This window comes from Bradyrhizobium sp. AC87j1 (assembly GCF_002936975.1).
GTDB lineage: Bacteria > Pseudomonadota > Alphaproteobacteria > Rhizobiales > Xanthobacteraceae > Bradyrhizobium > Bradyrhizobium shewense.
In genome coordinates, this window is record NZ_PTFE01000002.1 from 1 (window position 1) to 54,023 (window position 54,023).

At 64.5% G+C, this 54,023-nt stretch carries 60 protein-coding genes and 1 tRNA gene; 22 read left to right on the plus strand and 39 right to left on the minus strand.

The annotated features are described in order from the left end of the window. Positions 1–178 precede the first annotated feature (178 nt). Together CV770_RS01360 and CV770_RS01365 are read right to left on the minus strand one after the other, a co-directional pair. Positions 179–670, minus strand: coding sequence for an SRPBCC family protein (locus tag CV770_RS01360; protein WP_018320665.1), 492 nt, complete (start codon positions 668–670; stop codon positions 179–181). Continuing rightward, complete coding sequence (locus CV770_RS01365; RefSeq protein ID WP_104461081.1) at positions 670–1,059, minus strand: ArsR/SmtB family transcription factor; 390 nt, start codon at positions 1,057–1,059, stop codon at positions 670–672. The genes CV770_RS01360 and CV770_RS01365 overlap by 1 nt, the downstream gene beginning before the upstream one ends. Before the next feature lie 281 nt (positions 1,060–1,340). Here CV770_RS01365 and CV770_RS01370 point away from each other — a divergent pair, with 281 nt between their 5' ends. Then, positions 1,341–2,402, plus strand: a complete 1,062-nt coding sequence (locus CV770_RS01370) for a serine hydrolase (protein ID WP_201759648.1) — start codon at positions 1,341–1,343, stop codon at positions 2,400–2,402. A gap of 77 nt (positions 2,403–2,479) precedes the next feature. Here CV770_RS01370 and CV770_RS01375 read toward each other — a convergent pair whose 3' ends face one another. Together CV770_RS01375 and CV770_RS01380 are read right to left on the minus strand one after the other, a co-directional pair. Next, positions 2,480–3,304 (minus strand): outer membrane protein, encoded by an 825-nt coding sequence (locus tag CV770_RS01375; protein ID WP_104461083.1) that lies wholly within the window; start codon positions 3,302–3,304, stop codon positions 2,480–2,482. Positions 3,305–3,576: 272 nt separating this feature from the next. Next, positions 3,577–4,281 (minus strand): SDR family oxidoreductase, encoded by a 705-nt coding sequence (locus CV770_RS01380; RefSeq protein WP_104461084.1) that lies wholly within the window; start codon positions 4,279–4,281, stop codon positions 3,577–3,579. 115 nt (positions 4,282–4,396) lie between these two features. On the opposite strand from CV770_RS01380, the gene CV770_RS01385 reads away from it, so the two are divergent. Next, positions 4,397–5,239 carry a GNAT family N-acetyltransferase gene (locus CV770_RS01385; RefSeq protein WP_104461222.1) on the plus strand — a complete coding sequence of 281 codons (843 nt, stop codon included), beginning with the start codon at positions 4,397–4,399 and terminating at the stop codon, positions 5,237–5,239. A 3-nt stretch (positions 5,240–5,242) separates the two neighbouring features. Here the strand turns inward: CV770_RS01385 and CV770_RS01390 are convergent, their stop codons facing one another. Further along, positions 5,243–5,689: a hypothetical protein gene (locus CV770_RS01390; protein WP_201759649.1), complete on the minus strand. Its 447-nt coding sequence runs from the start codon at positions 5,687–5,689 to the stop codon at positions 5,243–5,245. A 287-nt stretch (positions 5,690–5,976) separates the two neighbouring features. Here CV770_RS01390 and CV770_RS01395 point away from each other — a divergent pair, with 287 nt between their 5' ends. Continuing rightward, positions 5,977–6,258 (plus strand): hypothetical protein, encoded by a 282-nt coding sequence (locus CV770_RS01395; RefSeq protein WP_104461085.1) that lies wholly within the window; start codon positions 5,977–5,979, stop codon positions 6,256–6,258. 53 nt (positions 6,259–6,311) lie between these two features. On the opposite strand, the gene CV770_RS01400 is transcribed toward CV770_RS01395, so the two are convergent. The 6 genes from CV770_RS01400 to CV770_RS01425 all read right to left on the minus strand — a co-directional run bounded on the left by CV770_RS01400 (position 6,312) and on the right by CV770_RS01425 (position 9,288). Continuing rightward, positions 6,312–6,593 (minus strand): hypothetical protein, encoded by a 282-nt coding sequence (locus tag CV770_RS01400; RefSeq protein ID WP_104461086.1) that lies wholly within the window; start codon positions 6,591–6,593, stop codon positions 6,312–6,314. Positions 6,594–6,605: 12 nt separating this feature from the next. Continuing rightward, positions 6,606–7,037, minus strand: coding sequence for a curlin (locus tag CV770_RS01405; protein WP_283811261.1), 432 nt, complete (start codon positions 7,035–7,037; stop codon positions 6,606–6,608). A gap of 72 nt (positions 7,038–7,109) precedes the next feature. Next, on the minus strand, positions 7,110–7,520 hold the full coding sequence (locus CV770_RS01410) for a curlin (RefSeq protein WP_104461088.1): 411 nt from the start codon (positions 7,518–7,520) through the stop codon (positions 7,110–7,112). Between the two features lie 25 nt (positions 7,521–7,545). Beyond that, positions 7,546–7,938: a curlin gene (locus tag CV770_RS01415; protein WP_091957226.1), complete on the minus strand. Its 393-nt coding sequence runs from the start codon at positions 7,936–7,938 to the stop codon at positions 7,546–7,548. A gap of 122 nt (positions 7,939–8,060) precedes the next feature. Continuing rightward, positions 8,061–8,462 carry a curlin subunit CsgB gene (locus tag CV770_RS01420; RefSeq protein WP_091957229.1) on the minus strand — a complete coding sequence of 134 codons (402 nt, stop codon included), beginning with the start codon at positions 8,460–8,462 and terminating at the stop codon, positions 8,061–8,063. Between the two features lie 178 nt (positions 8,463–8,640). Then, positions 8,641–9,288: a response regulator transcription factor gene (locus CV770_RS01425; RefSeq protein ID WP_104461089.1), complete on the minus strand. Its 648-nt coding sequence runs from the start codon at positions 9,286–9,288 to the stop codon at positions 8,641–8,643. Positions 9,289–9,918: 630 nt separating this feature from the next. Between CV770_RS01425 and CV770_RS01430 the strand changes: the two genes are divergently transcribed. The 5 genes from CV770_RS01430 to CV770_RS01455 all read left to right on the plus strand — a co-directional run bounded on the left by CV770_RS01430 (position 9,919) and on the right by CV770_RS01455 (position 16,389). Continuing rightward, complete coding sequence (locus CV770_RS01430) at positions 9,919–11,346, plus strand: efflux RND transporter periplasmic adaptor subunit (RefSeq protein WP_104461090.1); 1,428 nt, start codon at positions 9,919–9,921, stop codon at positions 11,344–11,346. Next, positions 11,343–12,068: an ABC transporter ATP-binding protein gene (locus CV770_RS01435; protein WP_104461091.1), complete on the plus strand. Its 726-nt coding sequence runs from the start codon at positions 11,343–11,345 to the stop codon at positions 12,066–12,068. Before CV770_RS01430 ends, CV770_RS01435 begins: the two co-directional genes overlap by 4 nt. Further along, positions 12,065–13,288 (plus strand): ABC transporter permease, encoded by a 1,224-nt coding sequence (locus CV770_RS01440; protein ID WP_018320679.1) that lies wholly within the window; start codon positions 12,065–12,067, stop codon positions 13,286–13,288. Before CV770_RS01435 ends, CV770_RS01440 begins: the two co-directional genes overlap by 4 nt. Positions 13,289–13,339: 51 nt before the next feature. Then, on the plus strand, positions 13,340–13,651 hold the full coding sequence (locus tag CV770_RS01445; protein WP_091957243.1) for a response regulator transcription factor: 312 nt from the start codon (positions 13,340–13,342) through the stop codon (positions 13,649–13,651). Positions 13,652–14,535: 884 nt separating this feature from the next. Further along, the gene (locus CV770_RS01455) at positions 14,536–16,389 is read left to right on the plus strand and encodes an alkaline phosphatase family protein (RefSeq protein WP_104461092.1); all 1,854 of its coding nucleotides are present in this window, start codon (positions 14,536–14,538) and stop codon (positions 16,387–16,389) included. Between the two features lie 66 nt (positions 16,390–16,455). Here the strand turns inward: CV770_RS01455 and CV770_RS01460 are convergent, their stop codons facing one another. Continuing rightward, complete coding sequence (locus CV770_RS01460) at positions 16,456–17,028, minus strand: hypothetical protein (protein ID WP_165637382.1); 573 nt, start codon at positions 17,026–17,028, stop codon at positions 16,456–16,458. A gap of 393 nt (positions 17,029–17,421) precedes the next feature. Here CV770_RS01460 and CV770_RS01465 point away from each other — a divergent pair, with 393 nt between their 5' ends. Continuing rightward, positions 17,422–18,081, plus strand: a complete 660-nt coding sequence (locus CV770_RS01465; protein WP_091957247.1) for a peroxiredoxin — start codon at positions 17,422–17,424, stop codon at positions 18,079–18,081. 140 nt (positions 18,082–18,221) lie between these two features. On the opposite strand, the gene CV770_RS01470 is transcribed toward CV770_RS01465, so the two are convergent. After that, the gene (locus tag CV770_RS01470) at positions 18,222–19,952 is read right to left on the minus strand and encodes a methyl-accepting chemotaxis protein (protein WP_104461093.1); all 1,731 of its coding nucleotides are present in this window, start codon (positions 19,950–19,952) and stop codon (positions 18,222–18,224) included. Positions 19,953–20,118: 166 nt separating this feature from the next. Here CV770_RS01470 and CV770_RS01475 point away from each other — a divergent pair, with 166 nt between their 5' ends. Then, positions 20,119–21,510 (plus strand): cryptochrome/photolyase family protein, encoded by a 1,392-nt coding sequence (locus CV770_RS01475; protein ID WP_245453654.1) that lies wholly within the window; start codon positions 20,119–20,121, stop codon positions 21,508–21,510. A gap of 66 nt (positions 21,511–21,576) precedes the next feature. Continuing rightward, positions 21,577–21,891 carry a histone gene (locus CV770_RS01480; protein WP_091957255.1) on the plus strand — a complete coding sequence of 105 codons (315 nt, stop codon included), beginning with the start codon at positions 21,577–21,579 and terminating at the stop codon, positions 21,889–21,891. A 61-nt stretch (positions 21,892–21,952) separates the two neighbouring features. Here the strand turns inward: CV770_RS01480 and CV770_RS01485 are convergent, their stop codons facing one another. From CV770_RS01485 to CV770_RS01495, 3 genes are all read right to left on the minus strand, one after another. Continuing rightward, positions 21,953–22,699, minus strand: coding sequence for a hypothetical protein (locus CV770_RS01485; protein WP_201759650.1), 747 nt, complete (start codon positions 22,697–22,699; stop codon positions 21,953–21,955). Positions 22,700–22,795: 96 nt separating this feature from the next. Continuing rightward, the gene (locus tag CV770_RS01490; protein WP_104461096.1) at positions 22,796–23,668 is read right to left on the minus strand and encodes a DMT family transporter; all 873 of its coding nucleotides are present in this window, start codon (positions 23,666–23,668) and stop codon (positions 22,796–22,798) included. A 97-nt stretch (positions 23,669–23,765) separates the two neighbouring features. After that, on the minus strand, positions 23,766–24,212 hold the full coding sequence (locus CV770_RS01495; RefSeq protein WP_104461097.1) for a hypothetical protein: 447 nt from the start codon (positions 24,210–24,212) through the stop codon (positions 23,766–23,768). A gap of 302 nt (positions 24,213–24,514) precedes the next feature. Between CV770_RS01495 and CV770_RS01500 the strand changes: the two genes are divergently transcribed. Continuing rightward, complete coding sequence (locus CV770_RS01500; protein ID WP_091957266.1) at positions 24,515–24,778, plus strand: hypothetical protein; 264 nt, start codon at positions 24,515–24,517, stop codon at positions 24,776–24,778. Between the two features lie 30 nt (positions 24,779–24,808). Here CV770_RS01500 and CV770_RS01505 read toward each other — a convergent pair whose 3' ends face one another. Continuing rightward, the gene (locus CV770_RS01505; protein WP_091957269.1) at positions 24,809–25,270 is read right to left on the minus strand and encodes a host attachment protein; all 462 of its coding nucleotides are present in this window, start codon (positions 25,268–25,270) and stop codon (positions 24,809–24,811) included. 310 nt (positions 25,271–25,580) lie between these two features. Here CV770_RS01505 and CV770_RS01510 point away from each other — a divergent pair, with 310 nt between their 5' ends. The 3 genes from CV770_RS01510 to CV770_RS01520 all read left to right on the plus strand — a co-directional run bounded on the left by CV770_RS01510 (position 25,581) and on the right by CV770_RS01520 (position 27,287). Next, on the plus strand, positions 25,581–25,871 hold the full coding sequence (locus tag CV770_RS01510; protein ID WP_104461098.1) for a hypothetical protein: 291 nt from the start codon (positions 25,581–25,583) through the stop codon (positions 25,869–25,871). Positions 25,872–25,918: 47 nt separating this feature from the next. Continuing rightward, positions 25,919–26,176 carry a hypothetical protein gene (locus CV770_RS01515; protein ID WP_201759668.1) on the plus strand — a complete coding sequence of 86 codons (258 nt, stop codon included), beginning with the start codon at positions 25,919–25,921 and terminating at the stop codon, positions 26,174–26,176. Positions 26,177–26,321: 145 nt separating this feature from the next. After that, positions 26,322–27,287: an AraC family transcriptional regulator gene (locus CV770_RS01520; RefSeq protein WP_201759651.1), complete on the plus strand. Its 966-nt coding sequence runs from the start codon at positions 26,322–26,324 to the stop codon at positions 27,285–27,287. 73 nt (positions 27,288–27,360) lie between these two features. Here CV770_RS01520 and CV770_RS01525 read toward each other — a convergent pair. The 3 genes from CV770_RS01525 to CV770_RS01535 all read right to left on the minus strand — a co-directional run bounded on the left by CV770_RS01525 (position 27,361) and on the right by CV770_RS01535 (position 28,825). Continuing rightward, positions 27,361–27,437 (minus strand) — tRNA-Arg (locus CV770_RS01525). Between the two features lie 154 nt (positions 27,438–27,591). Next, a complete protein-coding gene (locus CV770_RS01530) occupies positions 27,592–28,092 on the minus strand; it encodes a hypothetical protein (RefSeq protein ID WP_104461100.1) in 501 nt (166 codons plus the stop codon). A 160-nt stretch (positions 28,093–28,252) separates the two neighbouring features. Further along, positions 28,253–28,825 (minus strand): hypothetical protein, encoded by a 573-nt coding sequence (locus CV770_RS01535; protein ID WP_201759652.1) that lies wholly within the window; start codon positions 28,823–28,825, stop codon positions 28,253–28,255. A gap of 180 nt (positions 28,826–29,005) precedes the next feature. Between CV770_RS01535 and CV770_RS01540 the strand changes: the two genes are divergently transcribed. Further along, positions 29,006–29,389 (plus strand): VOC family protein, encoded by a 384-nt coding sequence (locus CV770_RS01540; protein WP_028140965.1) that lies wholly within the window; start codon positions 29,006–29,008, stop codon positions 29,387–29,389. A 46-nt stretch (positions 29,390–29,435) separates the two neighbouring features. Here the strand turns inward: CV770_RS01540 and CV770_RS01545 are convergent, their stop codons facing one another. After that, entirely contained in the window at positions 29,436–29,924 is a 489-nt protein-coding gene (locus CV770_RS01545) for a hypothetical protein (protein WP_104461102.1), read from the minus strand. A gap of 259 nt (positions 29,925–30,183) precedes the next feature. Between CV770_RS01545 and CV770_RS01550 the strand changes: the two genes are divergently transcribed. Continuing rightward, positions 30,184–30,537 (plus strand): GrlR family regulatory protein, encoded by a 354-nt coding sequence (locus CV770_RS01550; RefSeq protein WP_026202721.1) that lies wholly within the window; start codon positions 30,184–30,186, stop codon positions 30,535–30,537. Between the two features lie 61 nt (positions 30,538–30,598). On the opposite strand, the gene CV770_RS01555 is transcribed toward CV770_RS01550, so the two are convergent. The 12 genes from CV770_RS01555 to CV770_RS01610 form a co-directional block, all read right to left on the minus strand. Next, positions 30,599–33,286: a PAS domain S-box protein gene (locus tag CV770_RS01555; protein WP_104461104.1), complete on the minus strand. Its 2,688-nt coding sequence runs from the start codon at positions 33,284–33,286 to the stop codon at positions 30,599–30,601. Positions 33,287–33,406: 120 nt separating this feature from the next. Then, positions 33,407–34,321 carry a DMT family transporter gene (locus tag CV770_RS01560; protein WP_104461105.1) on the minus strand — a complete coding sequence of 305 codons (915 nt, stop codon included), beginning with the start codon at positions 34,319–34,321 and terminating at the stop codon, positions 33,407–33,409. Positions 34,322–34,401: 80 nt separating this feature from the next. Then, complete coding sequence (locus CV770_RS01565; protein WP_104461106.1) at positions 34,402–35,196, minus strand: NUDIX hydrolase; 795 nt, start codon at positions 35,194–35,196, stop codon at positions 34,402–34,404. A gap of 4 nt (positions 35,197–35,200) precedes the next feature. Beyond that, complete coding sequence (locus CV770_RS01570) at positions 35,201–36,154, minus strand: dihydrodipicolinate synthase family protein (RefSeq protein ID WP_018322313.1); 954 nt, start codon at positions 36,152–36,154, stop codon at positions 35,201–35,203. Between the two features lie 105 nt (positions 36,155–36,259). Further along, positions 36,260–37,138 (minus strand): SDR family oxidoreductase, encoded by an 879-nt coding sequence (locus CV770_RS01575; RefSeq protein WP_091957352.1) that lies wholly within the window; start codon positions 37,136–37,138, stop codon positions 36,260–36,262. Positions 37,139–37,299: 161 nt separating this feature from the next. Then, positions 37,300–38,160, minus strand: coding sequence for a MaoC family dehydratase (locus tag CV770_RS01580; protein ID WP_104461107.1), 861 nt, complete (start codon positions 38,158–38,160; stop codon positions 37,300–37,302). A 198-nt stretch (positions 38,161–38,358) separates the two neighbouring features. Then, on the minus strand, positions 38,359–38,748 hold the full coding sequence (locus CV770_RS01585) for a Zn-ribbon domain-containing OB-fold protein (RefSeq protein WP_014494555.1): 390 nt from the start codon (positions 38,746–38,748) through the stop codon (positions 38,359–38,361). Next, positions 38,748–39,905 carry a thiolase family protein gene (locus tag CV770_RS01590; RefSeq protein WP_091957358.1) on the minus strand — a complete coding sequence of 386 codons (1,158 nt, stop codon included), beginning with the start codon at positions 39,903–39,905 and terminating at the stop codon, positions 38,748–38,750. Before CV770_RS01590 ends, CV770_RS01585 begins: the two co-directional genes overlap by 1 nt. A gap of 898 nt (positions 39,906–40,803) precedes the next feature. Continuing rightward, positions 40,804–41,310, minus strand: a complete 507-nt coding sequence (locus CV770_RS01600; RefSeq protein ID WP_104461108.1) for a DUF4262 domain-containing protein — start codon at positions 41,308–41,310, stop codon at positions 40,804–40,806. Between the two features lie 38 nt (positions 41,311–41,348). Further along, positions 41,349–41,774, minus strand: coding sequence for a hypothetical protein (locus tag CV770_RS43120; protein WP_245453648.1), 426 nt, complete (start codon positions 41,772–41,774; stop codon positions 41,349–41,351). After that, positions 41,752–42,270, minus strand: a complete 519-nt coding sequence (locus CV770_RS43125; RefSeq protein ID WP_245453649.1) for a hypothetical protein — start codon at positions 42,268–42,270, stop codon at positions 41,752–41,754. Before CV770_RS43125 ends, CV770_RS43120 begins: the two co-directional genes overlap by 23 nt. A 213-nt stretch (positions 42,271–42,483) precedes the next feature. Beyond that, on the minus strand, positions 42,484–45,975 hold the full coding sequence (locus tag CV770_RS01610; RefSeq protein ID WP_104461109.1) for an indolepyruvate ferredoxin oxidoreductase family protein: 3,492 nt from the start codon (positions 45,973–45,975) through the stop codon (positions 42,484–42,486). Between the two features lie 283 nt (positions 45,976–46,258). On the opposite strand from CV770_RS01610, the gene CV770_RS01615 reads away from it, so the two are divergent. Further along, a complete protein-coding gene (locus CV770_RS01615; RefSeq protein WP_104461110.1) occupies positions 46,259–47,473 on the plus strand; it encodes a cytochrome c in 1,215 nt (404 codons plus the stop codon). A gap of 63 nt (positions 47,474–47,536) precedes the next feature. Here the strand turns inward: CV770_RS01615 and CV770_RS01620 are convergent, their stop codons facing one another. After that, positions 47,537–48,181, minus strand: a complete 645-nt coding sequence (locus tag CV770_RS01620; protein ID WP_091957804.1) for a trimeric intracellular cation channel family protein — start codon at positions 48,179–48,181, stop codon at positions 47,537–47,539. Positions 48,182–48,347: 166 nt separating this feature from the next. On the opposite strand from CV770_RS01620, the gene CV770_RS01625 reads away from it, so the two are divergent. Continuing rightward, positions 48,348–48,740, plus strand: coding sequence for a hypothetical protein (locus CV770_RS01625; protein ID WP_091957371.1), 393 nt, complete (start codon positions 48,348–48,350; stop codon positions 48,738–48,740). 62 nt (positions 48,741–48,802) lie between these two features. Here CV770_RS01625 and CV770_RS01630 read toward each other — a convergent pair whose 3' ends face one another. From CV770_RS01630 to CV770_RS01640, 3 genes are all read right to left on the minus strand, one after another. After that, on the minus strand, positions 48,803–49,612 hold the full coding sequence (locus tag CV770_RS01630) for an isocitrate lyase/PEP mutase family protein (protein WP_091957374.1): 810 nt from the start codon (positions 49,610–49,612) through the stop codon (positions 48,803–48,805). A 92-nt stretch (positions 49,613–49,704) separates the two neighbouring features. Then, positions 49,705–50,055, minus strand: a complete 351-nt coding sequence (locus tag CV770_RS01635) for an antibiotic biosynthesis monooxygenase family protein (protein ID WP_091957807.1) — start codon at positions 50,053–50,055, stop codon at positions 49,705–49,707. A 24-nt stretch (positions 50,056–50,079) separates the two neighbouring features. Beyond that, the gene (locus tag CV770_RS01640) at positions 50,080–50,388 is read right to left on the minus strand and encodes an NIPSNAP family protein (RefSeq protein WP_018322300.1); all 309 of its coding nucleotides are present in this window, start codon (positions 50,386–50,388) and stop codon (positions 50,080–50,082) included. Positions 50,389–50,625: 237 nt separating this feature from the next. Between CV770_RS01640 and CV770_RS01645 the strand changes: the two genes are divergently transcribed. From CV770_RS01645 to CV770_RS01655, 3 genes are all read left to right on the plus strand, one after another. Continuing rightward, complete coding sequence (locus CV770_RS01645) at positions 50,626–51,324, plus strand: ArsR/SmtB family transcription factor (protein ID WP_201759653.1); 699 nt, start codon at positions 50,626–50,628, stop codon at positions 51,322–51,324. Positions 51,325–51,445: 121 nt separating this feature from the next. After that, positions 51,446–52,456 carry an alpha/beta fold hydrolase gene (locus CV770_RS01650; RefSeq protein ID WP_104461112.1) on the plus strand — a complete coding sequence of 337 codons (1,011 nt, stop codon included), beginning with the start codon at positions 51,446–51,448 and terminating at the stop codon, positions 52,454–52,456. Between the two features lie 298 nt (positions 52,457–52,754). Continuing rightward, positions 52,755–53,003, plus strand: a complete 249-nt coding sequence (locus CV770_RS01655) for a GCG_CRPN prefix-to-repeats domain-containing protein (RefSeq protein WP_165637390.1) — start codon at positions 52,755–52,757, stop codon at positions 53,001–53,003. Between the two features lie 176 nt (positions 53,004–53,179). Here the strand turns inward: CV770_RS01655 and CV770_RS01660 are convergent, their stop codons facing one another. Both CV770_RS01660 and CV770_RS01665 read right to left on the minus strand, forming a co-directional pair. Next, on the minus strand, positions 53,180–53,455 hold the full coding sequence (locus CV770_RS01660) for a twin-arginine translocation signal domain-containing protein (RefSeq protein WP_104461113.1): 276 nt from the start codon (positions 53,453–53,455) through the stop codon (positions 53,180–53,182). Between the two features lie 131 nt (positions 53,456–53,586). Then, positions 53,587–53,901, minus strand: a complete 315-nt coding sequence (locus tag CV770_RS01665; protein ID WP_104461114.1) for a hypothetical protein — start codon at positions 53,899–53,901, stop codon at positions 53,587–53,589. Positions 53,902–54,023: the final 122 nt, after the last annotated feature.

A 54,023-nucleotide genomic window follows, 5' to 3' on the forward strand; every position in this document is an offset into this window, starting at 1 on the left:
GGAAAAGTGTGCGGCGGTTTCCGAAGAGATCATGCTCAAATGATAAATAAAGCGCGATGACGATTCATCCTGATCTCATCGCGCTTCAGTTGCCTCGTCGATCGCCCTCTTCGGAAACCGATCCTTCGAGGTGTACGAAAGCGGTCCCGGCGAATCCTTCGCCGGGACCGCTTTGTCTTCACCGCTTCATGCCCGCCACATAGGCCGCGAGCTTGTCCAGCGTCTGATAGCCATATTCGACAGCGCCGAAGCCGATCATGCCATCGCGCTGCGCGGTGCTCGAGGCCAGCTGGCGCATCATCAGCACGGTCTTGCCATTGCTCTGCTCGGCAAAGGTGACGGTGAAGCGGAACATGCCGGGATCCTCGTCCTGGTCGACGCCGTGATCCATCTCCATCAGCTGCGGCCGCTCGATGCGGCGGAAGCGCATGCGGTTCGGATAGACCGTGCCGTCGGGGCCGATCATGTTGAAGCGCCAGACGCCGCCGACGCGTACGTCGATCTCGAAGGTCTCGACCTTGAACCCCTTCGGCCCGAACCATTGCGGCAGGTGCTTCGGGTCGGACCACGCCTCGAACACCAGATCGCGCGGCGCGTCGATCACGCGCGACATCACGATCTCACGGTCGAGCGACCATTGCGACAGAGCGGGATTGGCAGAATTCGTCATCACTCAGAACCTTTCCGTTTGGTTGTTCGGGACGGCCGCTTGGCGGCCGCCCCCTCCTTCTCTTTCTTGAGCTTCATCACGTAGGCTTCGAACCGGTCGAGCCGCGCCTCCCAGATTGCGCGCTGCTGCTGGAACCAGTCCTCCGCACCGAGCAGCGCATCCGGGCTAAGGCGGCAGGTGCGCACGCGGCCGGATTTCTCCGACAGCACGAGCCCGCTCGTCTCCAGCACATGGATGTGTTTCATGAAGCTCGGCAGCGCCATGGCGAAGGGATCGGCGAGCTCGCCGACGGAGGCCTCGCCGGCGCACAGCCGCATCACGATCGCCCGTCTGGTGGGATCGGCGAGCGCTGCGAAAATCTGGTCGAGGCGGGGCGATTGGTTAGCCATGAAGCTAACTATATACGGCCAACGGCGGACGTCAACGATTGTTAGCTCACAAGCTAAGTAATTTGTTCGCAGGTGGCATGCGGAACCCACAACGCGCAATTGTGAATTGGGCCGCCTGGCGCTTCCCGCTAATGAGACCGGGGGCACCATTGCATCGTTCGTCAGGGCACGTGCCGTCTTTTGTCACATCATCATCGTTCACCCGGCGGGCGCTCGCCCGGGCCGCGCTTGTTCCCCTCGCGATCGCGTTTCGCCCGCGCCGCGCCTCCGCGGATTCCGACATGATCGCGCAGATGCGCGACATCGTCGCGAGCGAGCTGGCGCCGACCGTAACGCCCGACCATGCGGGCGGCCTTGCCGCCGCCCTCTATGCCGGACGCCATGTCGAGTTCTTCAACTACGGTCTTGCCGATGATGCCGCCAAACGGAAGGTGACGCCGGACACGCTGTTCAACCTCGCGTCTGTAAGAAAACCGTTCGAAGCGACGCTGGTCGCTCTCGGTACGCTCCGCGGCGAGCTGCGGCTCGACGAACGCGTCCCTAAATATCTTCCCGAGCTCGACGGCGAATACATCCGCCGCGTCAGCGTCGGCGAGCTCGTCACGCACACCTCGGGGCTGTTGCTGCCGACCGACCATCCGCCCTGGCCGAACGATCAGTTCACGCGCGAGCAGTTCGTCGCCATGCTGAACGCCTTCGCGCCGGCGCCCGGTGTCGCACCCGGCCGGCAGCGCATCTACACCCATGCCGGCTACGTGCTGCTTCAGCTCGTGCTCGAGCGCTGCTACGGCATGCCGATCGGTGCGCTGATCCAGCACCGCATTCTGCGCCCGCTCGCCATGGACGCCAGCTTCATCCCCGAGCGCGGCGCGGACAATCGCGCCGTCATGGACGGGGCCTGGACGCGGCGCGTGGTCCAGGGCTATTCCGACCAGGGCACGGCGATCGGCCCAATCGGCGATCAGCAGAGCTATTTTGACTTTCCCGGCACCGGCCAGATGTTCTCCTCCGCCCGGGATCTTGCCACCTTCGCAGCGGCCTGCGTTGACGGCCGGACGATCGATCCGCATTTGCGCGAAGCGCTGCGGATGACGCAGCGTGAAGTCTTCCGCATCGACGACAAGTTCGGACAGGGCATGGCCTGGGAGAGCGTGCGTCTGCCGGGCGTCACTGTCATCGACAAGCCCGGTGGCCTCAACAATGCGTCCGGCTATATCGGCCTCGTTCCGTCGCGGCGGATCGCCATCGTCCTGCTCGCCAACCGCGGCGAGTACCCGCACGAGATCGCGCGCTACAAGATCCTGCCCGCGCTGGCGCATCTGCTGCCATCGCACGCAGGCTGAGCTTCACAACAGAAAGCCTTTTCACAACAGAAAGCCCCGGCCAGGCCGGGGCTTTCCACGTCAGGATCGGAACGGGATCAGTATCTGGCGACGACCGGTCCGCCGAACTTGTAGTTCACGCCGACGCGCACGATGTTCGACTTGAGATCGACCGAATGGGTGAAGGTCTGGGCCGGCAACGGCACACCGACGTTAAAATTGTTGCTGGTCATGCTGCTGCGGCCAAGATCGACGTAAAGATATTCGGCCTTCAGCGACCAGCCGTTGCCCACGGCGTACTCACCGCCGACGCCTGCTGTCCAGCCGACGCGGGTGTCGCGGATCGCTCCGGACTCGGTCGCGCCAGCAAAGGTGTCGGTGAAGCTGAAGTTGCCCCTCACCTCGGCGATGGCGGCGCCGCCGGTGGCGTAAATCAGCCAGCTCGGCGTCGCGAGGAAGCCGATGCGGCCGCGAATGGTGGCGAGCCAATCGGCCGAGACCGACGAATTGACGGTGAAGGTGGTCGGCGCGCAGCAGGGATACACGGCCGTGCTGCTCGCGCTGCCCTTGAAGCCGAAATAGTTGATGTCACCCTCGAGGCCGAGCACGGCGTTGTTGACCTGCCAGTTGTAGCCGGCGGTGAAGCCGCCGGTCACGCCGGAGCTGTTGATGTGTTGGGCGCCGACCGTCCCGATGGCGGTCACGCTCGAATCCGCGAAATAGGCGGCCACCGGAAACAGCGTGGTGGTGGCGGGGTTCGCGCTGCCCCACTGCCCGCCGACATTGCCGCCGACGTAGAAGCCGGTCCAGTTGTAGACTGGCGCCATCACCGGCGCCTTGGTGTAATGCGCCGCGAGATCGGCCGCCTGAACGGACGCGGTGCCCAGGACAACCGAGGCAGCCGCCAGCAAAAACTTCTTCATTTCAGTCTCCTTGCCCCACGCGATTGACCTCGCGTTTCGAATGCGCGCAGGTAAAAGGCAACCGGCGCAGTTAGGGCATAGGGCGGGCGCCGCTGCTCGTCTTGGGCTGCGGCGCAGTTCGCAAGGACTGTGACGTAGTGTGCGCCTCAGATCGTACGAACGGATGACGGGTGTGACCGGGGAGCAACGCCTCATCCATCAATAGCGGCGCGCGACGCATGCCCGTGTCGCATCACGACAAGGCCGCCAGAAGCGCGATTCGAGACTGCGCTTCAGATCGAGCGCGTCAGCCCGCCATCGACGCGGATGTTCTGGCCGGTGATGTAGGCCGCGCCGTCGGAGGCCAGGAACGAGACCGTCGCGGCGATCTCCTCGACCTTGCCGTAGCGCTTCATCGGCACGCTGTCGCGGCGCGCGTCCAGCTGCGGCAGGCTGTCGATCCAGCCCGGCAGGACGTTGTTCATGCGGATGTTGTCGGCCGCATGGGTGTCGGTGAAGATCTTGGTGAAGGCGGCAAGGCCCGCGCGGAACACTGCCGAGGTCGGGAACATCGCGCTGGGCTCGAACGCCCAGGCCGTCGAGATGTTGATGATGGCGCCACCCTTTTGCGCCTGCATGATCGGCGTCACCAGCCGGGTCGGACGGATCACGTTGAGCAGATAGGTGTCGAGGCCGGTGTGCCACTGCTCGTCGGTAATCTCGGTGATGGGCGCACGCGGCCCGTGGCCTGCGCTGTTGACGAGCACGTCGATGCGTCCCCACTTCGCCATGGCGCCGTCGACGAGGCGCTTCAAATCGTCATTCTCCTTGTTGGAGCCGGTGACGCCGAGCCCGCCGAGCTCGGCCGCCAGCGCCTCGCCCTTGCCGGAGGACGACAGGATCGCGACGCGAAACCCGTCCGCCGCCAGCCGCCGCGCAGCCCCTGCCCCCATGCCGCTGCCGCCGGCGGTAACGAGCGCAACCTTCTCTGCTGCCATGACCGATCATCCCTTCAGTTGAGGCGAGCCGCAGGCTCGGCCTATCATGAGGCCTTCTACAGCCAGACCTGTCGGCAGGTCCATGGTCGAAGGCATCCATCATGAGCAACCCGAGATGAGTGATTTGCTGATCCGCAATCTGCGCCCCGAGGAGATCTCCCTCGCCATCGACTGGGCCGCGGCCGAGGGCTGGAATCCAGGCCTGGCCGATGCAGCCTGCTTTGCGGTTCCCGACGCGCAAGGCTTCTTCGTCGGCGAGATCGATGGCGAGCCGGTCGCAACCGTCTCCTGCGTCAATTACGATGATCGCTTCGCCTTCCTCGGCTTCTACATCGTGCGCGCGGGCTTTCGCGGCGCGGGCCATGGCCTGCGCATCTGGAACGCGGCGATCGCGCATGCGGGCGCGCGCGTGATCGGACTCGACGGCGTCGTGGCGCAGCAGGACAATTACAGGAAATCCGGCTTCCAGCTGGCCTATGCCAATATCCGCTATGGCGGCATCGTCGCCGCGCGCTCGAGGCCGCCCACTGACGTCGTTGCGCTCGACACGATTCCGTTTGCGCTCGTGGAAGCCGACGATGCCACCGTCTTCCCGGCCCGGCGGACCGCCTTCCTGCGCGCCTGGATCGATGCATCAGGCCATGTCGGCCGCGCCCTCGTGCGGGACGGCAAGCTCGCCGCATGGGGCGTGATCCGTCCCTGCCGGACCGGCTGCAAGATCGGCCCGCTCGTCGCCGACGACCGCGCGGCGGCGGAAGCGATCGTGCAGGCTTTGCTTGCGAGTGCCGATGTCGGCGAAATCTTCCTCGACGTCCCCGCCGTCAATCGCGAGGCGATCGCGCTCGCGGAAGCACTCGGGCTCACGCCGGTGTTCGAGACGGCGCGGATGTACACGGGCGCGATCCCGCCGCTGCGCATCGACCGCGTCTTCGGCGTGACCAGCTTCGAGCTGGGCTAAAACTCAGTAGCAGCGCGTGATGTTGACGGTGTGCTCGCTGCCGCCGCGACCGGGCACCGTCACCTGCTCTGTCGGGCAGCTCGGCACATAGGGCCGGTCGGACGGCACCACGTTCGGCGGGAAGCGATGCGACCAGTCCCAGGGGACATCATAGGTGTAGGTGTAGCGCACGTCGGTGGAGACCGGCTGCCCGGCATCGCCGAAGGGCTGGCTGTAGCCGGCGCCGTCGTAGAAGAACCCGCCGCCGCCCGGCCAGTACACGAAGGGGTTATTCCGCCGGTGGAACCGGGCGCCCGGCCCCATCGGCGCACGCGCCATCGCGCCGGAAGGCGCAGCGGTCACCCCATGCGGCGCGGCGCCGCCGGGTCTGGCAAAACTGTCGCTGGGGCTAAGGAGCAGCGCGGCTGCGCTGAGCGAGGCGAATAGCGCCGCATGGGATCTGGACATCATGATACGCACCAACTCGTTTGGCTTAAGCGATAGCGGCTCCCCGCCGCTACGCTAGGCCGGGCCGTCGCCCACCCGCAAACGTATAATTAATTATTGGTTAAGGCACGGGCTTAACCGGGGAACAGGTGCGGCAAGACGCCCGCAATTCCCGGCTCATTTCAGGCACTTCGTTCCGCGGCCCGCGCTTCATAACCAGTTGATCGGAGTTGATTGCTCCCGCCGAGCGCATCCCGGAACGCTCCCGCAGTGCAACCGTTGGCCCCCGACACAAGCAAGGAGCATCTCCAATGCAGAACAAGTCAAAACTCCTGTGCCTGATCACGGCATCACTCGTCGCCGGCACTGCGGCTGCCTCGGCGCAGGGCTATGATTGGAACGGACCGCGCGTGGGGTGGGACCGCACCGCGCCCACCTACGGGCCGGTTCAGCCGCGCGCGTATTATCCCGATGTCTCGGGGCCCTATGGCGCGCTCAACGGCACGAACCATCCGACACCGAGTTCGACACAGGGCGACGTCGGCCCTGACGGCAACAACAACGGCACGCTGACCGGCGGCTATCGCTGGTAAGGCCCGCTCGCGGCGAGGCCCACCGTCCTTCGCGGACGGTGGGCCTTCGTGCGTCAACGGCCCTGCTGCTTGCGCAGCCAGTCAAGCAAGTCCTGCGCGTTGCCGGTGCCCTGCGTCACGATGGCGGTGTTGCCACCACTGCGCCGGTAGACCGTCGTGCGCCCGGGCTCCTTCTCGATTTTGACCTCGGCCTGCGCGGGATCGCCGCTCTGCGTGATCACCGAGGTGCCGTTCTCGTCCTGGACCACCGTGGTGTGACCGTCGGCAGCGCCGGCCGGCGCCATCGCGACCACGCTCATGAGTCCTATTCCGGATGCGAGCGGGAGCAATCTCATGTCACACCTCCATCATCGGCCGAACTGAAAGATCGCCAGCCAGTTAAAACGCCCGAACTGCCTTACGGCTCCTGTATTCATGTCTCCGATCTGGAGCAGGAGCGCGTTGGTGGAATTGCCGATCTGGGTGATCTCGGCGGTGTTGCTCGCACCGGATTGACCGATGACCGCATTGGTGGTGCCGCCCACCTGGATCACATTGGCATAGTTGCGCGTGCCGTTCTGGATGATGGTCGCATCCACCGTCCCGGTGCCGCCGATCTGGATCACCCGCGCGATATTGATGCGGCTGTTCTCTTCGATCGTCACAGGCTGAACATCGTTGCCGAACTGCACGACGGTTTCAATGGTCACATTCCGGTTCGTCACGCTGCGCTGGACGGAGCCGGCGCTCGCCTGCGTCGCCGTGCCGATGGCGGCGAGCATCGCCGCCACGGCCAACACGTGCCTCAAGATCTGTCCGCATCGCATCGCGCTTCCCCGTTCGTTCCTGACACCGGCGCGTTCGCTCGCGCCTTACGGGCCGGTCTGGACGATCGTCGAGGCGTTGATCGCGCCGAATTGCGCCACCGTGCCTGCATTCATCGTGCCGAGCTGCGATATCAGGCTCGTCGCCGACTGGCCGGTCTGACCGACGAAGGCGAGATTGTTCGTTCCGGCCTGCCCGATCGATGCGGAATTCGTTCCGCCGAATTGCAGGACGCCCGTGGCATTGTTGGTGCCGTTCTGCGTCACTGTCGCGCTGGTGCTGCCGCCGATCATGAACACGCCCGCCATGTTGAGCTGACTGTTCTGGTTCAGCACCACCGGCGGCCCGCCGACAGAGACGATGGTCTTGATGTCGGCGGTCTGGGCACCGGCTGATCCGGTGCCCGCCGAGCACAGAGCGAGCAAGACGGCGCCCGCGCGTCCCAAATGATGTTTCATGACATGCCTCGTCAGTTCGGTCGGCTCACGGAGCCTGCTGGATGATCGTCGAGCCGTTCAGGATTCCGAGCTGACCAACTCCGGCGGCATTGTTCGCACCGATCTGGCCGATCAGGCTCGAATTGAAGCCGCCGACCTGGCCGGCCAGCGCGGTGTTGGACGCCGTCGCGGTCGTGCCGCCCTGCCCGATCACCGAATTGTTGACGGTCAGGAGCGAGCCCGTCTGCAAGGTGGTCGCCGTATTGGTGGCGCCGAACTGCATCGTGGTCGCGTTGTTGCTGGTGCCGCCGCTCTGCGAAATGAACGAAGTGTTGGTCGTGCCGAATTGCAGCACGCTGGCGGTGTTGCCGGCGTTTGCGTCGGCGGCCGTCAGCGCACCGAGCGCCACGAAAGTTGCAATGAAATAGGTGATCCGCATGTCATTTCCTCCGCGACAATGGGCGGGCGATCGCAATTGATCGGCCGGCTGGATTGCGGTGCATTCGAGAATGGCGCGGACGCAACCGCAACTGGATGCGTCCGGCCAAACGGGGCTGTGTGTCAGTGCGCCGTCTGCGAGACGGTGCTGCCGTTGACGCCGAACACGCTGAGCTGGCCGACGCCGGCGGCGTTGTTCTGCAGCGCGGGGGGCCCGAACGAGTTCTGGGTGATCGCGCTGGTGTTGTTGCCGAACGCCACCTGGCCGGTGGTCGCCGAGTTCTGCACGCCGACCTGGTTCACCGTGCTGCCGTTGTTGAGCGAGGCAGCGCCGGTCCCCTGCATCGTGGACGCAGTGTTCACGATGCCGAGCTGGCTGGTCGACGAGCTGTCGTTGGTGAGGCCGTTCTGCGTGACGGACGAGCCGTTCACGACGCCGACTTGCACCGTGGTCGAGGTGTTGGCGGCCTGCGCCGCGGAGGACAGGGCGAACAATGCAACGGAAGCAAAAAACAATTTACGCATGGAGTATCCCTTTCTGACCAAGTTGTCTGACTGAGTATGGATGCCGCCTTGGAAGAGGCCGACATCGTAGGGATACTGTGAACCGATCGTGGCCTGCGCAACAGACTGCAGTTCATGCTAATCGGTACGGACTAGACGTTGCGCGAGATGTCGGCACATCGAAGCGCAGAAACAGCTGCTATCCCGCGCCGGCGCGAATCGTCTCGGCTTCGCGCCCCATGCTGTCGATCAACCGCACCACTTCGATCGGCGTACGCAGCTCCAGCTTTCGCATCATTCTGGCGCGATGGACCTTCGCCGTCACTTCGCTCACGCCGAGCCTCGCCGCGATCTGCTTGGCCACCAGCCCTTCGGCCATCAGCAGCATGATCTCGCGCTCTCTCGCCGTCAGCGTCTCGACGCGCTGACGGGCTTCACGCACGATATCCTCGCGTTCCAGCCGCCTGCGGTCGCGCTCGATGCCATGCCTGATCGCATCGAGGATCTCCTGCTCGCGAAACGGTTTTGGCAGAAACTCGACCGCGCCGCGCTTCATGGCCTCGACCGAGACGCGGACGTCGGAATGGCCGCTGATGAAGACGATCGGAATGGGCACGCCCGTCTCGGCGAGTCGGCGCTGAAGCTCGAGGCCGGTCGGCGACGTGCCGGGAAAGCGGACGTCGAGCACGAGGCACGACGGCCCGGGCGAAATACTCTCCGCGAGGAACTCTTCCGTCGAGGCGAACAACTTCACCTGGTGTCCGGTCTCCTCGCAGAGATTTCCGACCGCAGTTCGAATCTGAATCTCGTCGTCAACGACATAAACTATGGCTTGACCTGAAACCATTGCAACGGACTCCCCGGCTTGGGGCTCGATGAGCAGGCATCGAGCCATCCATTCTTCTTGCAAGCGCAGACAAGGTGCTTGGGTGAATTCGCGGGGTCCGGGCGAAGCGCATCGGTCCACCGGTTCGACGTCTTAGAGCCAACACCCGCTCGTGACGAGTGAAGGCGTTCACATATCGGGCTTCGTGATCGGAGGGAATTGAGCGCGCCTCCGTCCGCATCGCGGCGGAGTGCGATATCGAGAATGCGGCAAGCCGGTGTCGTGGAGTCCGGTAGCGTGGAGTCCGGTCGCGTGATCGCGGTATTGCCAACTGCATCATGGCATCGCCACTCATGTGCCGAGTCGAACGCCGAGCGCCGGCCGCTTTCGGCCGGAGCAGACGGGACGTTTAGTCAGCTAATCGAGTTCGATACCGCGCGCGTCATATCGATACGCTTCGTATGCATCTCCAGCAAATCACGAAAAGTCGCACCCCGCGCCTTTACTACTGGATCATCAGGCGCACCCGACCGTCGCCCCGACGAGAACGACATACTGACAATCGATACTACCTTAGATGATTTACAACCATAGCGAGCTTGCCATTTTTTCCTGCCGCAACGAAGCCATTTCAACCAGGCGGGTTTTGATATGCGATTTGTGCCAATTATTGCGTTGCTTGGAACTGCATGCAGCCTCGCCGCGGTCACCACCGTGGGGCCGGCCGTCATTACCGGCGCGGCCGGGAGGGCTACGGACAAGGCGGCGCACGCCTTGGAATCGACCAAGCGCCTGCTCGTCCCCACCGGACGCGAAGCTCCGACATTCGGATCCGATTCGCCCGTGTTCCGCTACGCCTCGATCCAGCGCGGCAGCATCGAGCAGACCGTCACGGTCACCGGTGCCCTGCAGCCGGTCAAGACAATCGAGGTCGGTTCCCAGCTGTCCGGGCAGCTCGCCCGGGTCTATGTCGATTTCAACGACACCGTCAGCAAGGATCAGCCGCTCGCCTTGATCGATCCGCGCAGCTTTGCGGCCAAGGTCGACGAAGCCAGGGCCGCCCTTGCCGTCTCCAATTCGCTCGTCGACATCGCCAGGGCCAAGCTCGATCGCGCCAGGATCGACCTGCAAAACGCCAGAGGCAGCCGCGACGTGCTCGCCGCCAAGCTCGAGAGCGCTCAGGCGGTCAAGACCTCGGCGCAGAAGACCTTGCAACGGAAGCTGGCGCTGCAGTCGCAGAACGTGGTGGCGACGACGACAGTCGACGACGCGCAGACCGAGTTCACCGCACGCCTCGCCCAGGAGCGCGAGGCCGAGATCCTGATGTCCCTCAACTCCTATTCGGTGGAGGGGGCACAGGCCGACGTCCGCCGCATCGAGGCGGAGCTGCAACAGGCACGAATGGCTGTGCCGGAGAAAGCAGCCGTTCTCGCCGCGGCCCAGGCCGATCTCGACCGCACCGTGATCCGCTCGCCGATCAACGGCGTCGTCGTCGGCAGGTTCGTCAACGAGGGCCAGACGCTCGCGGTCGGACTGGAATCGCGCACCACCTTCGTGGTGGCCCACCGCCTGGAGGACATGGAGATTCACGCGCAGGTCGACGAAGCCGATATCGGCCGCATCGCCCCCGGCCAGCCCGCCCACTTCACGGTGGATGCCTACCCCGACCGCCGCTTCGAGGCGGTGGTGCGGCAGGTGCGCAAGGCACCGCAGACCCAGCAACACGTCGTCACCTACACCGTGGTCCTGGCGACCTCCAATCTCGACGGCGCGCTGCTCCCGGGAATGACCGCCCTGGTGAAGATCGTGATCGAGCGGCAGGACGACGTCCTGAAGGTGCCGCTCGCCGCACTGCGCTTCCAGCCCTCCGGCACGCGGCAGGATCCTGCCGCACGCAGCGGGGTGTGGGTGCGCACCGCAAGCGGCTCGCTCCAGCGCATCGCGGTGACGGTCGGCGCGGCCGGCACCGAACAGGTCGCCCTCAAGAGCGGAGATCTCGACGAGGGCAGCCAGGTTGCCGTCGGCCAGGCCATCCGTCCCGCGGGCATGGAATTTCTCGGAATCAGGTTCGGATCATGACCGCCTCCCCGCCGCTCATCAGCCTCCAGTCGGTCGGCAGGACCTATCGCACCGACGGAGTGGCGGTCACCGCCGTCCGCAATGTCAGCTTTGACATCGCGCAGGGCGAGATCGTCGCCGTGATGGGTCCGTCCGGCTCCGGCAAGTCGACGCTGATGAACATGATCGGGCTGCTCGACCTGCCGAGCGAGGGCGCGGTCTATCTCGAAGGGGCCGATGTCGCCGATCTCTCGGAGGATCGCCGGTCGTCCTTGCGCGCCCGGAGCATCGGCTTCGTGTTCCAGTCCTACAATCTGCTCGCGCGTCACGATGCGATCGAGAATGTCGCGCTGCCGCTGGTCTATTGCGGCATCGGTCGCCGGGAACGCCTGGCGCGCGCGGAAGCGAGCCTTCAGGCCGTCGGCATGCTGCACCGGGCCCACCATTTTCCGCGGCAGCTCTCCGGCGGCGAGCAGCAGCGCGTCGCGATCGCGCGCGCCCTGATCGCCTCTCCGCTGATCGTGCTCGCCGACGAGCCGACCGGTGCGCTCGACAGCCGTACCGGCGCCGAGATCCTGGCGCTGTTCGCCGCCCTCAACCGGACCGGCCAGACCATCGTGATGATCACGAATGATCCCGGCATCGCGGCGCAGTGCCGCCGCACGATCCACCTGCATGACGGCGAGCTCGTCGCGGACGAGACGCCGGCGCCGGCCCTGCCGAAACGGAGCGCTGCGCCATGACGATGCTCCAGGGATTCCAGATCGCCCTGCACGCCCTCAGGCTCAATCCGCTGCGCAGCTTCCTCACCATGCTCGGCATCGTGATCGGCGTCGCCTCCATCGTCACGGTGTTTGCGATCGGTTCCGGCGCGCAGTTGCGCCTGCAGGAACAGATCCGCTCGATCGGCGCCAACGTGCTGATGATCACCCCCGGCGCGGTCTACCAGGGCGGCGTACGTCTCAAGGACGGCAGCAAGCTGACGATGACGGAGAGTGACGTGCAGGCCATCCTCGAGCAGATTCCGGAAGTTCAGGCCGCCGCCGGCTCGATCGCCGGAACGGCGCAGGTCATCCACGAGGGCAAGAACTGGAATACGACGATCAACGGCACGACGACGGGACATTTCATGGTGCGCGACTGGCAGCTCGCGACCGGTCGCTATTTTTCTGGCACCGAGGAAGCCGGAGCCGGCAAGGTCGTGATCCTCGGCAGCACGGTCGCACGCGAGCTGTTCGCGCCCGGCGACGACCCCATCGGTGCGCAGATCCGGATCATGAAGGTCCCGCTAGAGGTGGTCGGCGTTCTCGATCGCAAGGGACCCGCGCAGGACGACGTCGCCTTCGTGCCGCTCGCCACCGCCAAGCTGCGCTTCCTCGGCAGTGCCAGCAACATCAACCGGGATTCGGTCGCCTACATCATCGCCAAGGTCGCCGGCGACGGACAGATGGCGGGGGCACGATCGGAGATCGAGAACCTGCTGCGGCAACGCCACCGAGTCCCCGCCGGCCAGGAGGACGATTTCAAGGTCCAGGACCCGGCCGCCGCCATGGAAGCGCAGCAGGGAGCGATCCGCACCGTCGCGCTTCTGCTCGTCGCCATCGCCTCGGTTTCGCTGCTCGTCGGCGGCATCAGCATCATGAATGTCATGATCGTGTCGGTCACCGAGCGTACGCGGGAGATCGGCATCCGCCGCGCGCTGGGCGGTCGGATGCGGGACATCCGTCTGCAATTCCTCTGCGAGGCGCTGGTGCTCTGCCTGCTCGGCGGAGCCATCGGCGTCGCCGGCGGCGTCACGCTCTCGATGACGGTGGCCCGTATGGCAGGATGGGTCACCTCGATCGACGGTCAGGCGATCGGCCTTGCCCTCGCCTTCTCGATCGCGACCGGCCTCATCTTCGGTTTTTATCCCGCGCACAAGGCGTCCAAGCTCAGCCCGATCGAGGCGCTCAAGACGGAGTGACAACATGCTGGGAGTGGCCACGTCAACCCGCAGTCCAGGGAGCAGCCAGCCATGAGCCGAGATCCGCAGGACTCGATTACACCGACGCCGCGCGAGCGCGAGCTGATGATGTTGATCGCACGGGGAATGCAGAACAAGAATATCGCCTACGAGCTCAAGATCTCAGAGAATACGGTGCGGGCGCATATCGGCAACATCATGCGCAAATACCGGCTTTCGAACCGAACGCAGATCGCGATCGTGTTTGCCCTGCACGCAGCGCCATCCTCGCTCCGCCGCGATCTTGCCAGGGTCGACCGCCATCCGAGGGCAACAAAGCCCGCGCAAACCCCTGCACCACGGGTGCAGACCGCGACGGATTGAACGTCCCGGCCACAATCCCTTGCGTTGCCCGACGGGCAAAACACCCAAGTAATCGGTCAACGCACCGCGGCGAAAATATTCCACTTTACCGAAATTCGGAAATGACATATTTGTCGCGGCAACCCGGCCCAAGGAAGAGGGGCGTATCGCGATCGTCACGAACGCGGGCCGGGCGGCGGTGGACGCAGGTGACATCGGCGCAAAGGATTTCGCAGGGCGGGCAACCGTGAGCGAAACACCTGGCGCACACGACCGGTGTGATCCGCGTACGGCAAAATCGTGTCGTCCTGGCGCCCGGGGTCTGTGCGCCAAGTCTTGCGGTGATGGGTGCCGTCCAACCGGACGCACGCATCAGCCATCCGCAAGGCGACGGGGGCAATAGTGCAACGCTCCCCGGGGAGAGCACGACATAAGCCGTAAGCCCACTGCGCAGGGAAGACCGGGATGCTCCGGTTGCCCTGTTACCCGCTATGCATGAAGCACACGCAATCTGCTCTGGCATGGCGGTCGATGGGAGCCAACCGGCTCCCGGCCTTCCCTGCGCCCTCTTTCAATTGAGGGTGAGGCGACAAGCAAAGCTCGGGCGAAATGCGCCGCGAGGATGCGAAGGCGTGTCTGCGAAAGCGTAGGATGGGTAGAGCCCTTGCGAAACCCATCATGCATCCGCGTCAACAAAAGCGTGATGGGTTTCGCTTCGCTCTACCCATCCTACGAGTTGGATTCCGGCTCCGCACCGCGTCCGGGACATTGGAGTAGCAAGCCCCCTCCCCCAACCCTCTTGCATCGGCGACGGGCCTTGTAACAAAGCCGTCATGCAGCGAAACTAAACGAAGCTGGGGGGCCGCGGATTGCGGCCATGCCGCCTCACCGCAGGGAGAGATTTGATGCGCCGTTCACTGGTGTTGCTGTCCGCCGGACTGACAGTGCTATCCACCGGATTTGCCTCCGCCCAGAACAACACGCCCCGCAATCTGATCCTGTTCATCCCGGACGGTCTGCGCGCGCTGAAGGTCAACCCCGACACGGCACCTGCCATGGCCGAAATCCGCGACAAGGGCGTCAACTTCAAGAATTCGCACTCGCTCTTCCCGACCTTCACCATGGCCAACGGCTCGGCGATGTCGACCGGTCACTATCTCGGCGACACCGGCGTGTTCTCCAACACGATCTGGACTAACTACACCTCGGTGCCCGCCGGCAACACTGTGGTGCCCTTCATCGAGAACGATGCGGTGCTCGGCGACATCGACGAGCATTTTAGGGGCAACTACCTCAACGAGGACACCATCCTGAAGCTTGCCCGCGACCAGGGGTACAGCACCGCTGCGCTGGGCAAGCACGGTCCGACCTATCAGTTCGATCACACCGACAAGCCCGAAAAATCCGGCCTGCATTCGATCGTGTTCGACGACGCCACCGGCGGCAAGAACGGCGTGGCGCTGTCGGACGAGGTGAAGGACGCGCTCACCAAGGCCGGCCTGCCCACCACCACGCCGCCGCGCGGCGACAATTCCAAGGCGGGCGATGCCAAGACGCCGGGCACGACCGCCGCCAACGTCGCGCAGCAGGCCTATTTCGCCGACGTCGCCGCCAAGGTGGTGCTGCCGATGTTCAAGGCACGCAACAAGCCGTTCGTGCTGGTGTTCTGGTCGCGCGACCCTGATGGCAGCCAGCACAACACCGGCGACAGCCTCAACCAGATCATGCCCGGCATCAACGGTCCGACCTCGATGGCCGGCATCAAGAACGCCGACACCAACCTCGCCCAGCTTCGCAAGGCGCTGGACGAGCTCGGGCTTGCGGCCTCGACCAACATCATCGTCTCGGCCGACCACGGCTTCTCGACCATCTCCAAGGAAAGCAAGACCAGCCCCTCGGCCAAGGTCAGCTATGACGACACGCCGAAGGACTTTCTGCCGATGGGCTTCCTGGCGCTCGACCTCGCCAAGGCGCTCGACCTGCCGCTGTTCGACCCCAACGACAAGAACGCGAAGATCGAGGGCAACAAGCATCCCAAGGCCGGCAACGGCGTGCTCGGCAAGGATCCGGAAAAGCCCGACCTCGTCGTCGCCACCAATGGCGGCTCGGACCTCGTCTATCTCCCGAACAGGGACAAGAAGCTGGCGGCCAAAACCATCAAGGCGCTGCTCGCGCAGGACTATGTCTCCGGCCTGTTCGTCGAGGACTCGCTCGGCCGCTTCCCCGGCACCCTGCCGCTGTCGAGCATCAATCTGCGCGGCAAGGCGGCGACGCCGACGCCGTCGATCGTCGTCAACTTCCGCTCCTATGCCAGCAATTGCGGCGAGGCGCCGACCAATTGCTCGGTACAGGTCGCCGACACCGTGCTGCGCCAGGGCCAGGGCATGCATGGCAGCTTCAGTCGCGGCGACACCATGAACTTCATGGCGGCGATCGGCCCGGACTTCAAAGCCGGCTTCGTCGACGAGCTGCCGGTCAGCAATGCCGACGTCGGCATGACGGCCGCCCGGCTGATGGGCCTAAGCGCGACACAGAAAGGAGACCTGGCCGGCCGCGTGATGTCGGAAGCCATGCCCAACGGCACCGTGCCGAAGGCTTATGCCGGCACAATGAAGTCCAAGCCCGCGGAGGGCGGCCTGACCACCGTGCTGAACTTCCAGCGCGTCGGCAGCCAGCGCTATTTCGACGCCGCCGGCTTCCCGGGCCGCACGCTCGGCCTCGAGCCGGACGGCGGCAAACAAAAAACGGCGGGGAAATAACCCCGCCGCTTTCGCTCGCGCGCCGAACGGGCGCGAAAAGGTCTCGGTTGTTACATGCCCAGATTTTTACATCCCAATGTCGAACACGTTCGGCAATTGGCCCGCCAGGGGCAGCGCGGTGGCGCCGAGGAAGGTCGCCACCATCGCCATCAGGCGGCGGTTGTTGTGACGCTTGCCGCGCATCTGGCCGGCGATCCACTCCAGCATCTCGCTGTTGACCTTGGAGGCATAGGACGGGGCCCAGCTCTCGATCTCTGTATCGGCCGACAGCGCGACGCTGCGCGGCGGCACCTTCAGGCCCGAGGCGCTTGCGGCATAGTGGGCAACCGCCTTGGCGAGCAAATCATCGAAGCGGCCGCCATCGGTGCGTTCGGTCGCGGCCTCGTTGATCTCGAACAGGACCTCGGCCTCGGTGCGGCTGACCGGCTGGTCGTTGACGGCGGTGGCGGTGAGGATGCGCGTGCACCAGGCGGTGTCATCGACATCGAGCGAGCGGGAGAAATGGACCCGGCCCTTGGTGGTTGGGCCTTCGCCCGTGATCACGCCGTCGCGCACGATGGAGAGTGCATGGGCCGCGGTATCGCGGCAGGACGGTTCGAGGGACGGCGAGTCAGCAGATTTAGGCGCAGCGGCAGACATAGTTCACTTCCAGATTTCTTCTGATCGGCCAGCATTTTCATGCCGGCGTAAAGGGGTGGTTAACGATTCGATACGGGGATCGCGACTTTTCTAGATGGTTGCCAATTGGTCGCTGTCAGGACCATTTTGGTTCTAAGACGCGCCGGGCGAGCGTGATGGAAGTCATAAAAGGCATTATCGGGGCGAGCGAGACCGTGTGACCCCGGGTGGAGCTGTTTCGCCGCAGGTGCGGCCGTAACAATAAGTTGCTAGAAAATCAGCCCTTCAAGGAAGGAATTCACATTTTACTTGAACCGGTTCAGTTGGCGTTCACTTGGCGTTGTAAGACCCCTATAATGAGGGGGACGGCCAGAGACAAATTCTCCAGTATATTCAATGCGATGAGGTAGAACCATGACACTTCCGATCGGCACCACCGCACCCGACTTCGAAGCCGAGACCACCGAAGGGAAGATCAAGTTCCACGACTGGATCGGCAACAGCTGGGCGCTCTTGTTCTCGCACCCCAAGGACTTCACGCCGGTTTGCACGACCGAGCTCGGCGCGCTCGCCAAGCTGAAGCCGGAATTCGACAAGCGCGGCGTCAAGCTGATGGGCCTCTCGGTCGATCCCGTCGACCGCCATGCGAAATGGTCGGAAGACATCAAGGAGACGCAAGGCGCGGCCCCGAACTATCCGATGATCGGCGACACCGATTACAACGTCTCGAAGCTCTACGGCATGCTGCCGGCCGCGATCTCGGGCGATCCCCTCACCCGCACCGCCGCCGACAACCAGACCGTCCGCAACGTCTTCATCATCGGACCGGACAAGAAGATCAAGCTGGTGCTGGTCTATCCGATGACGACGGGCCGGAACTTCCAGGAGATCCTGCGCGTGATCGACTCGCTGCAGCTCACCGCCAAGCATCGCGTCGCGACGCCGGCCGACTGGAGCCAGGGCGAGGACGTGATCATCGCAGGCTCGGTCTCCAACGACGAGGCCAAGACGATCTATCCGCAGGGCTGGAAAGAGCCGAAGCCCTACATCCGCATCGTGCCGCAGCCGAAGTGACTTTTCGCGGTCGCGGATAGCGACCGCAAAAAGTCATCCCGGGGCGCGCAAAGCGCGAACTATGGTGCGCGATTGCGCACCTGAGGATCTCGAGATCCCGGGTCTGGTCCTTCGGACCATCCCGGGATGACGACGCTGCTTTACGCCGCCCGCACCCGATCCAGAAAACCGTCGACCTCTGCCTTCAGATGCAGGCTCTCGCCGGACAGCGCCTGGGCTGAGGCAAACATCCGGCTCGAGGTCTCGCCGGTCTCGCTGGCGCCCTTGGCGGCGTGGCGGACGTTGACGGCGACATCGGCTGTGCCTGAGACCGCGGCGCGAACGCTGGCCACGATGTTGTGGGTCGCGCTCTTCTGCTGCTCGACCGCAGCCGAGATCGAGCCGGCGATGCCGCTGATGCGCTCGATGGTCTGGCCGATCGCCTTGATGGCGACGACCGATTCCTCGGTCGCAAGCTGCATGCTGGCGATCTGGTTCGAGATCTCGTCGGTTGCCTTGGCGGTCTGGCCGGCCAGCGTCTTGACCTCCTGGGCCACCACCGCGAAGCCGCGACCGGCATCGCCAGCGCGCGCGGCCTCGATGGTGGCGTTCAGCGCCAGGAGGTTGGTCTGCTCGGCGATCGAGGTGATCAGCTTGACGACGTCGCCGATGCGCGCGCCCGCCTCGGAGAGCTGCGCGATGCGCTGATCGGTCGCCTCGGCCTGCTGCACGGCCTCGGCTGAAATCTGGTTGGATTCCTGCACGCGCCGGGTGATCTCGGAGATCGATTGAGACAGCTCGTCCGAGGCCGACGCCGCCGAACGCACGTGCTCGGAGGCGTTTTCGGACGCTCCCGCCGACTGCGCCGACAGGTCGGCCGTGGAGCGCGCGACGTCGGTGAGCTGCCGCGCGGCGCGCTCGAACTCGCCTGACGAGGCCAGCACCTTGTCGAGGATGCCGCCGACGCTGCCGCGGAACTCCTCGACGAAGCCGCGCAGGTCGGATTTGCGCTGCTCGGCCGCCGCAGCCGTGGCTGCCGCCTGCTCGCTGCGCATGCGCGCCCGCTCCAGCGAATTGCTCTTGAACACCGCGACCGTGCGGGCGATCTCGCCGATCTCGTCAGCGCGATCCTCGCACTCGATCGCGACGTCGCTCTGGCCGTTGGCAAGCGCGGTGAGCGAGCGCGTGACCGAGGTGAGCGGCCGAGTGACGCGGCGGACGACCAGCAGGGTCAGGACCAGCACGAGAAGCGCCGCGAGCCCGGCGGCGGCCGCCATGCTCTCGATCGCCTGGGCCAGCATGCTCTCGTACTGGGCCATGGGGATTCCGACATAGAGGATGCCGGCGACCTTGCCGGCCCCGTCCACGATCGGGAAATAGGCGGTCATGAACGATTTGCCGAACAGCGTGGCCGGTCCCTTATAGGCCTCGCCACGGCGCAGCGGTGCCTGCCCCGGATGGTCCGCGGCAAGCTGGGTGCCGACGGCGCGATCGCCATTTTCTTTCTTCACATTGGTCGAGCGTCGCACGAACTGCCCGCTCGCATCGTCGAACACGAACAGGGTCGCATTGCCGCCGACATAGGACACCGCGCGATCGACGATGGCGTGATCCCTGAAGTCAGGCATCTTGGGGATCTCGGCGCGCGCGACCGTGCCATCCCTCATCGTGATCTTGGCGGCCGGAACGGTCTCGGTAAAGGCCAGTGCCAGCGTGCGCAGATTGACCTCGATGTCGCGCAATGCGCGGTCATTGAAGGCGGATGTCAGCGACCAATAGCCGACGCCGACCACGAGCGCGGTGTTCATGGCGATCAGCAGCACGGCGCACAGGACCGCCTTGGTGCCGAGCTTGAATTGCGGCAGGCGTTTTGCCGTCGAAAGTTTGGACATGGATGGAACTACCCCCGTAATTCCTGCATATTCGTGCAGCCCGCTTACGGTCCCATTAACGGCGGTTCACACCGCCGCACGCGGCATGCTTTCCAAAGTGTAAACGAGGACGCCCCTAACCACGCCGAGCGCGCCTGTCATCGTCTGGTTTCGCGATGACCTTCGCCTGTCCGACCATCCCGCCCTCCATGCTGCCGTGAAAACCGGCGCGCCAGTGGTCTGCCTCTATGTTCTCGACGAGGCCGCCGGGCGCCCGCCGGGCAGCGCGGCGCGCTGGTGGCTGGCGCAGTCGTTGCGGGCGCTTGGCGCCGAGATTGCCACGTGCGGTGGATCGCTCGTCCTGCGCAGGGGACCGGCGGCCAAGGTCATCTCCGAATTGGCCCGCGAAAGCGGTGCCCGCGCCGTTTACTGGAATGGAATTGCGCAGGCGCCGCATCAGGCGGTTGAGAGGCAGCTCGAAGCCGCACTGGCAAAGCTCGGCATCGACTCGCAAAGCTTCCCCGGCGATCTCCTCGTCCCACCCTCGGCCATCCGCAACAAGGAAGGCCGGGGCTTGCGCGTATTCACGCCGTTCTGGCGGCGCGTGCTGTCACTCGGCGATCCGCCAAAGCCCTTGCCCGCACCGAAGCAGCTGCGCCCTGCGCCGAGGCTTGCGAGCGATGAGCAGGAAAGCTGGCAGCTCGAACCGACCAGGCCGGATTGGGCGGGCGGCCTGCGCGAGACATGGACCCCGGGCGAAGCCTCTGCGCGGATGCGCCTGCGCGATTTCCTCAAGCACACCGCACGCTGCTATGTCGGCGATCGCGACCGGCCGGATCGGGACGGCACCTCAAGCCTGTCACCGCATCTGCGCTTCGGCGAGCTCAGCCCGCGCCAGGTCTGGCACGCGGCGCGCTTTGCCGCGGCCGAGGATCCGTCACTCGGGCCCGGCATCGAAAAGTTCCTGAGCGAGCTCGGCTGGCGCGAATTCTGCCGTCACCTGCTCCACGACCATCCCGACCTCGCCACCGAAAACCTGCAAACGAGCTTCGACGGCTTCCCCTGGAAGAGCGACAAGAAGGCGCTTGCGGCCTGGCAGCGCGGGCATACCGGGTACCCCATCGTCGACGCCGGCCTGCGCGAGCTCTGGCACACCGGCGTGATGCACAACCGGGTGCGGATGGTGGTGGCGTCGTTCCTGGTCAAGCACCTCTTGATCGACTGGCGCGAGGGCGAAGCCTGGTTCTGGGACACGCTGGTCGACGCGGATGCCGGCAGGAATCCCGCTAACTGGCAATGGGTCGCCGGCTGCGGCGCCGACGCGGCGCCCTATTTCCGCGTGTTCAACCCGCAGCTCCAGGGCGAGAAGTTCGATCCGGATGGAACCTACGTTCGGCGCTGGGTGTCGGAGTTGAAGGACATGCCAACCAAGCTGATCCACCGGCCCTGGCAGGCCACGCCGATCGAGCTTGCAAGCGCGGGCATCACGCTCGGCAAGACCTATCCGCAGCCGATCGTCGATCATGCCAAAGGGCGCGAGCGTGCGCTCGCCGCCTACGCAAAGATCCGCAGAAGTTGAGCGCTGCTTTGACACAATTTCGAAACCCGCTATCGTCATCGCGCCAATCAAACCGCGGGGGACGACATGGACGACGATAAGCCGATCACCGAACAGGCGATGGAGACGATCACCACAGCCGTGGAAGCGACCAAGGATGCGGCGGTTACCGCCGTCAAAGCCGCCAAGAAGGTCGCGAAAAAAGTAGCGCCGAAGAAGGCTTCCAAGAAGAAGGCCAAGAAGGCCTCGAAGAAGAGTTCGAAGAAGGCTGCAAAGAAGTCGTCGAAAAAAGCGACCAAGAAAGCGACCAAAAAAACTGCAAAGAAGGCCGCGAAGAAGACCGCCAAAGCGGCCAAGAAAGCCACCAAGTCGAAAAAGAAGGCTCGGAAGGCCAAGCGCTGATCGGGGCGCTCGAGCTTGTCTCCGGGTGCGTGCGCGCCCGGAGACAAGCTCCCGGGATACCCTACCCCCGCGGCTTGGATGCGCGCCGGCCCGGGTGATGCTCTCCCTTCGGATCGCGGAATTCGCTGCGATGACCGCGGCGGTCCTCGGCCTTGAAGCGCCGCCGCTTTTCCGGCGAGCCGAACTGCTTGATCAGCCGCCTGCCGTTGACCTTCTTGATGACGTAGCCACCCTCGGTCATCGAGAACGGCGCCTTGAGCGATCCCATATGGTCGAATTTGGTGCCGCGGGGATGCTCGAAGGGCTCGAACCAGGACGGATAAACGAAGTTCGACATCGGAAAGCCGTTGACGAGGAAGGAGTCCTCCTCCACGGCGTCGCAGACCTCGTAGGCATATTGGGTGTGGCGGGTCTTGTCGGCCCACAGATTGGCCATGGGGTCCAGCACCATCTCGAACAGCTCGTGCGATGCCGCCAGGCTGATGGGATCGTCCTCACCCAGCGCCTTCAGGAATATCTTCGAGATCGGCTGTCCGCGATGCGTCAGCTCGTGTCGTCCGAGGAAGTTCTTGTGGGTGGCGTCGTCGAAATAGACGAGCTGCCAGTCCGTCGGCTTCGGCTTGCGGGTGACGTCGAGATCGACCGGGTAGCCCCAGACGGGGAGGAAATGCTCGTCGTAGCATTTCTGGAGCGCGGCTGTGAGCTTGGCCATCATCCGGTCGCTCATCATCTCCTCCGCGTAGTTGATGCAGGCAATCCGGACCGGTTTCAACGATCTGCCGAGCAGCGCGCGCCTCGCCTTCTTCATGGAAATCACCGTGTGAATGTGAAACTGAAATGCGTTCAGCCTAACACGAACCTGCCGCACACGTCAGGGATGTATCCCGTCGCCCGCTCCATCCGCCTAGAAGCGCCTGTTGACGACGAACACCGCGGCCGCGCACATCCCCATGCCGGCAATCGCCAGCGCGTCGAGCTTCTCGCCGAACAGCAAATAAGCCATCAGCGCGGTCACGGCGGGCACCAGATAGAACAGGCTCGCGACCGAGGTCGCCGCGGCGTGGCGGATCAGCCAGTACAATAGCCCGATCGATCCGATCGAGAGCGCCACCGCGAGCCAGCCGAGCGCGAGCACGAACTCCCGCGTCCAGTGCACCACGCGGTCTTCGAACAGGAAGGCCCCGATCGCGAAGAAGATGGTGACGGACACATATTGCACGAGATTGCCTGAGCGCCAGTCGATCTGGTTGCAGTAGCGGCGCTGATAGAGCGTGCCGAGGGTGATGCTGATCAGGGAGACGACCGAGGCAAGCCAGCCGAGACCGGCTTCACCGGTCATGGGACGGTTGTGCAGGATCATCACCACGCCGCCGAGGCCGAGCACGAGCCCGGCCCATTGCACCGGCGTCACCTTCTCGCCGAGCCAGCGGTTGGCGATGGTCGAGGTCAGGATCGGCTGCAGGCCCGGGATCAGTGCGGAGAGCCCGGCCGGGATCGAATGCGCGATCGCGATCGCGGTGCCGCCGAGATAGAAGCCGTGGACGAGAATGCCGGCGACCGCGCTGTGCGCGATGCCGGTGCTGTCAGGCCATTTCGGCCGCGCGATCGCCACGATGATCGCCATCAGGCCGACCACGATCGCCATGCGGATGGCGAGATAGGTCAAGGGATCGGCATTGTTGACGACGTATTTGGTGCCGATGAATCCGGTGCTCCAGAGCAGGACGAACAGGATCGGCGCGGCGCGGGCGGTCAGGGCTTCTTGATTATGGTTCATTGCCGCCCTCATTGCCCCACCGGCAGCTATGCGGCAATGCGAATTTCGTGCGGACGATGCTGCGCTGCGACGGACGATGACGGCTCAGCTCAGCCGCTCACCATTCTTCCGGACAGGGGTCGATGATCTTCCAGAGCTCGACGCCGTTCTTGATCTTTTTCATGTCGGTGGTGAGCCCGCCATTGCGGCGGATCCAGTCCTTCACCTTGTCGGGGTAGTAGGACATCAGGTCGGACGTGCCCTCGGAGCTGGTGACCTTGATGCCGAAGGTGAAGGCCTTGTCGTAATAGGCTTGGTGGAAACCGAGGCTTGCCCGCGGGGTCACGCAGATCTTGTTCATCGGCACCATGCCGAGCACCAGCGTGCAGGCCGAGTTGCAGATGCCGTCGATGATAACGCGCTCGCCCTTCTCGCGGACGCGCTTGTACTTGGTCTTGTATTCCTCGACATAGCCGCCGTGGTCGCGGGTGATATGCAGCTCGGCCCGCGCCGGCGTGGAGGCGGCGAGGCAGAGCAACAGCAGGCTCAGAAGCGTGATGCGCATGGCGGCGTGACGGCGAAAGCCTTCAGGAATGGACCGGCCTCGAAGGACCCGCGAAATGAGCCCCTAGGCCGGCAACAGGATTCTTAACCGAATAGTCTTTGGTCATACTTGTGTGGGGAATTCGTTAAGCATCCCGAAAAGGCCAAAAATGGGCAGCCTTCGACCGCATGTCGGGCAATTCTGTCACACCCACCCGGGAATCTGAGGGATCAGCCCCGATTTCCGGGCGCCGGACGGGTGCCCTGGAGGTGCGAAGTGGCTATAGATGGCTGACCACTTCGCGCGGGTTCCGGAGAATCGAGATGAGCAAGTTGACGCTTGTAGCCGCGGTTGCTGCCCTGTCGGCCGCAATCCTAGCCCCTGGCCTCGCGGAGGCGCGGGGTCATCACCGGCACTACCGCCATTACGCCAATCCGCTGCCCTACCCGATCAGCTATCTGCACAATTACGGCCCCGGCATCACCCCCGGTACCTTCGCCTTTTACGACGGCCCCTCGACCAACCATTGCTACCGGAGCGCGGCCGCCTATGTCGGCCAGGACCGCCGCCGGCACCCCTGCTACTGAGGGGCGCTGGCGCGGCCTCTGCGGACGCCTCTATTTGGCGGCGCCCGACAGCAGCAATTGCTTCTCGATCTCGTAGACCGGCAGCTTGACGAGGTCCTTGCCGACCTCGCCCCGCAGCGCCTTGCGCATAACGTCCGAATAATCGGCGCGGATCATCCCGAGCGCGCGCGGCGAGGCCACCATGGTCAGGGCCGTGGTCTCGCCAGAGCTGACGGCCGCATCGAGCCGGCCGGCAAGGCTGCGCAGGAAGGCGCGCTCGGCCTCATCGTGCCAATCGGTCTGCTCGGCCGAGCTGCGCACGCCGCCGGCAGCGGCATGCAGGCGGCCCGGCGCGGCGCTCCCTTGCGCGCTGGTTAGGGGATTGGGCTGCTCGTGCACCTCCCTGGTGTGAAGGTTCGGAAACATCTCGTCGCCGAGGTTTTCCAGAATGAGCGCCTTGCGCCCATCGCACACGACCAGCCAGCCGCCCTTGTCTAATCTCATCTTGTCCATTGCACAGCTCCAAGCAACCTGTGAGCCTGCCCTTCGAATTCGTGGAAGGACTGGCCACGCGACAAGACTACGAACGAAGCCCCGACTGCGAATTGCGCAGGATCAAGAACCGCATCGATGTCCTGCGGGGCCATCGCAGCGCAGGCGCAGCATTGGTCACTCGCGCGAACCTGGGATAGTTTGGCGGGGTTGAGGTCAGGCCTGCGGCGGACCGGCTGAAGATTTGTTCATCAGCATTACATTTCGGTTCCGCCACAATTTGATCAGAACAAGTTCGATATCCTGGATCGCGTCAGCGGAGGAAGACATCATGAATCTCAAGATCGGCCTCGTCGCCGCAGCTTTGTTCGGTGCCATGTTTGGCGCTTTGGCGACATCGCCGGCGGCGTCTGCCATGCCCATCGCGCCCGCGCCTGCGACGCCGCAGGCCTCCGACGTCGAGCAGGTCCGCATGGTCTGCGACGCCTGGGGGCGCTGCGTTTGGCGTCCGAACTACTATGGGTATTACGGGCCCCGGCCGTATTACGGCCCCCGGTATTATGGGCCGCGCTCTTACGGTTACGGTCCACGCTATTATGGCCCACGCTACCGCCGCTGGTAACATCTGAAGGGGCCCTCGGGGCCCCTTCGCTTTTGCGAGATCATTCCTTGCGCGGTCGTCGCCGGCCTGGAGCAATTCCAAAACTGATCCAGATCAAAGATGAATTCGGCCCGCACCGTCATTCTACGGTGATGGCGGAGTTGATCATTTTTCGATGCCCTCAGACGGGCATGAACGTACAGACGCATCTTGAGCAACAGCTGAGACAGGAGGAACGGAGCTTTGCATCCTTCGCCTGTCCCGCCTGCACGCGGCTGCATTTCATCGACCTAGCCTCCGGCCAGCCGATGAGCCGGGAACGTTGACGGTCGCATTGATCTGACGGACGTCATGGCATGATGTCCGCAATACTACGGCCTGAAATTCGGTTTACTGAAACGCGATGTTTCGCCATTGATGGCGGTGTATCGACGTTCATTTGATTGTCACATTTCAGCAGCCGGCCAGATCATGTTGTTCGACGCCCTCGCTCCGTCCTCCGCCCTTCAACTGATCGGCTTTGCCGACGTCGATGCGTTTCGGCCGATCGAGACGATGGAAGACGCCAGAAGCATTCCGCTCGACATTCCGAACTTCGCCGCCGCCCGCGCCGTCGTCTCCCTGCCGGCGTGCCGCATCATCATGATGAGATCGTTCGCGCGCATCCTCGACACCGCCTATCGGATGCCGGGCGGAATGGTGATCCTGTCCATGACCGACGACCTCCAGGTCAACTTCAAGGGCCTGGATCTCGACGCGCGCTTCTTCGTTACGCTCCGCGGCAACGATGAATGCCATTTCGTCGAGCCTCAGACCAATCATCATGCAATGATCATCTTCTCCCCCGAGCTGAAAGACCGGGGCTGGTTCGATCGCGCCGACGATTTGCGGGCTCATGTCGCGAGCCGGCCCGCCCTGCTCCACACGCGGCAGCTCCTGCTCGACATCCTGCGAACCGCGTCAATGCAGCCGCTCCTGTTCGAGACCACCGAGGCGGCGGCCCATCTGCAGGAGGGCCTGCTGCTCGCACTCGACGATCTGTTTCGGATCGATTTGATGTCGGATCGGAGCGCCTCGGTCCAGGGCGAGCGTTCGATCAAGCTGGTGCAGCGGATCGACGATTACGTCGCAGCCCATCCGACCGTGCCGATCTATACCGCCGATCTCGCCGGCGAGTTCGGCGTCTCGATCCGGACGCTCGGCGGCGCGGTCAGCAAGGTGCGTGGCATGAGCCTGCACCAATACATTCGCCTCAAGCGGCTGTGGGCGACCCGCGCCCGCCTGCTTAAGGGCGGCGGCGCCACCGTCGCCACGTGTGCGCGCGCGCAGGGCTTCCATCATCTCGGTGAATTTGCCGCAGCCTACCGCGCGACGTTCCACGAGGCACCGTCTGACACGCTGGCGCGCGGCCGGCACAGCCGTATCCCGTCAGCCTGACCGACGCGGCAAGCCCTTGCGAGCCTGCGCGGCATCAGCGCCGTTCTGGAACATATCTGGAACGCCAAAGTATTGGCGCGCTCGGAAGGATTCGAACCTCCGACCCTCGGAATCGAAATCCGATGCTCTATCCAGCTGAGCTACGAGCGCCCTTGGCCCAAGGATTGGGCCGTAACCGCGAAACACCGGACCGTTGCTGGCGAGCCAGCGCACCGGGCGGCGTTCGGATGGATTCGAATTAGCAGAGAGGCGGGCCAATAAAAAGCCCTTCCCGCCTCGATCGAGGCGGGTCACAGCCGGCTTGTCACCAGGTTGTGTTGAAGAGGCCGAAATGCGGCTGCTGTGCCACCATCATCGGCCGGCCATACTGTGGCCCACCATACTGCGGCCCACCATATTGCGGGGCCGGATGCGCTCTGGCGACCTTACGCTTCGGCTGAGCCTGGACCTCCGGCTTCTTGGCGGCGTCGGCCTTCGAACCAGGCGTGAACTGGGCGAAGGTCTCGCGCACCCGCGCCTTGGCTGACAGCTCGGCCAAGGCCGCCGACTGGGCCTCCTGCACGGGCGGCTGAGGAGCCACAACCGCGGCGGTCTTCACCGCCGGCGCGACAATCGTCGGCTGGCTGGTGTCGAGCACGACGCGCTCAGGCAGGTGCCGATCGGATCGGATTCGGATCAGGGGCTGATCGTTGCTTACGGTCGCAACGGCTTGCGCCACGGGCGCCGCCGGGAAAGCGAAATTCACCGCGAACAGCAGTGCAAGCAAAGCTCCACCGACAAAGGTGAAATATCGAAAGATGGGCATTGGCCGCGCTCCGCCCCCCGCATCCCCGCGTGGGCTCTCCGCCTCAACAGGCGATCTGTTAATTTGTTCCTGGCCCAGCCGTTCGGTTCAAATGGCGACGCGAGGTTTTTTCGCCAAGGACCAATGAGGGTAACTTTTCCGCTACCGGAACATACCGCCGTTAAGCACGGCGTGCTGCAACCAGCGAGCATTTCGCCTGATCGGCATTCACGTTGATGAAGCCGACGGGGATATGCGCAAAGGTCTTGCGGCTCTTCATGCTGACCGGATCCGCCAGCACGCGGCTGCGGTTGGTGAGATGACTGCCGTCGCGCCGCGCAAACGCGCAGACGATCTCAACATCCTTTACGGCATAGTCATTGTCGTTTCGCAGCGTGAACGTCACCAGGGCTCTCGAGCCAAGGCCGCCGCGGCGCCAGGTCTGCGATGAAATCCTGAGACGACCGAGTTCTGCCATCGCCGGTGCCTGGGCTTCCAAGGCCGGCGACACCGTTGCGGCCGCATCGCCCGAAGGAGCCGCCTCGACGGCCGCCAGCTCCGCCTTCACCGGCTCAGCGCTATTTCCCTTGGACAGAGGCAGCAGCATCCAGACGCCGCAGCCGACAATGATGGCCGCCAGCAGCCACAGCAGGCTGCGGCCAAATGAGACGCTCGCGATCGTCACGGCCCGCGCCACTCGTTCGCCGGTCCCGGCGAAGCGCCCCAATCCGATCCGGTCGAGCCTGGCGTTCATGGTTGCATCACCGATCGCGGCCAAAGCCCATCCAACGACGGACCCGGCCACTGCTTACCTTAATCCGGAAGAGGAACTAAGGTTCCCGCGCAGTTGCGAATCGGCAAGGACGGTGGCGATCACCGCCCGCCGCCGCTAACATGCGCGACAACATCGCAAAGGCCCGTTGGGAGAATTGAAATGCCAGTCGTCACTTGGGATCACGTCCATCTGCGCAGCCCCGATCCGGAGGCCACGGCGGCCTGGCTGCGGGACATCCTCGGTGGCGAGATCGTGCACGCGCCGGGACGGATCGACGTGAATCTGGGCGGCGCCAGGATCTTCATCGCGCCACTCGAGGGCGACAACGCCGTCAACCCGCCGCCTCCGCACCCACATCAGGGTCTCGATCATTTTGGCCTGACGGTGAAGGACATCGATGCCGTTGCGGCCGAGATCAAGGCCAAGGGCGTCACCTTCACGCGCGAGCCGACCACGATCCGGCCCGGCGTGCGCATCTGCTTCATCCGCGGCCCCGAAGGCATCTCGATCGAGCTGCTCGAACGCGACAAGAAATATACCTGACGCGGCGAGCGCCCTCACCAGACGCGACACGCCGCCGCCGGCGCGGCTACGTCATGCTGCCGGGCATGAAGCAGCGGATGCTGACGCCCATGTAGCCGTAGATCGGCCATACCATGGTGCGCCCCACCCGGTTGGGCTCGGAGATCACGGCCTCCTCGGGAACGTCGACCCAGACGAGTTCCTGCGGCTGCCCTTCGAGCCTGGAGCCATAGCGCGGGAGACGGACACGATAGTGCCCGTCCTTGCTGTCCCAGTCGGTGTCCGAGAGCGCCGAACCGTCGGCATCGGAGCAGCACGGCCCCTTGCCGCTGCGCAGGCCGTCGAACCAGGCCTTCAGATCGGCATTGGTGTTGACGAACTGGCCGCGGTCGCGCGCATGGCCGATGGGGGCTGCGAGTGCAACCAGGACCAGGGCACCTGCCAGTCTTGCCCAGTATGTTACGCTGCCGGAACACCGTCGTTCGCTTTTGCAATTCGTAGGACGCGCACTGTACAGACGCGGCTCATCGCCGCCGGAATTGATCCAGTTGCTCATCGTCTTGCTCCAGCACCCCGCGGCCAGTGCAACAATTGTTATGCATTTCGCGGGCCAACCCTGATTCGCAGGCGGCCGGCCTCGCCCCGTCATCAGACCGTCATGACGGCGTCACGCACAAGCCGGGACAACTACGGCTCGCGGCGGCAACTTCCCGTGGCCGGCCGGCAAACTGCCGCGTTGCGCGAGAGAATGCGCTTTGGCATAAAAGCGGGACCGGTTACGCCATTGGGCGATGGCGGCCGGCATGCGGGACGTTATGAAAAACGGTCTCTATTCGATTCACGTGACCCTGCTCGATGGTCGAGCCGGCAAGGGCAGCGGCGTGATCCTTTTTCGCGACGGCAAGATCCTTGGCGGCGATGCCTACCTCTACTACACCGGCAGCTACGTGGTGAAGGACGACACCACCTTCAAAGGCGAGGTGCTGGTGCAACGACACACCTCGCCGCGAGGCGACGACAATCCGCTGTTCGGAGGTCCTGCTCCCGTGGGTATCGGCGTCAGCGGGACCTACACGGACACGCGCGCGGAAATGACGGGCACGGCGCTGGTCGGCAAGGCCAGCCTGATTTTCGGCGCAACGCTGCACAAGCTCGCCGAGGCTGATTAGGAGCATGATCCGGAAAAGTGTGCTGCGGTTTTCCGAAAAGATCATGCTCAAACAATAGAAGCTACTCCGCAGCCTGCTCCAGCGGCGCGGTGCGCGGCAGGATGATCTGGATGCGGGTGCCGCTGCCCGGTTCAGAATCGAGATCGAGCCGCCCGCCGAGCCGGTTGGTGACGATGCTGTAGACGATGTGCAATCCAAGACCCGTGCCGCCCTGGTCGCGCCGCGTCGTGAAGAACGGATCGAAGGCACGACGACGGACGTCGAGCGACATGCCGCAGCCATTGTCAGAGAAGATGATCTCGACATTGTCCTTGCCGGACTCCCGAACCTGGATGTCGATGGTCCCCGGCCGGCCGTCCGGGAAGGCGTGCGCCACCGAATTGAGAAACAGATTGGTCAGCACCTGGCCGTACGGGCCCGGATAGCTGTTCATGGTGAGATCCGGCTGGCACTCGACATTGAGCGTCAGATTGTGCTTTCGCAGGCCCGGCCTCAGGCTCATCACGACCTGCTCGGTGAGGTCGCCAAGATCGAAGCTGCGCTGATCCGAATAGTTGCGGTCGGCGGCGACCTGCTTGAACGACTGGATCAGCTCGGCGGCGCGGTTGAGATTGGAGACGAGCTGCGAGGATGCGTCGCGGCTGGTGTTGAGGAAGTCGTTGAGCGTGGAGCGGCGCAGCTCGCCGCGCTCGACCTCGGCGGTGAACATCGCGGTCTTGCGCTCCAGCGCGGAGGCGACCGTGAGGCTGATGCCGACGGGATTGTTGACCTCGTGCGCGACGCCGGCGACGAGGCGCCCGAGCGCGGCGAGCTTCTCGGCCTCGATCAGCGAGGCCTGGGTCTCGCGCAGATTGCGCAGCGCGGTCTCGGCGGACTCCTTGGCCTTGCGCATCTCCTGCTCACCGCGCTTGCGCTCGCCGATGTCGAGCGCGACGGTGACGATCCGCTCGATCTCGCCCTCGGCATCGAGCAGCGGCAGCTTGTTGACCAGCCATTGCCGCATGTTGCCGGAGGAGTCCTTGTACTCCTCCTCATAGAAGCCGAGCCCCTTGCGGATGCTGAGCACGCGCTTGTCGTTCTCGTCGGTCTTGGCCGCGCCGTAGCGCGACATCAGGTCCGCCGTGGTGCGGCCGAGCGCGTCGCCGGGTTCGATGCCGAAGATGCCGGCCATGTAGCGGTTCATCAGCACATAGCGCAGGTCGCGATCCTTGACGTTGATCACCGCGGGCACGGTGTCGATGACCTGCTGGAGCAAGCGCCGGCCTTCGGCGATGGCGTCTTCCGCCCGCTTTTGGTCGGTGATGTCGCGCAGCGTGCCCTCATAGCGGACGATGTTGCCCGCTTCGTCGCGCACGCCGGTGGCGCTGTCGGAGAGCCACAGGATGTTGCCGCTGCGCTGGCGCACCTGGTACTCGAACTCGCGCACCATGCCGTCGCGCGCCATCAGCCGCTGGTATTCGACGCGTGCCTCGGGATGGACGTAGATGGTGTGGGCGATGTCGTTGATGCTGTCGATGAGGTGCTGCGGGCTGTCGTAGCCCATCATCCGCGCCAGCGCCGGATTGGCGTTGAGCAGATCGCCGGCCGGCGTCGTGACGTAGATGCCGTCGACCGAGCCCTCGAACAGCTTTCGGTAGCTCTCTTCGGCGAGGCGCTGCTCGGTGAGCGCGCGCACCGCCGCCTCGCGCGCCGTATCGGCTTCCTCCAGCGCGCGGCGGAACACTTCGGCTGCGCGGGCGATGTCGCCGATCTCGTTGTCGAGGTCGGCCGAGGGGATCGAGGTGTCTTTCCGGCCCGCCGCAAGCGCGCGGATAGAGCGGGCGATCTGGGCGAGCGGGCGCACCGTCCTGCGCACCACGAACAACGCCGCGGCGATACCGATCAGAACTCCGATGGTGCCGAGCACGATGCTCTGCCATCGCGCTTCCGTCAGCGTCCGGGCAAAGTCGCGCGACAGCACGTGGCCGCGCCGGTCGCTGACTTCGCGCAGCAATTCGGTGACGCGACCGATCAGCCGCCCCTCGGTTCCCAGCACCTCGCGGTCGATGTCGGCGATCTGCCGCTCGCGAACGGCCACGGCCATGATGGCCTCGGCATAATCGTTCACCGCCGATTTCAGCCTGGCATCGCCAATGTTCAGGGCCCGCATGTTCTGCGCGGCCTGCTCCGCCGCGGACGGGTTGCGCGCCAGCAGCCCGAGCGCGATCCGGCTCTGCGCCTCCGACAGGCGCGAGGCCAGCTCACGGTCGGCGGCACCGGAGACAGCCACATCGAACTGTTCGCGCAGCGGCGGCAGGCCGGCGAGCAGCTGGGCGCGGCGGTCGATCAGGGTCGATATCCGCTCGAGGCCGTTGCGATAAGTCGCAAGCCGCTCGGTGACCCCGTCGATCATGTCCTGTTGCTCGGGCGCGAGCTCGATGCGGGTCTTCTTCAGGATGTCGCTGAGCGTCGAGGCCGCCTCGCCCACCTGCTTGAACTGGATGCCGGCGCCGGGATCGGTGACGAAGTCGCGCGCGGCAAGCCGCAACTCGTTCATGCGGCGATCGATGTCCTCGGCGAGGTCGCCGACGCTCTGGAGCCGCTGCAGCTCGGCGAAGGTGGTGTCGATGTGCCGGATCGCGATCACGCTCGCGGTCGACGTGACGATGATCACCGCCAGCACCAACAGGAAGCTGCCGAAAGTGAGCTGGCCGATGGAGAGCGAGAATGTTCGCTTTTTCTCAGGGGTCGGCGTCAATTCGGCGGACATTGGGCTTTGAGGGACCGGGATACTGGAGGCCCAATATACGACGTATTGCGGCCCCGGGGAAACATGCCTCGGGCCGCCGATTATCCTTAATATTGTGGGCTCGGAGCCCCCTTCCCCGATCTATGACGGTTTGACGCTTGCCTGCCGCCGGGCCGGGATCGTCATGGCGGCGACGCCGAGGACGACGCAGGCAAGCCCGATCCAGGCGGTCTGGCTCAGGCTCTCGCCGAGGAAGGCGACGCTGATGGCAACGCCAATGGGCACCCGCAGATAGGCCTGCGCGGTGGTGCCGACCGAGCCCAGGGTCTGGATCAGGCGGAAATAGATCGCAAACGCCGCGGCCGTCGAAAACACGGCGAGCGCGAGCAGCGCCAGGAGCGAACTCGGTGACGGTGACAGCGTCCAGGGCTGCTCGACCACGAGCGAGGCCGGGACCAGGACCGCCGCCCCCGCCAGCAGCGAGCCGGCTGCGGGCGCCATCGGATCGAGGCCTTTGAAGCTGCGGCCGAAGATCGCGGCGCAGGCGTAGCAGATGGTGGCGGCGACGATGGCCGCCTCCGCAATGATCCCGCTGCCCATGTCATGGAAGGCATCGACGCCGACGATCAGCAGGATGCCGGCCATGCCGGCGACCACGCCGAACAGCTTTCGCGGTGTCGTCGCCTCGTGGTGAGTGACGACCGCCGTGAGCAGGAAGGTGAAGATCGGGCCCGCCGAGTTGAGGATGGTGGCGAGCGCGGCATCGACATGGCGCTCGCCCCAGGCGATCAGCGTCCAGGGGATGACGCTGTTGAGCACGGCCTGGAAGGCGAAGCGCTGCCAGGTCGCGGCGTCCGTGGGCATCCTGATGCCGCGCGCCCACATCACGACGAGCAGCAGGAGGCCCGCGATCGTGGTCCGCGCCGCGATCAAGGTAATCGGGGGGATCGTGGCGACGCCAAGCTTGATGAAAGTGTAGGAGCCGCCCCAGAGCGTTGCGAGCGCGACCAGAAGCGCCAGCTCGACGGCGATATTGGTGTCCTGCCGGCTGTCCATTTCGCGCGCTCCGTCCCGTTGTCAGGGACGGAAACTAGCGCGTCTGCGGTCGCAGATAGTTCGTTAAGTGTCGAAGTGTATTAGCCCACCGCCCCGACCTCGAACACCTCGCCGTCATAGCCGGCTTCGCGGGGGATGCGCAGCTGGCGGCCGGTTTCGGTCTTGGTCATGACGGGCATCACCGTGACGATCGACATGCCGCGGGCATGGTCCAGGGCGGTACCCACGCTGCCCTGCTTCGCAAGGCGAATCAGGTTGCGCGTGGTCGGGAATGGCAGCTTGAAACGGCCACTCTCGCCGCCCTCCACCGCCTCGCGCGGCGAGACCCAGATCGAATCGGTCGACTCCCTTCCGTCATGGGCGCCGAGCTGGTCGGGTGGCGCGGCGGCAAGGAAGAACCAGGTATCGAAGCGCTTGGGCATGCCCTCCGGCGTGATCCAGTGCGCGTAAGGCACCAGCGTCTCGAGCGCGAGCTGAAGGTTGTTGTCGACCAGGATGCTCAGGAAGCTGACCTTGTGCTCGTTGAGCGCGACGCGGTGCTTGTCGGCGATCTCGCCGGCACGCCTGGCATCGACAGGCGCGCCCGTCCCCTTTGACCGTGCCAGCAGGATGCCGCTCTCCTCAAAGGTCTCGCGGATCGCAGCGATGCGAAAGCCACGATCCGCCTCGCTGAGGCCTTCACCGCCCGAATACAGGTCGGAGCGCGCGACGATCTCGTTGTCGCCGGCATCGACGCTGCCGCCGGGAAACACCAGCGCGCCCGAGTTGAACTCGATCTGATGATGGCGGACCATCATGAAGACTTCGATCTCCTTGGCGCCATCACGGAGCAGGAGGATCGTCGACGCCGGGCGTGATGCTGATGTTTCGGCCATCCAACTAACCTGCGGCGCTGGATTGCGGGCCGAGATTGGCGCGCTTGTCGACACGGGCAACGCGCGACAGCAGGTACTCGACCTCCGCCTTCGCCGTCGCCGTGATGGTCGCGCCGGGCTTGCGCTGGGCGCTGGAGGCGATGATGCCGCGCTTCTGCAGCACGTATTTGCGGATGGTCAGGCCGACGCCGGGCTGCTGCTCGTAGCGGATCAGCGGCAGATGCGCGTCGAACAAATCATGCGCGGCATCGCGCTTGCCGGCCTTGGAGAGGTTGACGACGTCGATCAGAAGTTCAGGGAAGGCGTAGCCGGTCATGGCGCCGTCGGCACCGCGCTCCATCTCGAAGTCGAGGAACGTGCCGCCATTGCCGCAGAGAATCGAGAGTGGACGGAGCGAACCGTCCTTCTGGAAGCCGCGCAGGGTCGTGATCTTCTCCAGCCCCGGCCAGTCCTCGTGCTTGAGCATCACGCAGTTCGGATTGTCCATGACGATCTTGCGGATCACGGCGGGGGTGAACACCACCGACAACGTCAGCGGATAGTCCTGGAGCACCCAGGGCACATCCGGCCCGATCGCCTCGGCCGCCTGCTTGAAATAGCCGACGATCTGGTCGTCGGTGCGAAGCGACGGCGGCGGCGCGATCATCACGCCGGCCGCACCGGCATCCATCGAGGCCTTCGCCAGCGAGCGCATGGTGGCAAAGCCGGGCGCGGAGACGCCGACGATCACCTGCATCTTCTTGGCGCGCTTGACGAAGCGCACCGCCACCTGCTCGGCCTCGGCCGCGTCCAGCTTTGGCGCCTCGCCGAGGATGCCCAGCACCGTGACGCCGTCGCAGCCGACCTCCTCGTAGAAATCGGTCAGGCGGTCGATCGAGCGCTCGTCGATCCGGCCGTCGTCGTGGAACGGCGTCGGCGCGATTGCGAAGGTGCCCTTGGCGTCGGCGGTCAGTTTCATAAGTCCAATATCCCTTTGTTCGTCATTCCGGGGCGATGCGTGATCATCGAACCCGGAATCTCGAGGTCCCGGGTTCGCGCTTCGCACGCCCCGGGACGACCATGGCTAAAACCGCCGCGCCCCCATCTTGATCTGCTCCTCGGAGAAGAAGATCTCCTTGGCGTGATCGGCGATGTCCTGGGCCTTCCAGCCCGTGTGCGGCGGTTTCCAGCCTTCCATTTCCATCATCCGCATCTCGCGCACGCCGCGGGGCCCGGACACGCCCAGCACCTTGCCGGTCTGGTCGCCCGACAAGTCGCTGACCATGTATAGCACGGCCGGCGCGATGCCGTCCGGCCCCAGCGCCGCCCCCGGGTTCTCCTTATAGCGGGGCAGGTCTGCGGTCATGCGGGTCAGGGCGCCGGGGGCGAGCGTCCAGATCCGGATGTTGTACTTGCGGCCCTCGATCGCCAGCACGTTGGACAGGCCCCAGATGCCGCCCTTGGCCGCGCCGTAATTGGTCTGGCCGAAATTGCCGATCAGCCCTGAGGTCGAGGCGGTGTTGACGATGACGCCGCCGCCATTTTCCCGCATCCAGCGAAACACCGGCATGGTGCAACAAAAGGTGCCCTTCAGATGCACCTTGATGACCTTGTCCCAGTCGGACTCGGAGGCCTTGTGAAAGGTCTGGTCGCGCAGGATGCCGGCATTGTTGACCAGGATGTCGGCGCGGCCGAAGTGCTTGATGGCGTCGTCGAATACCGACTGGCCGCCCTCCATGGTGGAGATGTCGGCGCCGTTGGCGACCGCCTTGCCGCCCTCGGCCTTGATCGAGTCCACCACAAGCTGCGCCATCGACTTGTCGGCGCCGGATCCGTCGCGGGGGCCACCGAGATCGTTGACGACGACCGAGGCCCCTTCGCGCGCAAACAACTTCGCGTAGGCCTCACCGAGCCCCCCGCCTGCACCCGTGATCAGCGCGACCTTGCCGTCGAGTAGTCCCATGGTGGCTTCTCCCTGTTTTGTTTTTATCGTGTCCCGGACGCGATGCAGCGTGAAACGATGCGTCGCAGAGCCGGGACCCAGTTCTTTGTTGCGGCTCTGGGCTCCGGCTCTGCAGCGCACCGCGAAGGCGCGCTGCGGTGCGTCCGGGGCACGAGACTGCGCTAACCCAGCACCGTCTTGCCGTTCTTGATCACGGTGACGCCGCGCGCGTTCACCTTGGCTTCGAACGAGATCGTGTTGCCGTCCTTCCAGAGGTCCATGGTCACGGTCTCTCCGGGATAGACCGGCGAGGAGAACCGCGCCACGTGCTGGCGGAAGGCGCTCGCGTCGTAGTCGGCATAGGTCTGCAGCACGCCGCGGCAGGTGATGCCGTAGGTGCACATGCCGTGCAGGATCGGACGCGGGAAGCCGGCCTTCTTGGCAAACTCTGGATCGCTGTGCAGCGGGTTGCGGTCGCCGCAGAGGCGATAGACCAGCGCCTGGTCGGGGCGCGTCGTAATGTCGATGGTCTTGTCGGGGCTGCGCGAGGGGATCTTGTGCGGATCGGGCTGGGTCAGGCTCGGCCCGCCGAAGCCGCCGTCGCCGCGAGCGAAGCGCGAGGCGACGAGGGTCGCAAGCTTCTCGCCCTTCTCGTTCTTGAGCACCGTCTGGTGGGCGATGACGACGCCCTTGTCCTTCCCCTTGTCGTAGACTTCGACCACCGAGGAGTCGGCGGTGATGTGCGCGGCAACCGGCAGCGGCTGGTGAAAGGTGATGTCGCGCTCGCCGTCGACCACCATCACGCGGTTGAGGTTCATCTCGCCGGGACCCGCGCCCCACGCCGCGACGGACGCAAACGTCGGCACCACCTTGAGCGGCCGCGGCGTCAGCGTGCCCTCGTTGACGAAGGCGAGCTCCTTCTCGTCCATCGGATCGGCGCCGAGCCCGATGCCATAGGCGTAGAGCATCACCTCGCGATCGCTGTAGGCGTATTTCTGGCCGAGGTTTTTGAGGCCTTTGAGCTCTTCGTATCTGGCGGACATTTTTATGGTTTCCTCTCCGGATTCTTATGCGCCGCTGCCAGTCGAAGTGCCCTCTCCCCTTGTGGGAGAGGGCTGCGAGAGCCGTGCGGCAAACTCGTTTGGGTGAGGGGTTGGCTCCTCGGCAAAAGTCTCTCTGGGGAGAGAACCCCTCATCCGGCGCTTCGCGCCACCTTCCCTCACAAGGGGGGAAGGAAGAAACTACGCCGGCGTGAAGAACGGCAGCGGTGCGCCGTCGGTCGGCTTGAACACCACTTTCACCTTCTGACCGATCTTCAGCTTCTCGAGATCGCAGTCGACGAAATTGGTCTGCACCGACGGCCCCTCCTTCAGCGTGACATAGCCGATCGCGTAAGGGCCGGTCGGCGATTTCCGCATCAGGCTCCAGGTGTAGATCGTGCCCTCGCCCGAGGCTTCCTCCCACACCGTCTTATCGGAGTAGCAGAACGGGCAGATCGAGCGCGGGAAGTAATGCGCCTCGCCGCAGGCGGTGCAGCGCTTGATCATGAACTTGCCCTGCTTGGCCGCATCCCAGAATGCTGCGGTCTCGGGGTTCGTCACCGGAGCCGGATATTTCTTTGCATCTACCATCACACGCGCTCCAGAATGGCCGTCGAGGCGGCGTGGCGAACACCCAGGAGGCCGCCGGTGCCGTGGGCGATGGCGAGATCGCAGTTCTTGACCTGCACCTTCGGATGCGCCTCGCCGCGCAGCTGCCTGACGGCCTCGATGATCTTGGTCATGCCGCCGCGGTTGACGGGATGGTTGCTGCAGAGGCCGCCGCCGTCGGTGTTGAACGGCAGCTTGCCGACGCCCGAGATCAGATTGCCGTCGGCGACGAACTTGCCGCCCTCGCCTTTCTTGCAGAACCCGAGGTCCTCGAGCTGCATCAGCACCGTGATGGTGAAGCTGTCGTAGATCGAAGCATACTTGATGTCCTTCGGCGTGATGCCGGCTTCCTCGAACGCACGCGGGCCGGACCAGATGCCGGCGGAGTAAGTGAGATCGAGATCCTTGCCGCCGCGCGGGCCCTTCATCGCCTCGCCATGACCGATCAGCTTGACCAGTGGCTTCTTCAGGCTCTTGGCGATCTCGGGCGTCGTCACGATCAGCGCGCCGCCGCCGTCGGAGACGACGCAGCAATCCATGCGATGCAGGGGATCTGAGATCATCGGCGAGTTCAGGACGTCCTCGACGGTGACGACGTCCTTGAGCATCGCATGCGGATTGTATTGCGCGTGATGCGAGGCTGCGACCTTGATCCAGGCGAGCTGCTCCGAGGTGGTGCCATAGTCGTGCATATGGCGCATGGCACACATGCCGTAGGCATTGTGCGTGGTCGCGCCGTAAGCGGACTCGAAATCGAGCTCGGCGCCGGCCGCGCGCGGCGGCATCGCGCCGGTGCGCGGCTTGCCGGCAAGCGTGATCAGCGCGATCGAGCACTTGCCCGCCGCGATCGCCTCAGCGGCATGGCCGAGATGGATGATGTAGGAACAGCCGCCGGTCTCGGTGGAATCGATGTGGCGGAGTTTCTTGGTGTTCAGGCCGAGATAATCGACCATCGGCCAGGCGCCGCCGGGCGCATCGCCCGCGCAGAAATAGCCGTCGACATCGTCCTTGCTGATCCCGGCATCCTCGATCGCGCCCTTGGCGACCTCGGCATGGAGCTGGGCGGTGGATTTGTCCGGCGCATGCCGGGTCGGGTGTTCGTAGATCCCGGCAATGTAGGCCTTGCCCTTGATGGTCAAACTTCAGGTCTCCGCTGGCGTTTCTTCTTGGCTCTTTTTTCTGAACCGCACTGGGCAGATTGGCAAGCGCGGAAATATTCCGCCCCGCGAGAAGGCGGCGGGTCGGCGCAAGTGGGGTATGTTCTGGTGTCCCGGACGCGCTGCAACGCTTCAGCGTTGCTGCGCAGAGCCGGGACCCATGCGGCCGCGTTTTCGTTGCGAGATGGGCCCCGGCTCAGCAGCGCATCACTTCGTGCTGCGCAGCGTCCGGGGCACGAGACCTTGTCCTGCAGACACGCCCCCGCATTCTCGCAGCATGTTTCGCCCGAGCTTTGCTTCCGTCTCGCTCCCTCCTTGAACAGAGGGCGCAGGGAAGACCGGGTGCCGGCTGGGCACCCACGGTCCGCTGTGCGCGAATTGCGCGAAGAACAGATGCACAGCGGCATACAGGTGAAGCCCAACATCCGGCCTTCCCTGCGCAGTGGCTTTACGGCTTATGTCGCGCTCTCCCCGGGGAGCGATGCACTATTGCCCCCGTCGCCTTGCGAGCGATCGCAAGACTTGACGCACAGACCCCGGGCGTCAGGACCACACGATTTTGCCGTACGCGAGACTGCGCCCGTCGTGCACGAGACAATCGCCCGCGCGACGCAGCCCGCGTCCACCGCCACTCACCCCGCGTTTCGTGACGATCGCGATACGCCCCTCTGACTGGGATGAGGTGGCCGATCGATACGACAATTCCGAATTTCGGTAAAGTGGAATGTTTTTGCGCACGGGGATTGACTCGTCTCTTGGATGTTTCGCCCGGCGGTAACACAAGGGGTGGTGTCGTAGGGTGGGCAAAGCGAAGCGTGCCCACGTCTTTTGCGCAATCATTGCGAGGTCGTGGGCACGGCGCTTCGCGCCTTTGCCCACCCTACGGGACCTTGCGCCGTCCCAACCAGTTGCCTTCCGTCAGGTCGGGCTGTGCGGCACGGGCTTCAGCGGATGCCTCCGCAGCCCAGGGAAAATGCCCGTCGCGATCGGGGTACACGACTTGCAGGCATTCGAACTCGTCATTGCCGTAGAACCATCTGCTCCATCCGAGATGCGAGCGGTAGTGCTGCAACGCCACCGGAAGGAGCATGGCGGCGCCATTTTCAAACAGCTCATCGGTGGGCTCGCCGACCGGCGGTCGCCGTCCTGCGTCGAGTTCGTGGTAGATCGTCCAGAACGTATCCTGGGCGGTCTGTTGCCCCATTGAAAACACGATCATCTCCGGAAACCTGAACTTGAGCCAGAAGCCGGTCGTGTAGGCGAAGCCCGGTCCTTCGCCATCCGGGAAGACATGCGTGCCGAACCAGCCGTGATTGCGAACTTTCTCGACGAAATTCTGCTCGTGCTTATCGAGCCGATCGGGAGGCGCATCAAGGGCTGTGAACATTGCTCGCTCGTCCGATACGACGGGTGACAGACTCTTCGCTACGAGGCGGTGCTCGGGCGCGCGCGATAGCGGAACGCGGTCAGCCCGGCCATAATCAGGCCGAGGACAAGAAAGACAGCGCCTCCCTTCACGCCAAAACTGTCTTGGTGTTGGCGCTCGGCCGCGTCGTCGACGATCAGGGGCCGCGCATCGGGTCTGCCCGTGAGATAGCGGATCCTGGTCTGCCTGACGGTCTGGACGCCGTTGCGCGTGATCTGCCGCCAGAAGGCGGGGCTGATATGGGTCGGTCCGTAGGTCTGCTGTCGTCCGCTCTTGTCGGTCCACGCCAGCGTAACGAGATAGCTCGGGGCCTCGCCGGCCTTGTTCACCTCACCGTAGGCGCGGGTCACATCGGCGGTGGCTTCATCGCCATGGGCGAGGATCTCATTCAACGTGCTTTGCTCAATGTAGGAGTTCACCAGCATGTAGCCGCCGAATGGAAGCATCACACCATCCGATCACGAGCATCACGAGCACGGCGCAAACGCCCGCTCCCACCGCCAAGAACCTGGACGTGGACCGGATATGGCTCAGATGGTCGTCGAGATCTTCGACAATGACCGGAAGCGATGAATCGTCGTCAACAGCCTGAATGGGAATCGTCAGGAGCTTGAGCTGATTGCCAACCATGATCCGCGCCGCATAGGCAGCACTGACCGCTATGCCCGTGCGCTCGCGCTGAACGCCATCCCTGCCGGTCCACTGCAATCCGATCGACAGATTTTCGTCGACATAGCGCGGCCAGCCGCCGTCAAACACGAACGGAAACCGCGGCGAGACGACTTTGGCCGAAATGATCTTTCCGGTGGTGCCATAGCCATCGCGCATGACGCGTTCGATGGCATGCTGATTCCAGAACATCCCCAACGCCGCCAACACACCGACGGCCAAAAACAGAATCAACACAGTGCGCAATGACATCGATCATCGCCCCGCATAGCGCACGGCGCGCATCGCCCGGCGCGCTTCACTATCGCAAGTTGCTATATCGCGCGGCCACAACTCTTGTCAAACGGATGAATTGTCGTCCGTTGCCGTAGGGCGGATTAGCCGAAGGCGTAATCCGCCGTATTGGGCAACGGAAGTGGCGGATTACGCTTCGCTAATCCGCCCTACAGCACCTACGGAACCGCCCTACTCCGCCGCGATCTGCCTTGGCGCGGGCGGCGGGTTGGCGAGATCGGCGGCGAGCTGGGCGTAACGCATCTTTGCGTCCGCGACAGCTTTCTCCTTCACCGGGCCGTAGCCGCGGATACGGTCGGGGAGTGAGAGCAATTCCACGGCGGTATCGATCGTGACCGGCGACAACAGGCCGAGCACGGTGGCGACGTCCTTTTCGTAGCCTGCGATCAAATCACGCTCGAGCTTGCGGTCGGCGCTGCGGCCGAAGATGTCGAGCGGCGTTCCGCGCAGGAATTTGAGTTTCGCCAGCACGCCGAAGACGTTCAGCATCCAGGGGCCGAAGGCGCGCTTCTTCGGGCGTCCCAGCGCGTCGAGGCCGCCGCCGAGGATCGGCGGCGCAAGGTTGAAGTTGAACTTGAAGTCGCCCTCGAACTGGTCGCGGAGCTGCTGGGCGAAGGCGCCGTCGGTGTAGAGGCGCGCGACTTCGTATTCGTCCTTGTAGGCCAGCAGCTTGGCGTAGTTCACTGCGACCGCGCGCGGCAACGCATCGCCATAACCGCCCTTCACCGCGGCGTCGCGCACCTGGTCGATCAGCCTGCGATAACGCTTGGCGAGACGGCTGTTCTGATAGGCCGTGAGGTGCTTGGCCCGGTGCTCGATGACTTCATCGAGCGTCATGGCCTCCAGCGTCTTGGGCGCGGCGACCTGGTCCGTGCCCTTCAGCATGTCGGCAAGACGCGCGGGATCGGCGACCGCGAGGCGGCCGAGGCGGAAGGCCTCCTTGTTCATCTTGATCGAGACGCCGTTGACCTCGATCGCCTGCTCGATCGATTCCGCCGACAGCGGGAACAGGCCCTTCTGATAGGCGTAGCCCATCATCATCATGTTGGTGGCGATGCTGTCGCCGAGCAGCTGCTCGGCCGGCTTGGTGAAATCGAAGAAGGCCGAGTCCTTGTGCAGCGCGGTTTCCAAGAGCCCATTCAGCTTGCGGGTCTGGAAATTGAAGTCGCGGTTGAGGACGAAATCGGCGGTCGGAATGACGTGGCTGTTGATGATGCCGCGGGTCCGGGTGGAATCGCAGAGCGAGATCGTGTCCTTGGCGACCGCGACCACCTCGTCGGCGGCGAGCACGAGATCGGCCGTGCCGGTGACGATGCGCGAGCAGGTCACTTCCGCGGGGTGATCCGACAGGCGGACATGGCTGAGCACCGCCCCGCCCTTCTGTGCAAGGCCCGACATGTCGAGGATCATCGAGGCCTTGCCCTCGATATGGGCGGCCATGCCGAGCAGCGCGCCGATGGTGAGAACGCCGGTGCCGCCGACGCCGCCGACCGCGATGTTATAGGGCTTGTCGAGTGTCGGCCGCGACGCCGGCTCGGGCGGCGCACCGATATCGGCAAGCTCAGCCGGCGCGCGGTGGCGTGGCTTGCCGCCATCGACGGTGACGAAGGACGGGCAAAAGCCCTTCAGGCACGAATAGTCCTTGTTGCAGGAGGACTGGTTGATGGCGCGCTTGCGGCCGAACTCCGTCTCCAGCGGCTCGACCGAGATGCAGTTCGACTGCACCGAGCAATCGCCACAGCCTTCGCAGACCGCAGGATTGATCATGACGCGGCGTGCCGGATCTTCCATCAGGCCGCGCTTGCGGCGGCGGCGCTTTTCGGCCGCGCAGGTCTGCACGAACACGATCGCCGATGTGCCCTTGTGTTCCCGGCACATCTTCATGACGTTTTGCAGCTCGTCGCGATGATAGAGCTTCACGCCCGGCGCGATGGTGCTGGCCGGATAGGCATCGGGCGCCTCCGAGACAAGATAGATTTCGCGGATGCCTTCGGCGTGGAGCTGATGGGTGATCTGCTGCGGCGAGAGATCGCCGTCATGGCGCTGGCCGCCGGTCATGGCCACCGCGTCGTTGTAGAGGATCTTGTAGGTGATGTTGGTCTTGGACGCCACCGCCTGGCGGATGGCGAGAAGGCCCGAGTGGAAATAGGTGCCGTCGCCGAGATTGGCGAAAATGTGGTTCTCGTTGGTGAAGGGTGCGATGCCGACCCACGGCACGCCCTCGCCGCCCATATGCGTAAAGGTCTCGGTCGAGCGGTCCATCCACAGCGCCATGAAGTGGCAGCCGATGCCGGCGAGCGCACGGCTGCCTTCGGGGACCTTCGTCGAGGTGTTGTGGGGACAGCCGGAGCAGAAATACGGGGTGCGGGAGACAGGTGCGACCGCCTGCATCTGGCTCGCCTGACGGCCGTTGAACCAGTCGGCCTTGGCGCGGAGCATCGAAGCGATCTCGGGGTTGAGATCGAGCTTGAGAAGTCGCTCGGTAAGCGAGGTCGCAAGCGAGGCAACGCTGAGCTCGGCGGCGAAGGTCAAAAAGCGCTTGTCGTGCTCGTCCATCTTGCCGACGATGCGCGGGCGCACGTCGTCGCGCCAGTTGAACAACACCTGCTTGACCTGGTTCTCGACGATCTCGCGGCGCTCTTCAACGATGAATATCTCTTCGAGGCCGACGGCGAATTCATGCACGCCTTCCGGCTCCAGCGGCCAGGGCATGCCGATCTTGTAGAGGCGGAGGCCGATCTTGGCAGCGACCTCTTCGGTGACGCCGAGCTCGCGCAGCGCCTGACGGACGTCCTCATAGCTTTTGCCTGACGCCATAATGCCGAAACGGGCGTTCGGCGAATCCATGGTGATGCGGTTGACCTTGTTGGCGCGCGCAAAGGCGATCGCGGCAAAGCCCTTGTAGTCCTGCAGGCGGCGGTCCTGCTCGAAGCGGTCGTCGGGCCAGCGCAGATTGAGTCCGCCTTGCGGCATCTCGAAATCGGTCGGAATGATGAACGGCTTCATCTCGTCGGTAAGGTCGATCTCGGCGGTGGTCTCCACCGTCTCCGTGATCACCTTCATGCCGACCCAGCAGCCCGAATAGCGCGACATCGCGATGCCGAGCAGGCCCATCTCGATCATCTCGTGGATGCTCGAGGGATAGAGATACGGCATCAGCGCCGACATGAAGGCGTGGTCGGACTGATGCGGGACGGTCGAGGATTTTGCGCCATGGTCGTCACCGGCGAGACACAGCACGCCGCCGTTCTTGGCCGAGCCTGCGGCATTGCCGTGGCGGAACACGTCGCCGCAGCGATCGACGCCGGGGCCCTTGCCGTACCAGATGCCGACCACCCCGTCATATTTCGCGCCGGGCGAGAGGTTAAGCTGTTGCGAGCCCCAGACGGCGGTGGCCGCCAGATCCTCGTTCACGCCGGGCTGGAACTTGATGTTGTACTGTTCGAGATGCTTGCGGGCGGCAAAGAGCTGCTGGTCGTAGCCGCCGAGCGGCGACCCGCGATAACCGGAGATGAAGCCGGCGGTATTGAGCCCCGCCGCACGGTCGCGCCGGATCTGGGCCATGGGCAGGCGGACCAGGGCCTGGATGCCCGTGGTGAAGACGTGTCCGGTTTCCTGGGTGTATTTTTGATCGAGACTGATCGGACCCTGGTTGATTCCCATGCTGTCCTCTTTATCGCCCTGTTCAGGTCTTGCCGACTTAAGCCGTTGCCTTCCCGTTGTTTTTAGCTAGGGCGCGCCGACCAGTTTCGCCACTCTATGTCGGATATTTCACGATCCGCATCACAAATCTGGACCAAAGGCAGCGCCGGGTAAAAATCGCAATTTCGTGGCCTGAAACACGCTGGGCATTTTCAATTTGTGTCACCATACCCCCACTGTGGCGAAATGAACTGATGCCCCGGTCGTGCCGGGTGCGGGCGATTGGTCGCAGGAGAGACTTTCGATGCGGACGATTCTGGCTGGCTCGGCTCTTGTCGGCTTGGCGTTGTGCAGTGCGGTTGCAAGCGCAGCCCGCGCCGCCGAGCCGTCGCCGGAGCTGATCGCCTACGGCAAGACGCTGGTCGAGGCTGGCGACTGCGCGGGCTGCCACACCGCCGATCCGGCAAAGCCGTTCGCGGGCGGCAAGCGCATCGACACGCCATTCGGCGCGATCTATGCGCCGAACCTGACCCCGGACCGCGACACCGGGATCGGCGCCTGGCTGGATGCCGATTTCACCCGCGCCGTGCGCACTGGCGTCGCGCCCGACGGCTCGAACTACTATCCGGCCTTCCCCTATCCCTACTTCACGAAGATGACGAAGGACGACACGCTGGCGATCCGCGCCTATCTCGGCACGCTTGCCCCCGTCGTCAGCCGCAACAAGCCGCCGGAGCTGCGCTGGCCGTTCGGCTATCGCGGCCTGATGCGGGTCTGGAACGCAATGTATTTCAAGCCCGGCCTGTACGAGCCGGACCAGAGCCAGAGCGCGGCGTGGAATCGCGGCGGCTATCTCGTCACCGGGCTCGGTCATTGCGGTGCCTGCCACACACCGAAGAACTACTTTGGCGCGGACAAGCAGGCGCAGGCGCTCTCGGGCAACGAGGTCGGCGGCTGGTACGCGCCAAGGCTCGACGGCGCTTCCCGCACGGGCCTGAAGTCGTGGAGCGAGGCGGACATCGCCGAATATCTGCAGAGTGCACGCAACGCCAGGAGCCATGCTGGCGGGCCCATGGCGGAGGTCGTCGTTAACTCGACCTCGAAGATGAGCGATGCCGATGTGCGCGCGATCGCGGTGTACCTGAAGGGCCTGCCGCCGTCGCGGCGCGAGACGATCGTGACGCCGCCTGATGATGCCGAGATGAAGGCGGGCCAGGCGGTCTACGCAAAGCTCTGCATCGCCTGCCATGAAGCCGACGGCTCGGGTGCGCCGCGCATCTATCCACCGCTGCCGGGCAATGCGCTGCTGCAATCGATCAATCCGTCCTCGACGTTGCGCATCATTCTCGACGGCGCCCACACCGTGACCACCCCGCGCGCGCCCAACACCGGCGAGATGCCGCCCTATGCCAGGCTGTCCAATGAGGAGATCGCTGCGGTGATGAACTACATCCGCAACTCCTGGGGCAATGCGGCCCCGCTGGTGACGCCGGCGCAGGTGGCGAAGGCCAGGAAGTAGGGGCGAATGGGGAGTAGCGAATAGCCAGATCTATTCGCTATTCGCCATTCGCGCGCGCAGCGCTCACCTCTCCTCATCCCCGGTGAACACGAATTTCGGCATCTCCCATTTGTAGCGCACCGCGAGCAGGCGGAAGCTGAGACCGAGCACGAAGGTGAGGATGGTCCAGAGCTCGGCATTGAGGTTGAAGCCGAAAGCGGTGGCGTAGAACAGTCCCGTCACGACCGAGACGCTGGCGTAGAGTTCGGATCGGAACAGCAGCGGCACGTCGTTGCAGAGCACGTCGCGCAACACGCCGCCGGCGCAGCCCGTCACCATGCCCGACACGATCACGATCGGGAGCGAGGCGTCCATCTGCCAGCCGACGTTGCAGCCGATCATGGTGAAGACGACGAGGCCGATGGCATCGAGCACGATGAACGCGAGGTGCAGTCGATGCACAAGCCGCGCGATCAGGATCGTGAGCAGCGCCGCGCCACCCGGCAGCGCGAGGTAGATCGGGCTCGCCACCCACACCAGCGGGTAGTGACCGAGAAACAGGTCGCGCAGCGTGCCGCCGCCGAGCGCGGTCACGCAGGCGAGAAGACAAACGCCGACATAGTCCATGCTGCGCCGGCCGGCGGCCAGTGCCGCCGTCATGCCTTCTGCCGTGATGGCGATGAGTCCGAGCAGGTGCAGCACGCTATCCGTCGGCGGCAGGCTCCACATCGGCATGTTCCCTTCGTCGCGGCCATGGAACCCGCGTCCAGTTCCCTGTCAGACAGGTTCCCGATTCCCGCGCAGAGGGCAACATTCGACGAAAGCATGAGGAGCCGCGGAACAGAATCTCGCATCCACGGGTTGTCCGGGCGTCATAACCGAGGAGATCCAATCGATGGCTGACGACCGTTTTCCCAACGATCCGTACCGCCCGAACCTCGCCGACGATGAGTATCTTCGCGCGGCGCGCCGGGATGCCGACCTTCAGGCCGATCCCGAGCTTGGCGAAGGCCCCGCTTCCAGCGGCAAGGTTGCGTTGTTCGCCGTTGCGATTGCACTGGTGCTCGGTGCCGTGTTCTACGGCCTGAACAATACGACCACCAGCAACCAGGCCAGCAACGCACCGGCCTCGCAGACGGCACAGACGCAGCCCACCAATCCGGCCGCGCCTCCCGGCATGCGCGACGTGACACCACCGCGCAACAACGCCGAGCCGGGCATGACCACGGGTGCTGCGCCAACCAAGCCGGCCCCGGACACGCAGAAGCCGTCTGACGGCGCGAAGTAACACTTAGCAATAGCGCGTGAAGCGGCGGGGCTCAAAAAGTCCCGCCGCTTTTCGTTGTGTCCCTAGCCGAACATCTTGTTGAGTTCGCCGCCGGGATAACCGGTGCCGAGCTCGGTGAATGTGCCCTTCTCCGCCATCTCCTTCGCCGCACGCATGAAGCCGCCCCAGGCGGCGCGGGCGAGCGAGCCGCCGACGCTGATCCGGCGCACGCCGAGATCTTCGGCCTGCTGCAACGACAGGCCGGATGCGCCGATCAAGAGGTTGAACGGCTTTGGTGCGACAGCCTTCACCACAGCAGAGATGTCCTCGCGGGTCTTCAGGCCCGGCGCATAGAGGCAGTCGGCGCCGGCATCGGCGTAAGCGGTGAGCCGGTCGATGACCAGCTTCAAGTCGGTGACGCCCCACAGATAGGCTTCGCAGCGGCCGACCAGCAGCGTGCCGCTGTCACCGATCGCCTTGCGCGAGGCCTCGATGCGCTCGACCGCGAGTGCGCGATCGTAGAGCGGCCTGTCCTTGTCGCCGGTGGAATCCTCGATCGACAGGCCGGCAACGCCGGTGCGCACACAGCGCTCGACATTGTCCGCGACCCTGTCCGGCTCGACCGCAAAGCCGCCCTCGAAATCGGCGTTGACGGGGATGTCGACGGCCGAGCTCAATGCTGCCAGATGCTGACAGACGTCCTCGACGCTGACGTGATTATCAGCCTTGCCGATGGTCCAGGCAAAGCCCGCGCTCGACGACGCAATCGCCTTGAAACCGAGATGCTGCAACGCCTTGGCACTGCCGATATCGACCGGATTGGGCAGGATGAAGCAGCCGCTTTCGTGCATCTTCTTGAAGGTCGCGCGCTTGTCCGCGGTCGTGACGTGCATGTTTCTTCTCCCTTGTTGGCCGCGCAGACATAGGCGCGCTAACACGGCAGCGCCAGTGCGCGCCTGGCAGCGCCAGAGCGCGCCCGGCAGCGTTAGTGCGCGTCATGCACCGCCCGGCTGTCCTTCGGCGCCTGCTCGCGATCATTCATGCTGTAGTCCCGGACGACGCTGGCAATGCGCAGATGGTAATCGGCGAAGATTTTTGCCCTGCCCTTGGCCTGGGTGCGCCTGTGCTCCATCGTGTTGCGCCAGGCCTGCACCGCCGCCTCGTCGCGCCAGAACGACACCGACAGGATCTTGCCCTTCTCGGTCAGGCTCTCGAAACGCTCGACCGAGATGAAGCCGTCGATGGTTTGCAGGATCGGCTTCAGGTCGGCTGCGAGGTCGAAATAATCCTGGCGGTGTTCCGGCTTCGGCCAGACCTCGAAGATCACGGCGATCATGGGCATCTCCTGCTGCTATTGGACCTACAATACCACCTTGCGCAGGAAGGTGCGCTCTTCCGCGAGGATGAATTTGTGTTCCTCGGCGAAATGGAAATTCGCCATGCCCTCCGCATCCTGCCGCAGCCGCGCGCGATAGGCCTCGTACGCGGCCAGACTCTCGAAGCTGATCAGACCGAAGGCGATGTTGTTGGTGCCCTCATGCGGCATGAAATAACCGATCAGGTCACCGCCGCATTTCGGGATGATGGTGAGCCAGCGCTTCGAATATTCCTCGAACTGCGCGCGCTTGAACGGGTCGATCTGGTAGCGGATGAAGACGGTGACGGACATGATGGGCTCCTGATTGTCTTTCGTCATTGCGAGCGCAGTCTCGTAGGATGGGCAAAGCGACTTGTCCGCCGTAGCTCGCAGAGCGAAGGCGGAAGCGTGCCCACGTCCTTCGTCCGCGACGACGATTGGTGGGCACGTCGCTACGCTCCTTTGCCCACTTCGGCTCCTCGCAATGACGTGTTTGCAGCAACACGCTACGCCCTTGCCCGACCACAATGCTTCGGCTACCATCGAAGCATGAAATCAGGACCCGACATCGCCCTGGTCGCTTCGCTGGTCGGCGATCCCGCGCGCGCCAACATGCTCACCGCGCTGATGAACGGCCGCGCGCTCACGGCGAGCGAGCTGGCGCAGGAGGCCGGCATCACGCCGCAGACTGCGAGCTCGCATCTGGCCAAGCTCGAGACCGGCGGGCTGGTCGAGCCGGAGAGGCAGGGCCGGCACCGCTACTATCGCCTCACCGACGACGACGTCGCCAGCGTGCTCGAGGGCCTCGCCGGCCTTGCCGCGCGGACCGGCCACATGCGCGTGCGCACCGGGCCGAAGGATCCGGCCTTGCGGCGCGCGCGGATCTGCTACGACCACCTCGCCGGCGATCTCGGCGTGCAGATGCTCGATTCCTTGCGCGAGCGGCATCTGGTCAGGCAGAAGAAGCAGGACATCGAGCTGACGGCTGAGGGCGAGCGCTTCCTTGCCAAGCATTTGCAGATCTCGCCCGGCATGCTCACCCATCCGCGTCGCCCGGTGTGCAAGGCCTGCCTCGACTGGAGCGAACGGCGCCATCATCTCGCCGGTACGCTGGGGGCCGCGATGATGCAGCGCTTTGCCGAACTGAAATGGGCGGCGCGCGATGCCACGCCCGGCAGCCGCGTCGTCAACTTCACCCGCACCGGCGAGAAGCAGTTTGCCGCGCTGTTCGGCGACGGGAAGCACTGATCACGCTATTCGCGTGACGTCGCACATTTGCGTGTGAACTCCCACTCTCGTCGTGGCCGGGCTTGACCCGGCCATCCACGCGCTTATGCGAACGGTCATTCAGTGACCGTTAGAGACCCCCATGTTCCGCATCCTCCCGGCCGCCCTCGCCGCCGCTCTCCTTGCTTCCCTGCTCACCACCGCCCACGCCGCAGACACGCCCCCACGAGAGCCCTACGGCATCGCGCTCGAGGGTTTTGCCTATCCCTACCCCGTGCACCAGTTGCCGCTCGTCAACGACGGCGAGCAGCTCAGCATGGCCTATATGGACGTCGCGCCTGCACAGCCGAACGGCCGCACCGTGGTTCTGCTGCATGGGCGCAATTTTCCGTCGAGCTATTGGGCCCCTGTTATCAAGATGCTCAACGAGGCCGGCTACCGCGTCGTGGTGCCGGACCAGATCGGCTTCGGCAAATCCTCCAAGCCTGCGGGCGAACTGCATTTCGACACGCTGGCGCGCAACACCATCGCGCTGCTCGATCACTTAGAGATCAACAAGGCCGACATCGTCGCCCATTCACTTGGCGGAATGCTGGGCGTGCGCATCGCCCGCGCCTACCCTGACCGCGTCGCCCACCTCGTGCTGACCGCGCCGATCGGGCTGGAGGACTACCGCCTCTACGTGCCGCCGACGCCGACCGAGGCAATCATTGAGACCGAGGACAAGCTCACCGCCGACGGCTATCGCAAGCAGCTGCAAACCAACTACGCAATCAAGCTGCCCCCTGATGCGATCACGCCGTACGTCGACGCCCGCTTCAACATCAAGGGCAGCCCCGACTACCCGCGCTGGCTGCGCGCCTATGTCAGCTCCGGGCAGATGATCTATCGCGAGCCGGTCGCGCATGAGATTCCTCTCATCACCGAACCTACGCTGTTCATCATGGGCGCCAACGACCACAACGCGCCGGGCCGGCCGAACGCGCCGGAAGCACTACGGCCCAAGATGGGTCAGAACGCCGAGCTGGCGAAGGCATTTGCGGCGAAGATGCCAAATGGGCGAGCTGAAGTCATTCCGGACACCGGCCACCTCGTCTTCCTGGAGGCTCCGGACAAGTACAAGGAGTTGGTGCTGGGCTTTCTCGGCCGCTAGAGCGTTGTCGAGCGAAGTGGATACCGATTCGCGTTAAGAAAACGCATCAAACAAGAACCTGGAGCCCGTTCCGATTCATCGGACGGGCTCCAGCGCCATCCGCGTCGCATGAAGCCGTACACGGAGAACGTTCATGCCGCATTCAGGTCATGATTGGCAGGTTTGGATCGCGCCGTGCCGGCATGTTGCAAGATTTAACATGTCGAATCGTGTCTTTTGATTCATTGTGCGCCGCAAGCGCCAAGCCGCCGAAGACTTTCCCCCAAAGACTTGCCCCAAGGACGAGAAGGAAGATCACATGAAATACCTGTTCGCCGCCGCCATGCTCGCCAGCGCGGTTGTCGGTTTCAGCGAGGCCGCCAGCGCCGCGCAGGGTTGCGGCCCGGGTTGGTATCGTGGCGCCTACGGTGGCTGCCGCCCGATGCGCGGCGCGGTCGTCGTGCGCCCCGCCCCTGTGGTGGTCGCTCCGCCCGTCGTCGTCGTGCCGCGCGCGCGCGCGTGCCCCTATGGCTTCCGCTGGTACGCCGGCCGCTGCCGCCCGTTCTGATCTCTTTGCATCGCAAGATGGCCGCGCAGGATCAGCCTGCGCGGCCATTTTCGTTTTCAGTCTTGTTCGTTTTCAGGCTTGCTGCCGACGATTCGCCCGCCGCGGAGTTTGAGCGGCCAGAAACGAAACGGGGACCGCGGCTGCGATCCCCGTCCAAATTCGCGGCTTGCCGCGGCTTACCAGTGGCGGCGGTGCCAGCGCCGGCGACGCCAGCCCCAATGACGGTGACCCCAGCCCCGGTGGCGGCCATGCCAGTGAACCTGTTCCGGCGTCAGCTTGGCGGCTTCCTCGCTGGTGGTGACGGCAGGATGAGCGTCGGGGTTGCCCTGCGGCATGCGCGCGGGATCGCCGACCGGCTGCGGCGACAACGGCGCGGCCTGTGCGGTCGCGGCGAAGGCGGCGGCGCCCGCCGTCACTCCCAATGCAAGTTTCAAAAAGTTCCGGCGCTCCATGACATGTCCTCTAGGCTATCGAGCAAGTGATGCCGGAGGAGTGTCGCGGTCACGACATGAACCAAGGCTGAATCCTGCGTTCAGATTCAGAAATGAAGTGAGTGGAGAGTTTGTAGCCTGGATGGACCTCGCTACTTCGCAAACTCCTGCGCCAGCACCAGCGTCTCGCGCGAACGCTTGACGTCGGGCCAATCGCGGTTGAAATCGGCGACGAGCTGCCTGAGCGCATCGCCCTTCAGCATCGCCGCAAGCTTGGCCTCGTCATCGAACTGATACATCGCCTGATGCAGCGAGGGATCGTCCAGGCTCCAGAATCGCCAGGCTTTGCTCACGCCGAATGCCTTCACCGCGTCGGGCACATGTTCCCTCTCGTACCATGTGTCGAAGGCGGCGCGCTGGGCGGGATCGGAGACGGTGGCGCGGACGACGAAGAAAGCTGATGGCATCGGGTTTCCTCCTGCTGTTTGGCGCGAGCCTAGCCGGATACGCCGCCGCCGACAAAAAGAGTTGGCGCGGGTGTCGGAACGGGCGCCCTTCGCTCGTCCTTTGTTTCGAACCAGGACACGGA

What these genes read in the sequence shown, in the direction of transcription:
- CV770_RS01360 (WP_018320665.1), bottom strand. Translation starts at nt 670, where the DNA reads ATGACGAATTCTGCCAATCCCGCTCTGTCGCAATGGTCGCTCGACCGT.
- CV770_RS01365 (WP_104461081.1), bottom strand. Translation starts at nt 1,059, where the DNA reads ATGGCTAACCAATCGCCCCGCCTCGACCAGATTTTCGCAGCGCTCGCC.
- CV770_RS01370 (WP_201759648.1), top strand. Translation starts at nt 1,341, where the DNA reads ATGATCGCGCAGATGCGCGACATCGTCGCGAGCGAGCTGGCGCCGACC.
- CV770_RS01375 (WP_104461083.1), bottom strand. Translation starts at nt 3,304, where the DNA reads ATGAAGAAGTTTTTGCTGGCGGCTGCCTCGGTTGTCCTGGGCACCGCG.
- CV770_RS01380 (WP_104461084.1), bottom strand. Translation starts at nt 4,281, where the DNA reads ATGGCAGCAGAGAAGGTTGCGCTCGTTACCGCCGGCGGCAGCGGCATG.
- CV770_RS01385 (WP_104461222.1), top strand. Translation starts at nt 4,397, where the DNA reads ATGAGTGATTTGCTGATCCGCAATCTGCGCCCCGAGGAGATCTCCCTC.
- CV770_RS01390 (WP_201759649.1), bottom strand. Translation starts at nt 5,689, where the DNA reads ATGATGTCCAGATCCCATGCGGCGCTATTCGCCTCGCTCAGCGCAGCC.
- CV770_RS01395 (WP_104461085.1), top strand. Translation starts at nt 5,977, where the DNA reads ATGCAGAACAAGTCAAAACTCCTGTGCCTGATCACGGCATCACTCGTC.
- CV770_RS01400 (WP_104461086.1), bottom strand. Translation starts at nt 6,593, where the DNA reads ATGAGATTGCTCCCGCTCGCATCCGGAATAGGACTCATGAGCGTGGTC.
- CV770_RS01410 (WP_104461088.1), bottom strand. Translation starts at nt 7,520, where the DNA reads ATGAAACATCATTTGGGACGCGCGGGCGCCGTCTTGCTCGCTCTGTGC.
- CV770_RS01415 (WP_091957226.1), bottom strand. Translation starts at nt 7,938, where the DNA reads ATGCGGATCACCTATTTCATTGCAACTTTCGTGGCGCTCGGTGCGCTG.
- CV770_RS01420 (WP_091957229.1), bottom strand. Translation starts at nt 8,462, where the DNA reads ATGCGTAAATTGTTTTTTGCTTCCGTTGCATTGTTCGCCCTGTCCTCC.
- CV770_RS01425 (WP_104461089.1), bottom strand. Translation starts at nt 9,288, where the DNA reads ATGGTTTCAGGTCAAGCCATAGTTTATGTCGTTGACGACGAGATTCAG.
- CV770_RS01430 (WP_104461090.1), top strand. Translation starts at nt 9,919, where the DNA reads ATGCGATTTGTGCCAATTATTGCGTTGCTTGGAACTGCATGCAGCCTC.
- CV770_RS01435 (WP_104461091.1), top strand. Translation starts at nt 11,343, where the DNA reads ATGACCGCCTCCCCGCCGCTCATCAGCCTCCAGTCGGTCGGCAGGACC.
- CV770_RS01440 (WP_018320679.1), top strand. Translation starts at nt 12,065, where the DNA reads ATGACGATGCTCCAGGGATTCCAGATCGCCCTGCACGCCCTCAGGCTC.
- CV770_RS01445 (WP_091957243.1), top strand. Translation starts at nt 13,340, where the DNA reads ATGAGCCGAGATCCGCAGGACTCGATTACACCGACGCCGCGCGAGCGC.
- CV770_RS01455 (WP_104461092.1), top strand. Translation starts at nt 14,536, where the DNA reads ATGCGCCGTTCACTGGTGTTGCTGTCCGCCGGACTGACAGTGCTATCC.
- CV770_RS01460 (WP_165637382.1), bottom strand. Translation starts at nt 17,028, where the DNA reads ATGTCTGCCGCTGCGCCTAAATCTGCTGACTCGCCGTCCCTCGAACCG.
- CV770_RS01465 (WP_091957247.1), top strand. Translation starts at nt 17,422, where the DNA reads ATGACACTTCCGATCGGCACCACCGCACCCGACTTCGAAGCCGAGACC.
- CV770_RS01470 (WP_104461093.1), bottom strand. Translation starts at nt 19,952, where the DNA reads ATGTCCAAACTTTCGACGGCAAAACGCCTGCCGCAATTCAAGCTCGGC.
- CV770_RS01480 (WP_091957255.1), top strand. Translation starts at nt 21,577, where the DNA reads ATGGACGACGATAAGCCGATCACCGAACAGGCGATGGAGACGATCACC.
- CV770_RS01485 (WP_201759650.1), bottom strand. Translation starts at nt 22,699, where the DNA reads ATGAAGAAGGCGAGGCGCGCGCTGCTCGGCAGATCGTTGAAACCGGTC.
- CV770_RS01490 (WP_104461096.1), bottom strand. Translation starts at nt 23,668, where the DNA reads ATGAACCATAATCAAGAAGCCCTGACCGCCCGCGCCGCGCCGATCCTG.
- CV770_RS01495 (WP_104461097.1), bottom strand. Translation starts at nt 24,212, where the DNA reads ATGCGCATCACGCTTCTGAGCCTGCTGTTGCTCTGCCTCGCCGCCTCC.
- CV770_RS01500 (WP_091957266.1), top strand. Translation starts at nt 24,515, where the DNA reads ATGAGCAAGTTGACGCTTGTAGCCGCGGTTGCTGCCCTGTCGGCCGCA.
- CV770_RS01505 (WP_091957269.1), bottom strand. Translation starts at nt 25,270, where the DNA reads ATGGACAAGATGAGATTAGACAAGGGCGGCTGGCTGGTCGTGTGCGAT.
- CV770_RS01510 (WP_104461098.1), top strand. Translation starts at nt 25,581, where the DNA reads ATGAATCTCAAGATCGGCCTCGTCGCCGCAGCTTTGTTCGGTGCCATG.
- CV770_RS01520 (WP_201759651.1), top strand. Translation starts at nt 26,322, where the DNA reads ATGTTGTTCGACGCCCTCGCTCCGTCCTCCGCCCTTCAACTGATCGGC.
- CV770_RS01530 (WP_104461100.1), bottom strand. Translation starts at nt 28,092, where the DNA reads ATGCCCATCTTTCGATATTTCACCTTTGTCGGTGGAGCTTTGCTTGCA.
- CV770_RS01535 (WP_201759652.1), bottom strand. Translation starts at nt 28,825, where the DNA reads ATGAACGCCAGGCTCGACCGGATCGGATTGGGGCGCTTCGCCGGGACC.
- CV770_RS01540 (WP_028140965.1), top strand. Translation starts at nt 29,006, where the DNA reads ATGCCAGTCGTCACTTGGGATCACGTCCATCTGCGCAGCCCCGATCCG.
- CV770_RS01545 (WP_104461102.1), bottom strand. Translation starts at nt 29,924, where the DNA reads ATGAGCAACTGGATCAATTCCGGCGGCGATGAGCCGCGTCTGTACAGT.
- CV770_RS01550 (WP_026202721.1), top strand. Translation starts at nt 30,184, where the DNA reads ATGAAAAACGGTCTCTATTCGATTCACGTGACCCTGCTCGATGGTCGA.
- CV770_RS01555 (WP_104461104.1), bottom strand. Translation starts at nt 33,286, where the DNA reads ATGTCCGCCGAATTGACGCCGACCCCTGAGAAAAAGCGAACATTCTCG.
- CV770_RS01560 (WP_104461105.1), bottom strand. Translation starts at nt 34,321, where the DNA reads ATGGACAGCCGGCAGGACACCAATATCGCCGTCGAGCTGGCGCTTCTG.
- CV770_RS01565 (WP_104461106.1), bottom strand. Translation starts at nt 35,196, where the DNA reads ATGGCCGAAACATCAGCATCACGCCCGGCGTCGACGATCCTCCTGCTC.
- CV770_RS01570 (WP_018322313.1), bottom strand. Translation starts at nt 36,154, where the DNA reads ATGAAACTGACCGCCGACGCCAAGGGCACCTTCGCAATCGCGCCGACG.
- CV770_RS01575 (WP_091957352.1), bottom strand. Translation starts at nt 37,138, where the DNA reads ATGGGACTACTCGACGGCAAGGTCGCGCTGATCACGGGTGCAGGCGGG.
- CV770_RS01580 (WP_104461107.1), bottom strand. Translation starts at nt 38,160, where the DNA reads ATGTCCGCCAGATACGAAGAGCTCAAAGGCCTCAAAAACCTCGGCCAG.
- CV770_RS01585 (WP_014494555.1), bottom strand. Translation starts at nt 38,748, where the DNA reads ATGGTAGATGCAAAGAAATATCCGGCTCCGGTGACGAACCCCGAGACC.
- CV770_RS01600 (WP_104461108.1), bottom strand. Translation starts at nt 41,310, where the DNA reads ATGTTCACAGCCCTTGATGCGCCTCCCGATCGGCTCGATAAGCACGAG.
- CV770_RS43120 (WP_245453648.1), bottom strand. Translation starts at nt 41,774, where the DNA reads ATGCTGGTGAACTCCTACATTGAGCAAAGCACGTTGAATGAGATCCTC.
- CV770_RS43125 (WP_245453649.1), bottom strand. Translation starts at nt 42,270, where the DNA reads ATGTCATTGCGCACTGTGTTGATTCTGTTTTTGGCCGTCGGTGTGTTG.
- CV770_RS01610 (WP_104461109.1), bottom strand. Translation starts at nt 45,975, where the DNA reads ATGGGAATCAACCAGGGTCCGATCAGTCTCGATCAAAAATACACCCAG.
- CV770_RS01615 (WP_104461110.1), top strand. Translation starts at nt 46,259, where the DNA reads ATGCGGACGATTCTGGCTGGCTCGGCTCTTGTCGGCTTGGCGTTGTGC.
- CV770_RS01620 (WP_091957804.1), bottom strand. Translation starts at nt 48,181, where the DNA reads ATGTGGAGCCTGCCGCCGACGGATAGCGTGCTGCACCTGCTCGGACTC.
- CV770_RS01625 (WP_091957371.1), top strand. Translation starts at nt 48,348, where the DNA reads ATGGCTGACGACCGTTTTCCCAACGATCCGTACCGCCCGAACCTCGCC.
- CV770_RS01630 (WP_091957374.1), bottom strand. Translation starts at nt 49,612, where the DNA reads ATGCACGTCACGACCGCGGACAAGCGCGCGACCTTCAAGAAGATGCAC.
- CV770_RS01635 (WP_091957807.1), bottom strand. Translation starts at nt 50,055, where the DNA reads ATGATCGCCGTGATCTTCGAGGTCTGGCCGAAGCCGGAACACCGCCAG.
- CV770_RS01640 (WP_018322300.1), bottom strand. Translation starts at nt 50,388, where the DNA reads ATGTCCGTCACCGTCTTCATCCGCTACCAGATCGACCCGTTCAAGCGC.
- CV770_RS01645 (WP_201759653.1), top strand. Translation starts at nt 50,626, where the DNA reads ATGAAATCAGGACCCGACATCGCCCTGGTCGCTTCGCTGGTCGGCGAT.
- CV770_RS01650 (WP_104461112.1), top strand. Translation starts at nt 51,446, where the DNA reads ATGTTCCGCATCCTCCCGGCCGCCCTCGCCGCCGCTCTCCTTGCTTCC.
- CV770_RS01655 (WP_165637390.1), top strand. Translation starts at nt 52,755, where the DNA reads ATGAAATACCTGTTCGCCGCCGCCATGCTCGCCAGCGCGGTTGTCGGT.
- CV770_RS01660 (WP_104461113.1), bottom strand. Translation starts at nt 53,455, where the DNA reads ATGGAGCGCCGGAACTTTTTGAAACTTGCATTGGGAGTGACGGCGGGC.
- CV770_RS01665 (WP_104461114.1), bottom strand. Translation starts at nt 53,901, where the DNA reads ATGCCATCAGCTTTCTTCGTCGTCCGCGCCACCGTCTCCGATCCCGCC.